General features: G+C 68.8%; 39 protein-coding genes and 1 pseudogene. 32 read left to right on the forward strand and 8 right to left on the reverse strand.

Annotated features, from left to right (window positions below; genetic code table 11):
• The 22 genes from D472_RS28480 to argH all read left to right on the forward strand — a co-directional run.
• On the forward strand, positions 1-455 hold a 455-nt coding region (locus D472_RS28480; RefSeq protein WP_017605992.1), incomplete at its 5' end, for a hypothetical protein.
• Positions 456-720: 265 nt separating this feature from the next.
• Complete coding sequence (gene alaS, locus D472_RS0118685) at positions 721-3,390, forward strand: alanine--tRNA ligase (RefSeq protein WP_017605993.1); 2,670 nt, start codon at positions 721-723, stop codon at positions 3,388-3,390.
• A gap of 501 nt (positions 3,391-3,891) precedes the next feature.
• Positions 3,892-4,395, forward strand: coding sequence for a Holliday junction resolvase RuvX (ruvX, locus tag D472_RS0118690; protein ID WP_026117850.1), 504 nt, complete (start codon positions 3,892-3,894; stop codon positions 4,393-4,395).
• On the forward strand, positions 4,379-6,652 hold the full coding sequence (gene mltG / locus D472_RS0118695; protein ID WP_017605995.1) for an endolytic transglycosylase MltG: 2,274 nt from the start codon (positions 4,379-4,381) through the stop codon (positions 6,650-6,652). The genes ruvX and mltG overlap by 17 nt, the downstream gene beginning before the upstream one ends.
• Positions 6,649-7,473, forward strand: a complete 825-nt coding sequence (locus D472_RS0118700) for a shikimate dehydrogenase (RefSeq protein ID WP_026117851.1) — start codon at positions 6,649-6,651, stop codon at positions 7,471-7,473. The genes mltG and D472_RS0118700 overlap by 4 nt, the downstream gene beginning before the upstream one ends.
• 411 nt (positions 7,474-7,884) lie before the next feature.
• The gene (gene infC / locus D472_RS0118705; RefSeq protein WP_338036523.1) at positions 7,885-8,451 is read left to right on the forward strand and encodes a translation initiation factor IF-3; all 567 of its coding nucleotides are present in this window, start codon (positions 7,885-7,887) and stop codon (positions 8,449-8,451) included.
• Between the two features lie 177 nt (positions 8,452-8,628).
• Entirely contained in the window at positions 8,629-8,823 is a 195-nt protein-coding gene (gene rpmI / locus D472_RS0118710; RefSeq protein ID WP_017605998.1) for a 50S ribosomal protein L35, read from the forward strand.
• A 168-nt stretch (positions 8,824-8,991) separates the two neighbouring features.
• A complete protein-coding gene (rplT, locus tag D472_RS0118720) occupies positions 8,992-9,363 on the forward strand; it encodes a 50S ribosomal protein L20 (protein ID WP_033304195.1) in 372 nt (123 codons plus the stop codon).
• Positions 9,364-9,389: 26 nt separating this feature from the next.
• A complete protein-coding gene (locus D472_RS0118725; protein ID WP_017606000.1) occupies positions 9,390-10,238 on the forward strand; it encodes a TrmH family RNA methyltransferase in 849 nt (282 codons plus the stop codon).
• Positions 10,239-10,758: 520 nt separating this feature from the next.
• Positions 10,759-11,895, forward strand: coding sequence for a PAS domain-containing sensor histidine kinase (locus D472_RS0118730; protein WP_026117852.1), 1,137 nt, complete (start codon positions 10,759-10,761; stop codon positions 11,893-11,895).
• A gap of 226 nt (positions 11,896-12,121) precedes the next feature.
• Entirely contained in the window at positions 12,122-13,240 is a 1,119-nt protein-coding gene (gene pheS / locus D472_RS0118735; RefSeq protein ID WP_017606002.1) for a phenylalanine--tRNA ligase subunit alpha, read from the forward strand.
• Positions 13,240-15,729 carry a phenylalanine--tRNA ligase subunit beta gene (gene pheT, locus D472_RS0118740; protein ID WP_017606003.1) on the forward strand — a complete coding sequence of 830 codons (2,490 nt, stop codon included), beginning with the start codon at positions 13,240-13,242 and terminating at the stop codon, positions 15,727-15,729. Before pheS ends, pheT begins: the two co-directional genes overlap by 1 nt.
• 487 nt (positions 15,730-16,216) lie before the next feature.
• The gene (locus D472_RS0118745) at positions 16,217-17,443 is read left to right on the forward strand and encodes an aminotransferase family protein (RefSeq protein WP_026117853.1); all 1,227 of its coding nucleotides are present in this window, start codon (positions 16,217-16,219) and stop codon (positions 17,441-17,443) included.
• Positions 17,444-17,668: 225 nt separating this feature from the next.
• On the forward strand, positions 17,669-18,160 hold the full coding sequence (locus tag D472_RS0118750) for a MarR family winged helix-turn-helix transcriptional regulator (RefSeq protein WP_017606005.1): 492 nt from the start codon (positions 17,669-17,671) through the stop codon (positions 18,158-18,160).
• Positions 18,161-18,320: 160 nt separating this feature from the next.
• Positions 18,321-19,778 (forward strand): NAD(P)/FAD-dependent oxidoreductase, encoded by a 1,458-nt coding sequence (locus D472_RS0118755; protein WP_051046029.1) that lies wholly within the window; start codon positions 18,321-18,323, stop codon positions 19,776-19,778.
• Positions 19,779-19,924: 146 nt separating this feature from the next.
• On the forward strand, positions 19,925-20,953 hold the full coding sequence (argC, locus tag D472_RS0118760; protein WP_017606007.1) for an N-acetyl-gamma-glutamyl-phosphate reductase: 1,029 nt from the start codon (positions 19,925-19,927) through the stop codon (positions 20,951-20,953).
• A gap of 16 nt (positions 20,954-20,969) precedes the next feature.
• Complete coding sequence (locus D472_RS0118765) at positions 20,970-21,752, forward strand: bifunctional ornithine acetyltransferase/N-acetylglutamate synthase (protein WP_017606008.1); 783 nt, start codon at positions 20,970-20,972, stop codon at positions 21,750-21,752.
• 32 nt (positions 21,753-21,784) lie between these two features.
• Positions 21,785-22,735, forward strand: coding sequence for an acetylglutamate kinase (gene argB, locus D472_RS0118770; protein WP_051046030.1), 951 nt, complete (start codon positions 21,785-21,787; stop codon positions 22,733-22,735).
• A gap of 38 nt (positions 22,736-22,773) precedes the next feature.
• Positions 22,774-23,940 carry an acetylornithine transaminase gene (locus D472_RS0118775; protein WP_394295631.1) on the forward strand — a complete coding sequence of 389 codons (1,167 nt, stop codon included), beginning with the start codon at positions 22,774-22,776 and terminating at the stop codon, positions 23,938-23,940.
• Positions 23,937-24,884, forward strand: coding sequence for an ornithine carbamoyltransferase (gene argF / locus D472_RS0118780; RefSeq protein ID WP_017606011.1), 948 nt, complete (start codon positions 23,937-23,939; stop codon positions 24,882-24,884). Before D472_RS0118775 ends, argF begins: the two co-directional genes overlap by 4 nt.
• A complete protein-coding gene (locus D472_RS0118785) occupies positions 24,881-25,414 on the forward strand; it encodes an arginine repressor (RefSeq protein ID WP_017606012.1) in 534 nt (177 codons plus the stop codon). The genes argF and D472_RS0118785 overlap by 4 nt, the downstream gene beginning before the upstream one ends.
• 50 nt (positions 25,415-25,464) lie before the next feature.
• On the forward strand, positions 25,465-26,883 hold the full coding sequence (gene argH / locus D472_RS0118790; RefSeq protein ID WP_017606013.1) for an argininosuccinate lyase: 1,419 nt from the start codon (positions 25,465-25,467) through the stop codon (positions 26,881-26,883).
• Between the two features lie 115 nt (positions 26,884-26,998).
• Here the strand turns inward: argH and D472_RS0118795 are convergent, their stop codons facing one another.
• The 5 genes from D472_RS0118795 to D472_RS0118815 all read right to left on the reverse strand — a co-directional run bounded on the left by D472_RS0118795 (position 26,999) and on the right by D472_RS0118815 (position 30,808).
• A complete protein-coding gene (locus D472_RS0118795; RefSeq protein WP_017606014.1) occupies positions 26,999-28,243 on the reverse strand; it encodes a Dyp-type peroxidase in 1,245 nt (414 codons plus the stop codon).
• Entirely contained in the window at positions 28,243-28,797 is a 555-nt protein-coding gene (locus D472_RS0118800; protein WP_017606015.1) for a copper chaperone PCu(A)C, read from the reverse strand. Before D472_RS0118800 ends, D472_RS0118795 begins: the two co-directional genes overlap by 1 nt.
• A complete protein-coding gene (locus D472_RS0118805; protein WP_017606016.1) occupies positions 28,794-29,414 on the reverse strand; it encodes a copper resistance CopC family protein in 621 nt (206 codons plus the stop codon). The genes D472_RS0118800 and D472_RS0118805 overlap by 4 nt, the downstream gene beginning before the upstream one ends.
• A 113-nt stretch (positions 29,415-29,527) precedes the next feature.
• Positions 29,528-30,085: an RNA polymerase sigma factor gene (locus D472_RS25940; protein WP_017606017.1), complete on the reverse strand. Its 558-nt coding sequence runs from the start codon at positions 30,083-30,085 to the stop codon at positions 29,528-29,530.
• 156 nt (positions 30,086-30,241) lie between these two features.
• Entirely contained in the window at positions 30,242-30,808 is a 567-nt protein-coding gene (locus tag D472_RS0118815) for a hypothetical protein (protein ID WP_017606018.1), read from the reverse strand.
• A 383-nt stretch (positions 30,809-31,191) separates the two neighbouring features.
• Here D472_RS0118815 and D472_RS0118820 point away from each other — a divergent pair, with 383 nt between their 5' ends.
• From D472_RS0118820 to D472_RS25945, 9 genes are all read left to right on the forward strand, one after another.
• Positions 31,192-33,783 carry a sensor histidine kinase gene (locus D472_RS0118820; protein WP_017606019.1) on the forward strand — a complete coding sequence of 864 codons (2,592 nt, stop codon included), beginning with the start codon at positions 31,192-31,194 and terminating at the stop codon, positions 33,781-33,783.
• A 1-nt stretch (position 33,784) separates the two neighbouring features.
• On the forward strand, positions 33,785-34,219 hold the full coding sequence (locus D472_RS0118825; protein WP_017606020.1) for a roadblock/LC7 domain-containing protein: 435 nt from the start codon (positions 33,785-33,787) through the stop codon (positions 34,217-34,219).
• Positions 34,216-34,716: a DUF742 domain-containing protein gene (locus D472_RS27745; protein WP_017606021.1), complete on the forward strand. Its 501-nt coding sequence runs from the start codon at positions 34,216-34,218 to the stop codon at positions 34,714-34,716. Before D472_RS0118825 ends, D472_RS27745 begins: the two co-directional genes overlap by 4 nt.
• Positions 34,697-35,299, forward strand: coding sequence for a GTP-binding protein (locus tag D472_RS0118835; RefSeq protein ID WP_017606022.1), 603 nt, complete (start codon positions 34,697-34,699; stop codon positions 35,297-35,299). Before D472_RS27745 ends, D472_RS0118835 begins: the two co-directional genes overlap by 20 nt.
• 148 nt (positions 35,300-35,447) lie before the next feature.
• Positions 35,448-36,365: a sirohydrochlorin chelatase gene (locus tag D472_RS0118840; RefSeq protein ID WP_017606023.1), complete on the forward strand. Its 918-nt coding sequence runs from the start codon at positions 35,448-35,450 to the stop codon at positions 36,363-36,365.
• 254 nt (positions 36,366-36,619) lie between these two features.
• The gene (locus D472_RS0118845) at positions 36,620-38,848 is read left to right on the forward strand and encodes a sensor histidine kinase (RefSeq protein ID WP_017606024.1); all 2,229 of its coding nucleotides are present in this window, start codon (positions 36,620-36,622) and stop codon (positions 38,846-38,848) included.
• Positions 38,838-39,350, forward strand: coding sequence for a DUF742 domain-containing protein (locus D472_RS27750; RefSeq protein ID WP_017606025.1), 513 nt, complete (start codon positions 38,838-38,840; stop codon positions 39,348-39,350). Before D472_RS0118845 ends, D472_RS27750 begins: the two co-directional genes overlap by 11 nt.
• A gap of 85 nt (positions 39,351-39,435) precedes the next feature.
• Entirely contained in the window at positions 39,436-40,656 is a 1,221-nt protein-coding gene (gene lhgO / locus D472_RS0118855; protein WP_017606026.1) for an L-2-hydroxyglutarate oxidase, read from the forward strand.
• A gap of 153 nt (positions 40,657-40,809) precedes the next feature.
• Positions 40,810-41,328, forward strand: coding sequence for a hypothetical protein (locus tag D472_RS25945; protein ID WP_017606027.1), 519 nt, complete (start codon positions 40,810-40,812; stop codon positions 41,326-41,328).
• Positions 41,329-41,439: 111 nt separating this feature from the next.
• Here the strand turns inward: D472_RS25945 and D472_RS26880 are convergent.
• The 3 genes and pseudogenes from D472_RS26880 to D472_RS0118875 all read right to left on the reverse strand — a co-directional run bounded on the left by D472_RS26880 (position 41,440) and on the right by D472_RS0118875 (position 43,739).
• Positions 41,440-42,181 (reverse strand): annotated as a pseudogene (locus tag D472_RS26880) (GmrSD restriction endonuclease domain-containing protein).
• 165 nt (positions 42,182-42,346) lie between these two features.
• Entirely contained in the window at positions 42,347-42,925 is a 579-nt protein-coding gene (locus D472_RS0118870; protein WP_017606028.1) for a TetR/AcrR family transcriptional regulator, read from the reverse strand.
• Positions 42,918-43,739, reverse strand: a complete 822-nt coding sequence (locus tag D472_RS0118875) for an alpha/beta fold hydrolase (RefSeq protein WP_017606029.1) — start codon at positions 43,737-43,739, stop codon at positions 42,918-42,920. Before D472_RS0118875 ends, D472_RS0118870 begins: the two co-directional genes overlap by 8 nt.
• Positions 43,740-43,973: 234 nt before the next feature.
• On the opposite strand from D472_RS0118875, the gene tyrS reads away from it, so the two are divergent.
• The gene (gene tyrS / locus D472_RS0118880) at positions 43,974-45,275 is read left to right on the forward strand and encodes a tyrosine--tRNA ligase (RefSeq protein WP_017606030.1); all 1,302 of its coding nucleotides are present in this window, start codon (positions 43,974-43,976) and stop codon (positions 45,273-45,275) included.
• Positions 45,276-45,644: the final 369 nt, after the last annotated feature.

The raw sequence follows: 45,644 nt of genomic DNA on the forward strand, positions 1-45,644 counted from the left end.
TGCCCGACAGCGTCGCCACCGTGCGTGTGCTGATGTTCGTCGCGGGTCTCATCGGTGTGCTGTTCGGTCTGCTCCAAGGGGCCGGCGCGTTGATGGCCTTCCACAGTGAGGAGATCGCCCGGGACCTCTTGGACGGCGCGTCGGGGCACCAGAGGAGTGTCGCCGAGCTGGTACGGGCCTTCGCTCCCGGGGGCGCGCTCTTCCTCGCCTACGGGGCTCTATCCCTTCTGTTCGCCTCTCGGATGCCGGACCGTGACGTCGCCACCCTGTACACCGTGCTGGGCTTCCAGACGTTGGCCGCTCTGGTCCTGCTCTTGGTCCTGGTCACCGGCGAGTTCGTCTCGGTCATCGCGCTGCTCTTCACGGTCGGCGTGATCGTTCTGATGCTCCTGCCCGCCACACGTGCCTACTACGGGAACGAGCCGACACCGCCCGAACCCCGAATGGATCACTGAGCCGACCTGGGAGCCGAACGGCACATCGGCCCGAAAGCTCCGTCGGCTCCGACTTCGGCGCGGCTCGCCGGCGATAGCCTGGGAAACGACAGGGCCGCCGTCCTCGCCTTCGAGGCGACCGGCTTCGGTGGCCATGACCGACCATGCGCGCACGTACCGGGATTCCCTCTACGATGGGCCCCTATCGACCATGCGTGACCACGGTCCCACCCAGGGACAACCCCGCCGCCTCGGCAGCGGCGGAGCCGAACACAGGAGGGCATCAATGGAGACGGCAGAGATCGCGCGCCGCTTCCTCGGTTTCTTCGAGAAGAACGGACACACCGTGGTGCCCTCGGCAAGCCTGATCGCCGAGGACCCCACTCTGCTGCTGGTACCGGCGGGCATGGTCCCTTTCAAGCCCTACTTCCTGGGTCAGCGTACGGCTCCGTGGGACACCGCGACCAGTGTCCAAAAGTGCATTCGCACCATCGACATCGAAGAGGTCGGCAAGACCCCTCGACACGCCACCTTCTTCCAGATGCTGGGCAACTTCTCCTTCGGCGACTACTTCAAGGAGAAGGCGATTCCGCTGGCGTGGGAACTGATCACCACCCCCGTCGACCAAGGCGGTTTCGGTATCGATCCGGACAAGCTCTGGGTCACCGTCTACCTCGACGATGACGAGGCCGCCCGGATCTGGCGCGATGAGGTGGGCGTGCGTCCCGAACGCATCCAGCGCATGGGCAAGGAGGAGAACTACTGGGACATGGGCGTACCCGGTCCCTGTGGTCCCTGCTCGGAGATCTTCTACGACCGCGGGCCCGAGTACGGGCTCGACGGTGGCCCCGAGGCGGACGAGAACCGCTACGTCGAGATCTGGAACCTCGTCTTCATGCAATACGAGCGGGGTGAGGGCAGTGGCAAGGAATACCCGATCCTCGGCGAGCTGCCCAAGAAGAACATCGACACCGGTATGGGCCTGGAACGTCTGGCCATGGTCCTTCAGGGCGTCGACAACATCTACGAGACCGACATCATGGGCCGGGTGCTCAGCCGCGCCGCCGAACTGACCGGTACCTCCTACGGGGCGGACGAGGACGACGACGTGATGCTCCGCGTGGTCGCCGACCACGTGCGCAGCGCCGTCATGCTCGTGGGGGACGGTGTCAAGCCCGGCAACGAGAAGGCCGGCTACGTCCTGCGTCGCATCCTGCGTCGCTCCATCCGCAACCTGCGCCTGCTCTCGGGCACCGACTCCTTCTTCCTGCACGAGCTGACCGCCGTCAGCATCGACGCCATGAAGGACATCTACCCCGAGTTGCTGGACAAGGCCGACGTCGTCCACAGCGTCATCGACACCGAGGAACGCAACTTCGCCGACACCCTGCGCGCGGGGACCGCCCTGTTCGGGCGCGCGGCCGAGCGCACCCGTGCCGAGGGCGGCACCGTCTTCTCCGGTGCGGACGCCTTCCAGCTCCACGACACCTACGGCTTCCCCATCGACCTCACCCTGGAGATGGCCGCCGAACAGGGCCTGAGCGTGGACGAGGGCGCCTTCCGCGAGCTCATGCAACGCCAGAAGGACACCGCCAAGGCCGACGCCAAGGCCAAGAAGCTCGGCAACGCCGACATCTCCGTGTACGGGCGCCTGCACGAGACGGCCGGCGACACCGATTTTCTCGGCTATACCGACTCCGACAGCGAGTCGCACGTGCGCGGCCTGGTCGTGGACGGAGTGGGCGTGCCCGCGGCCAAGGCGGGCGACAAGGTCGAGGTGGTCCTGGACCGTACCCCGTTCTACGCCGAGAGCGGTGGTCAGCTCGCCGACACCGGCACCTTGACCGTGGACGGGCGTGGTGTGGTGGACGTCGAGGACGTGCAAAAGCCCCTGCCCGGTCTGTTCGTGCACAGGGGGACCGTGCGCTCGGGTGAGGTCGTCCTGGACGACACCGTGCACGCGTCCATCGACACCGGCCGCAGGAGCGCCATCGAGCGTTCCCACTCGGCCACCCACCTCATCCACTCGGCATTGCGCAACGCGCTCGGCCCCACCGCGGGGCAGGCGGGTTCGGAGAACAGCCCTGGGCGGTTGCGGTTCGACTTCACCGCGGACAAGGCCCTGGGCGGTGACCGCTTGGCCGAGGTCGAGGAAGAGGTCAACACCGTCCTGGCCGGCGACATCGCGGTTCGGACCAAGGAACGGGACCTGGACGAAGCGCTGAAGATGGGCGCCCTGGCCATGTTCGGCGAGAAGTACGGTGACCGGGTCCGCGTCGTGGAGATGAGCGACTACTCGGTCGAGCTGTGCGGGGGGACCCACGTGGGCTCCACCGCCAGGCTGGGCATCGTCAAGTTGCTGGGAGAGTCCTCCATCGGTTCGGGCGTGCGACGTGTGGAGGCGGCCGTGGGCGTGGACGCCTTCAGGCGCCTGTCCAAGGAGTCGGCGTTGGTCGGTCAACTCTCCGAACAGCTCAAGACGCCGCGTGAGGAATTGCCCGAGCGGATCGACTCCATGGTCTCCCGGCTGCGGGTCGCGGAGAAGGAGATCGAGAGGCTGCGTGGGGCTCAGGTGCTCCAGGCCGCCGGTGAGATCGCCTCCGGTGCCCGCCGCCACGGTTCGGCGCTGGTCGTGGCCACCGCGGCACCCNCCGAGGGTGCGAGCGGCGACGACCTGCGCAAGCTGGTGCTGGACGTACGCGGACGCCTGGGTGAGGAGGAACCCGTGGTCGTCGCGATGACCGCCGTGCCCAAGGACCGCCCCGTCGTGGTGATCGCCACGAACAAGGCGGCGCAGAAGGCCGGTATCAAGGCGGGCGACCTGGTGGGTGTGGCGGCCCGAGCCCTCGGCGGCGGTGGCGGCGGCAAGCCGGACATCGCCCAGGGCGGCGGCAGTGACCCGAGCAAGGTCGGCGAAGCCCTGCGTGCCGTGGAGGCGCGCGTGGCCGGCGCCTGAGCCTTTGAGAACGCCCCGCACGGTTCTACTCGTGCGGGGCGTTCTTCCCCCGTCGGTCTCTTCGCCCTGCGCCCCGAGGGACTAACCACCTGCATCGTGACTCTCTGTGTTCATTCGGTTTCATTATCTTTTTCGGTTCGTCGCGGTGTCGAACCGGTCATCCTCGCCGCGTTCGCTTCGAGTCGGAGCCCAGGTGGCCTACACTCGGACGGTACGTGTTCGCTCTGGGCCCCGCCGCCACGAATCCGATACGAGGCCTCCCATCCGATCGGAGAACCCCGAACGGGCGGCCGTCCAAGCCGAGGTGCCAAGGCTGCACGTCGGCATCGAATCGGGCATACTGTGGCGCGCCGCAGCCGATTCCCATGGCTGCCTGCGCGGCTTTCCCGCGATTCCGCTGATGAACAGGACCACCGTGTTGAGGATTTCCCAACAGCGGTGCTGTGCCATCGACCGCACAGCCCCTTTGCGCGCCCGCCCCGCCCCCGGGGAGGCGTCCTCGTGAGACATGGGGTCCGTTTGGCCATCGACCCTGGCAACGCCCGGATCGGAGTCGCCGCGAGCGATCCGAGTGGAGTACTCGCCAGCCCGGTCGAAACGGTGCCGCGAGGCCGGGGCGACACCCAACGCATAGCCCTTCTCGTGGTGGAGAAGGAAGCCCGCGAGGTCATCGTGGGCTACCCCGCATCACTGTCCGGCAAGGAGGGGCCGGCCGCCCGGTCCTCCCGTGAGTTCGCGAACTCCTTGGCCCGGATCCTCGACCCCGTCCCCGTCAGGCTCGTGGACGAACGACTCACCACGGTGACCGCGCAGGGTCAACTGCTCTCCGGTGCCTCCTTCGGTAAGAAAGGGGCCAAGGGTGGTCGCGCCCGCCGCTCGGTCATCGACCAGGCGGCTGCCACCGTGCTCTTGCAGAGTGCCTTGGACCAGGAACGGTCGACAGGCCATCCCCCGGGCGAGATCGTCCGTGTCAGCCAGGGAGAATCCGATGACCGACAGGGATGACTACCCCGACAGTCCCTACCGTGGCCACCCTGACCGTCAGGGCGGCTACGACTACGACCCGTTGAGCGACCCCCTCCCCGCGCAACCTCCGTCGCGCGGCCGCAGGGCGCGACCCGAACCGGAACAGGGTCCTTGGAACGATCCGGTGGGGGCCGGTGATTTCCAACACGCCGGACCGCTCTCCGAACGACCTTCACCACCAGGGCGCCGTCGCAGGGCACAGCCCTTTGAGGACACGGCCGATGAACGGTCCGCGACGCCCCCGCGCCGATTCGGGGCCGCCGACGCCCTGCGTGGCAGCCGGGCCGCACGCAGCGGACGGACACGGCGTGAAGCGCCTCGGCCCGCACCCCAGGCCCCCGGAGAACACCAACGTTCCGGAGTCGACTCCACCCAGGCGGCACTCGACGCGCTGACCAACCTGGCCGGTGCCCCCACCGAGCCCGGCCGGGGGCGGGCGGAAACCGATCAGAGGGCGAGCGAACCGCCTCACACGGGTCGACGCGCACGTACCGACGACGGGCCCGAGGCCCGTTCGCCGTTCTGGGGTGACGAGGAGGAGGGGCCCACCCCCGCCTTCTTCGCCGATGAGCCCGATGACGAGCCCAAAGGCCGCCGTAGCCGCCGTCAACGGGCCAAGGAGGAACGTGGGCGTTCCCGGGAAACGGGCGCGTTCGAGGCCGTGTCGGAGGAACGATCCACCGAGCGTCGCGGTCGACGTCGCGCCCGTCGTGGCGCGCAGGAGGAGGACACCGACGCCGGTTCCTTCGCTTTCGAAGGGTCGGAGACCGGCGCCTTCGCCGAGCCCGAGCCGCGAGGCCGCCGTGGTGGCCGCCGTCGGCGTGGTGCCGGGGACGAGCCGGCTCCCGCGTCCGACCGGGCCCGGGAGGAGAACCAGGACAGTGCCGCCTTCCCCTCCGTGAGCGACCCCGGAGGAGAGGAGGAGGGCTCCTCGGACACCGGCGCCTTCCCCCTTCCTGGCGAGGAGGAGCCGGTCCGTGGTCGGCGTCGTGCCCGTCGCTCCCGCCGTTCCAAGCCCGAGCCCATCGAAGAAACGGTCGATGAGGAGCCGGAGGGGGACGAGTACGAAGAGGCCAGCCTGGAGGAGATCGCCGCCTCCTATGGCGATAGCCGTGCCAACCGCAAACGGCTCAAGGCGGCGAAGAAGGCCCGGGCCAAACGCGAGGAGGCCGCCAGGGGCGGCTCCCGGCGCCGTGGGAACAAGGGCCTCATGATCCTGCTCGCGCTGGTGCTGATGCTGGTGATCGCCGGCGGTGGCTTCGCGGTCATGCGCACCTACCTCTTCCCGTCCGACTTCGATGGAACGGGTTCGGGCGAGGTCATCGTGGTGATCGAGGAGGGGCAGAGCGGCACGGCCGTCGCCCAGACCCTGGTGGATCAGGGCGTGGTCGCCAGCACACGGTCCTTCACCAACGCGCTCGGGCGACAGGGCCAGAGCGTCGTGCCCGGTACCTACGCCTTGGCCGAAGGCATGAGCGGGGAGGCCGCCGTGGCGGCCCTGTCCGACCCGGCCAATCGGGTCGGTGGTCGGGTCACCATCCGTGAAGGGCTGCGCGGCGATCAGATCCTGGAGCAACTGGCGGAGAACACCGGCGTGTCCCTGGAGGAACTTCAGGAGGCCTACGCCATGACCGACGAACTCGGTCTGCCCGAGTACGCCACAGAGGGACCCGAAGGCTACCTGTTCCCGTCCACGTACCGGTTCGAGCCCGAGACCGAGGCCCTGTCGATGTTGCGCACGATGGTCACCCAGCACCGGCAGCTCACGGAGAGCATCGACCTGGAGGGACGGGCCGAGGCACTCGGTTACGACGCCAACGAGGTCATGGCGATCGCCTCCATCGTCCAGGCCGAGAGCGGGGGTGTCGACGACATGGCCAAGATCTCCCGGGTGGTCCACAACCGCTTGGAGATCGACATGCCGCTCCAGATGGACAGCACCTGCTTCTACGCCATCGGTGAGTACGGTATCGCGCTCAACAACGACCAGTTGGCCGCCTGCGAGGCCGATACCAGCGGGTTCGACACCTATCACCGGACCGGCCTGATCCCGGGCCCGTTCGTGGCGCCGGGGGAGGACGCCCTGGAGGCGGCCCTGGAACCGGAGGAGGGCGACTGGCTGTACTTCGTGGCCACCGACCCCGAGAACGGTGTCACCGAGTTCGCCGAGACCCACGAGGAGTTCGAGGTGCTCAAGGAGCGCTTCCAGGAGACCTGGGGCGGTGGCGGAAACTGACACGCGCCGCGGTCCTGGGCTCGCCGGTGGCCCACTCCCTCTCGCCCATCCTGCACTCGGCCGCCTACGCCGGGATGGGGTTGACCGACTGGTCCTATGGTCGTCACGAGTGCGACGAACAGGGGCTGGCGGGCTTCCTCGCCGGGCTCGATCCGGCCGAGTGGGCCGGGCTCTCCCTCACCATGCCGCTCAAGCGGGTGGCCATGGCCTCGGCCGCGTGGGTCAGTGACTTGTCGCTCGCCGTGGGCGGAGCCAACACCTTGGTGTGGAGGGAGTGGGGATGGGCGGCCCACAACACCGACGTGGAGGGCATCAGCACCGCGCTGATCGAGGCGGGGATCACCACCCCACGCGCCGCGGTCGTGCTGGGGGCGGGGGCCACCGCGGCCTCCGCCCTGGCGGCCCTGCGCGAACTGGGCCATGGGGGCCCGGTCACCGTGCTGGCCCGCGACACGACCCGGACCAGGGAGGTGGCCGCGGCCGCCGAACGCCTGGGCGTGGTGACGAGGGTGGCTCCTTTGGCGAAGGTGGAGGAGTACCTGGACACCGACCTGGTGGTCTCCACCCTGCCCTCCGGGGCCGCGGACGAGTACGTCGAAGCCTTGGCCCGGTCCAGGGCCGACCTGTTCGACGTGGTCTACGCGCCCTGGCCCACCAAGGCAGCCGAGGCCGTCGCCGCTCGAGGTGGACGTGTGGTGGGGGGCTTCCCCATGCTGTTGCACCAGGCCGTGGCCCAGGTCCGTCTGATGACGGGCATCGAGGAGGTCCCCGTGGCGGCCATGCGCGCCGCGGGTGAGGCCGAGTTGGCCCGACGCGCGTGATCCCATGGTCCTGTGGGGACCCGAGTGCTCACCACTACTGGTATATTCGGAGTATCGACTTGGTCCGGTGTGTCTCGACGCATCGGAACCGCAAGCGGAGATGATCCTCCCACCCACAGGGCCACGCTCATGTGGGTTCCGGTCACACGACAAGTCCGCCCTGCTCTCGTCTCGGGTATCGGTTTCCGGTGTCCCCGCGCGTACGGCGGTGGCTTCGTCGTGAACTTTCGGTCGGATCGCCCCGCTTGCACACGCTGGCGGGGTTTTTGCTTTGCACGGACCCCGGAGCGGGCGGGTGGCCTGAACAAGCGCGGGCGACCCGGTCGAACAGGCCGACCACCACACGGTGGACGGCCGGTCCCAGGTAATCCGAGAAAGCTAGGGAGGGGTCTCATCAGCGCCGAGCCCCGCATCAATGACCGTATCCGGGTGCCCGAGGTCCGACTCGTCGGACCCAACGGTGAGCAGGTCGGAATCGTCTCCGTGCAGGACGCCCTGCGTCTGGCCCAGGAGTCCGACCTCGACCTCGTCGAGGTCGCACCGACCGCGCGCCCGCCGGTCGCCAAGCTGATGGACTACGGCAAGTTCAAGTACGAGTCCGCGGTCAAGGCCCGTGAATCGCGCAAGAACCAGTCGAACACGATCATCAAGGAGATCAAGCTCCGCCCGAAGATCGATCCGCACGACTATGAGACCAAGAAGGGTCACGTCGTCCGGTTCCTCAAGAGCGGTGACAAGGTCAAGGTGACGATCATGTTCCGCGGTCGTGAGCAGTCCCGTCCCGAACTGGGACGTCGTCTGCTGGCGCGGCTGGCCGAGGACGTCCAGGACCTGGGCATGGTCGAGTCCCAGCCCAAGCAGGACGGCCGAAACATGGTCATGGTGATCGGCCCGCACAAGAAGCGGTCCGACCACAAGGCCGAGGCCCGCGCGGCGGCCGGGGACAAGGTCCGCCGCGAGCAAAGCGACCAGGCGTAGGGCGCCGGGGGAGTCTCCCACCGCCCGGCCGCCGCGAAGGCGGCGGGTGGTGGGGTGGGCTGCGCGCGAACGGCCCGAATGCACGGGAGTGCGACCCGAGACCCGCCTAGCGCGGAACAACCGCGTCATCCGTTTTCGGACGGGTGCCGCGCCGACCGAGTAGGAGACGACGGCGACATGCCGAAGAACAAGTCCCACAGTGGAGCCAAGGACCGCTTCAAGGTCACCGGTTCCGGCAAGATCATGCGCCGCCGTGCCAACAAGAACCACATCCTTGAGCACAAGACCTCCAAGCGCAAGCGCAAGCTGAGCAACGAGATCCAGCTCTCCCCGGCCGACACCAAGAGCATCAAGAAGCTCCTGGGCAAGTAGGACCGGAAACCTTCAGTCCTCCTCGGCAGTGCCCCTGCGTTCGACCCGGTCGGCGTGTGAAGGTGCTCGGAGGGCGACCACCCGAAGCGAACACGGACCGTCCGGGCCTGCCCTGGCCGGGCCGGTCGGCGCGCCGCGCGCGCCGGAAGAACCAATGAGGGAGTCACTGTGGCACGCGTGAAGCGGGCTCTCAACGCCAAGAAGAAGCGCAAGGTCGTTCTCGACCGGGCCAGTGGTTACCGCGGGCAGCGCTCGCGCCTGTACCGCAAGGCCAAGGAGCAGATGCTCCACTCGATGACCTACTCCTACCGGGACCGCAAGGACCGCAAGGGGCAGTTCCGTCGTCTGTGGATCCAGCGCATCAACGCCGCCTCCCGTGCGCACGGCCTGACCTACAACCGTCTCATCCAGGGTCTGAAGCTGGCCGAGATCGAGGTCGACCGTCGCATGTTGGCCGAGCTGGCCGTCAACGACGAGGCCGCCTTCGCCGTCTTGGTGGAGAAGGCCAAGCAGGCCCTGCCCACCTCGGCCGCGGCCTAGGACTCGGTAAGACAAGACGGGTAGCGATGGCGAGCCACGAGTTCACGAGTGTCCGATCACCCAGGATCAAGGGGGTTCGGCGGCTCGCCAAACGCACCTTCCGCCAGCGTGAGCGGCGCTTCCTCGCGGAGGGCCCTCAGGCTGTGCGGGAGGCTCTGGCCGCCGTCAACGGCGGCTCCGGGCGATCCCCCTATGGTGGGACCGCCCATGGCGTGGTCGATGTCTACGCCACGGCGGAAGCCATGCAACGCCACATCGACCTGATGGACGCCGCCCACACCGCGGGCGTGCCCACCCACCGGGTCAGCCTCGACGTGATGTCCGAACTCACGCAGACCATCACCCCTCAGGGGGTCATCGCGGTCTGCGAGTTCGTGGACGTCCCCCTGGACAGGGTCACCGACGTGCGGTTGGCCGTGGTCCTCTCCCATGTGCGCGATCCCGGTAACGCGGGGACGGTCCTGCGCACCGCCGACGCGGCCGGCGCCGACGCCGTCATCTTCACGGACGCCTCCGTGGACCCCTACAACGGCAAGTGCGTACGCGCCTCGGCCGGAAGCCTGTTCCACCTGCCCGTCGTGGTGGGGGTACCGGTGGCCCGGGTGATCGACTTCCTGCACGAGGGCGGGGCCAAGGTATGGGCGGCCGATGGCGGTGGAGACAGGGACCTGCACCAGGTAGCCGATAACGGCGATCTGAACGGCCCGGTGGGCTGGGTCTTCGGCAACGAGGCCTGGGGGTTGCCGGAGGAGACGGTCCGGCTCACCGACGGGGCGGTCAGCGTTCCTATCTACGGCGGGGCCGAAAGCCTGAATCTGGCCACGGCCGCCGCGGTGTGTCTGTACACCACCGCCAGACAGCAGCGACGCTCCTGAGCCGGGTCTCGAACAACCTTTGTCGCACTCTGGATGATCACTCTCGGTGTTCTTCCCCGCTGTCCGAGCCGGGCGTTTCCGGTGGGGTACGCACAGTCGGTAACGGGTCATGTGAACCTCCCAGAATGCACGTGCACCGGAGCCGAGTGTCGATAGGGTCGAACCGACACCACGGTGGTTCATGCGTATCCCGCGTGGGCGCCCACACCCGACCCGTGTCACGGATGATGGGGGCGCTCGTCCTGTCCATACGGCAGGCTTGGCCACACGGCGTGAGCGTGCGGACGTGACGGCGGTCGGTCGGAGCCTCCACCGCACGGGTACGGGTGGCGCCCCGGTGTCTGTACGCTCGGATTCCCACCGGGCTCGTGCCTCCACACGTGAGGCGTACCAGGTGGGAGTGCGGGGTAGACCTGCGGTGGTGTCCAAGGAGAGTCCCTGGGACGGGTACCACCGACCAGTGTTCCGCGGCCCTCGAAGGCTGGGTGCCGTGGACCTTCGGAGGGGAGCGGGGAGAGGCGTGGGTAGCGGCCGGCAGGTGGATCGACCGGCGGAGTACTCCGACGGTGCGACGGCGCACACGACGGACGAACCCGCACTGGCCGACCTCGACATCGCCTCGTCCGTGGGCGCGCCACTGCACGCCGACGACCTGCCCGACGGTGTCGTCGTCGCCGACGCTCGAGGCCACGTCGTCCTGTTCAACGCCCAGGCCGCTCGACTCGTCGGAGTTCCCGTCGCTTCCGCGCTCGGCCGCGACTACCGCACCGTCCTACCGCTGCGCGGGCTCGACGGCCACGACTGGTGGGAGGCCAGCGACCCCTACGGTGGCGACCCGGACCGCAACCGCCAGGTCGAACGCGTACTGTGCCTGCCGGACGAACGCGAACTCCTCGTCGCCGCCCGCTACGTTCGTGCCCGGCCAGGAGGAGCCCTGGTGCGCCTGGTCGTCACGCTCAGGGACACCTCCGCGCGCTCCGATCGCTCCAGAGCCGACCTGGTCTCCGAGGTCGCCCACGAACTGAGGTCCCCCCTCACCAGTGTGAAGGGTTTCACCTCCACCCTGCTCACCAAGTGGGAACGGCTCACCGACGAGCAGAAGTTGTTCATGCTGGAGACCGTCAACGCCGACGCCGATCGGGTCACCCGTCTCATCCACGACCTGTTGGACGTTTCTCGCATCGAGTCCGGTCGCCTGGAGGTGCGTCGGCAGGTGGTCGACCTGCCCGAGGTCGTCCGTAGGATGGTCGCCGGTCGGGTCGCCGCCGGTGAGACGGAGGAACGTTTCAGGGTCGAGACCCACGGAGAGCTTCCTCGGATGTGGATCGACCCCGACAAACTCGAACAGATCCTCGCAAACCTCGTGGAAAACGGGGTACGGCACGGCGCTGGTACTGTCAGTATCGTGATCGAGCCGTGTGAGGGAGGAGCAGCGGTGTCGGTGCGCGACGAAGGCCAGGGCATAGCGCCCGAGACCATTCCGCGCGTCTTCCGCCAGTTCTGGCGTAGCAAGCGCCGTGGCGGAACCGGCCTGGGGCTGTTCATCGTCAAGGGTCTCGTGGAGGCCCACGGCGGCACGATCACCGTCGGCCGCGCCCCAGGCGGTGGCGCCGAGTTCCGATTTACCATGCCCGCCGGGACGCCCGAGTTCGTCTGATCCTCAGACCCTTCGGCCCCGGTGGGCGTACGTGGTCGTGCCTCGTGTCCGGTCAGTGGAGCGCGTGGGCGACCCGTCAACCCTGGGATTGCTGTGAGACCTGGGCCGGCTTCGCATCCGGCTCGCGGTAACCCGTGCTTCTTCCTGTCGGCTTCGTCCGCCCCGAGCGGACCGTGACTGCCGCCCGTGCCGGTGTGAACCGGCGCGGCGACGGCGAGGCAACCACATGTCTGCACCGAACAATTCCTTCGACCCGGTCGAGGTGACCCCACTGCACCCCGACGAGGTCGCCCGCATGCGCGAGGAGGCGTTGGCCGCCATCGAGGCCGCCGCTGACCTCGCCGAACTCAAGGAGGTCCGGCTCGCCCACGCCTCGGACCGATCCCCGCTGGCCCTGGCCAACCGTGAGATCGGTGCCCTGCCCCCGGCGGCCAAGGCCGAGGCGGGAAAGCGCGTGGGCGGCGCCCGCCGTGACGTCGGCCAGGCCCTCAAGGCCCGCCAGGCCGTCCTGGAGGCCGAGCGCGACGAGCGTGTCCTCATCGAGGAGCGTGTCGACGTCACCCTCCCCTGGGACCGCGTGCCCCGCGGCGCCCGGCACCCCTTGACCACGACCGCCGAACGCATGGCCGACGTGTTCGTCGGTATGGGCTTCGAGATCGCCGAAGGGCCGGAGATCGAGGCCGAGTGGTTCAACTTCGACGCCCTCAACTTCCTACCGGACCACCCCGCCCGCACCATGCAGGACACCTTCTTCGTCGAGGGTCCTCAAGGTGGTGGGTCCGGCCTGGTGATGCGCACCCACACCTCCCCGGTCCAGGTGCGCTCCCTGCTCACCCGTGAACTCCCGGTGTACGTGGTCGCGCCCGGCAAGACCTTCCGCACCGACGAACTCGACGCCACCCACACGCCGGTCTTTCACCAGCTGGAGGGCCTGGTCGTGGACAAGGGCATCACGATGGCCCACCTGCGCGGCGCCATCGACACCTTCGTGGAGTCCTTCTTCGGTGAGGCCCTGCGGACCCGCTTCCGTGCCTCCTACTTCCCGTTCACCGAACCCTCCGCCGAGGTGGACATGGAGTGCTTCGTGTGCCACGGCGCCTCGGTGGGTGACCCGGAGACACCTTGCCGTACCTGCTCCAGCGAGGGCTGGATCGAGATCGGCGGTTGCGGCGTGGTCAACCCGCGCGTACTGACCGCCGCGGGTGTGGACCCCGAGGTCTACAGCGGGTGGGCCTTCGGCCTGGGAGTGGAACGGACACTGATGTTCGCGCACGGTGTGCGCGACATGCGCGACATGGTCGAGGGTGACGTGCGCTTCACCTCGGCGTTCGGGAGTGAGATCTGATGCGTGTACCCATGACCTGGCTGCGCGAGTACGTCGAGTTGCCCACCGACGTCACCGCCCGCGAGCTCGCCTCCCGGCTGACCCTGGCCGGCCTGGAGGTCGAGACCGTCGACGAACTCGGCGCCGACCTGACCGGACCCATCGTCTTCGGCCGTGTACTGCAGATCGAGGAACTCACCGGCTTCAAGAAGCCCATCCGCTTCTGCAAGGTCGACGTGGGGTCGGCCAACGGCAGCGGCGACCCGCAGGAGATCGTCTGCGGCGCCCGCAACTTCTCCGAGGGCGACCTGGTCGTCGTCTCCCTGCCCGGCGCCGAACTGCCCGGTGGTTTCAAGATCGGTGCTCGCAAGACCTACGGCAAGATGTCGGCCGGCATGATCTGCTCGGCCACCGAACTCGGCTTGTGGGAGGACCACAGCGGCATCGTCGTCCTGCCCGAGGGCTTCGGCGAGGTCGGCGCCGATGCCATCGAACCACTCGGTGCGCGCGAGGACGTCCTCGACATCGCCGTCACCCCGGATCGCGGCTACGCCCTGTCCATGCGCGGCGTGGCCCGCGACGTGGCCGCCCTGTACGGGGTGGACTTCCACGACCCGGCCGAGATCGCCGTGGCCCAGCCCACGGGTGAGGGGCACCCCGGCGCCATCGCGGACCCCGCTCTGGCCGACCGTCTCGTGCTGCGTGGCGCCACCGGCTTCGACCCGGAGGCGCCCACACCGTTGTGGATGAAGCGTCGTCTGCACCAGAGCGGGGTGCGTCCGGTCTCCCTGGCCGTCGACGTCACCAACTACGTGATGCTCGAACTGGGCCAGCCGCTGCACGCCTGGGACCGCGACCGGCTCACCGGGACCGTCACGGTGCGCGCCGCCGAGGCCGGCGAGAAACTGGAGACCCTGGACCACGTCCAGCGCTCGTTGGACGGCGACGACATCGTCATCGCCGACGAGAGCGGCGCCCAGGCCGTGGCCGGTGTGATGGGTGGTCTGGACACCGAGATCGGCCTGTCCTCCAGCAACGTGCTGGTGGAGGCCGCGCACTTCGATCCACGCCGCATCGCTCGGGCCTCGCGTCGCCATCAGCTCTCTTCGGAGGCCTCCCGCCGCTTCGAGCGGGGCATCGACTCCCGACTCCAACCGGCCGCGGCCACCCGTGCGGTGGAACTGCTCGCCGAACTGGGTGGAGCGAGCGTGGAGACTGCCTACACCCACGTTCACCACCCGGGCGAACCGACCACCATCACGGTGCGTACCGGCCACGCCGGCTCCGTCGCCGGTGTCGACTACCCCGAGGGCACCACCGAGAAGTGGCTGGGCGCCATCGGGTGCGTCTTCGAGGCCGACGGTGACGTGCTCACGGTGACCCCGCCCTCTTGGCGTCCGGACCTGACCGACCCCAACGACCTGGCCGAGGAGATCATCCGGTTCGAGGGGTACGAGAACATCCCCTCGATCGGTTTCAAGGGCTTCGGGCGTGGTCTGACCGCCGGCCAGCGTCTGCGCCGGGCCGTGGGTCGTACCCTGGCCGCGGTCGGCCACAACGAGGTGCTCAGTTACCCCTTCCTCGGCGAGCGCGACCTCGACGGACTCCAGTTGGAGGCGGACGATCCGCGCCGCGTGAGCATGCGCCTGGCCAACCCGCTCAACGACGAGGAACCGCTGCTGCGCACCACGCTGCTGCCGGGCCTGTTCAAGGCTTTGGCCCGCAACGTGGGTCGTGGCGTCACCGACGTCGACCTCTTCGAGATGGGACTGGTCTACCTGCCCAAGCCCGGGGCCTCGCGCGCCCCGCTGCCGCCGGTGGACCGGGCACCGAGCGTTGCGGAACTGGACCGGATCGAGGCCGCCCTGCCCGAGCAACCGCGCCGGGTCGGTGTCGTCATCGCCGGTGACGTCGAACGAGCCGGGTGGTGGGGGCAGGGGCGCGCGGCCACCTGGGCCGACGCCATCCAGGCCGCACGGGACGTGGCTCGCGTGGCCGGAGTGGAGCTGGAGGTCGAGGCGGACACCCGTGCCCCATGGCACCCGGGCCGTTGCGCCGCGCTGTACGTGCGCGGCGAGGGCGAGCGCGTGCTGGTCGGTCACGCCGGTGAGCTCCACCCGCGCACGGTCAAGGCCTTCTCGCTGCCCGAACGTACGGTCGCGATGGAGGTCGACCTGGACTTGATCGAGGGTGTCCGTACCAAGGTCACCGCTCCCGAGGTGTCCACCTACCCGGTGGCCACCCAGGACGTGGCCCTGGTGGTGGACGCCTCGGTCCCCGTCGCTCGGATCAGTGCCGCCTTGGCCGAGGGCGCGGGTGAACTCTTGGAGAGTGTGCGCCTGTTCGACGTCTACACCGGCGACCAGGTGGGGCAGGGACGCAAGTCCGTCGCCTTCGCACTGCGCTTTCGCGCCGCGGACCGGACGCTGACCGCGGAGGAGGCGGGCGCGGCGCGTGAGGCGGCCGTGGCCCTGGCCACCGAACGCACCGGAGCGGTCCTGCGCGGCTGAGGCGCGTAACACGCCGTTCACACGCGGGCGGGGCGGGTCCTTCCTCGAAAGGGGAGGGCCCGCCCCGCCGCTTTGTGCCAGGAAGAGGAGGCGGACCGCGTACGTGGGTTTTTCGAGCGGGCCGGTCGGGGAGTGTGAGGGGCGAAAGGGCCGCTCGGACAGGCCGGATCCCAAAAAAATTTCCGGTCCGTTCTTCCAGCGTAATAGGGGTTTTAGGGCGGCCTGCCAAGGGTAGCCGGAATGAAGTTCGTGTTTCGGGGCATGAACGTTCGTTTTGTCTCTTGCAGTGGGCCAGGTGGACGACTTAGCCTGCAAGCACCTGCCACAACCTGGGCGCCCGGGTAAAGGGGTCGGATCCGTTTTCTGCTGTGCGACTGCGCACATGTCACGGCTCGGAGGTCGCCATATGACCGAAATGGTTGTCTCGTCCGCGCTCACTCCAAAGGAGTACAGGGCGCCCAGCCGCCTCTGGCACACCTTTTGCGATATGAACTCGGTGGCCAAGGGCCCGGAGTTCGTGGTGACCCGCGCCGAGGGCGTGTGGTTGTGGGACCGTTCCGGTGACCGCTACCTCGATGGCACGGCCAGTCTCTGGTATTGCAACGTCGGTCACGGTCGCGCTGAGATCGCGGACGCGGTGCATCGACAGATGACGACCCTGGACGCCTACACCGTCTACGGGGACTTCGCCAACGAACCCGCCATCGAACTCAGCGAACGGCTCGCGGCACACGCCCCGGTCGAGGACCCCAGGGTCATTCTGACCTGTGGGGGCGGGGAATCGATCGACACCGCCGCCAAGCTGGCCCGAAGCTACTGGGCGGCCCTGGGGCGGCCCGAACGTCAGCACCTGATCAGCCGAACCGGTGGTTACCACGGCCTCAACGGTTTCGGCACCAGCATCATCGGGATGGACCGCTTCCGCAGCGGCCACGGCAGGCTCATCGAGGACACCTCGGTCATCGCGCACGACCAGGCGGCCGCATTGGAGGCGGAGATCCTGCGGGTGGGCGCGGACCGTGTGGCCGCCTTCTTCGCCGAGCCCGTCATCGGGGCCGGCGGGGTCTTCCTGCCACCGGAGGGTTACTTCACCGAGGTCGCACGGATCTGTCACAAGTACGGTGTGCTGTTCATCGTGGACAGCGTCATCTGCGGATTCGCGCGGATGGGGAACTGGTTCGGGATCGAGCGCTTCGGCGTGAGTCCGGACATGATCGTCTTCGCCAAGGGGGTCTCCAGCGGATACCTACCGCTGGGCGGTGTCGTGGTCAATGGTCGGGTGGCCGACCCGTTCTGGAACCAGGAGGGGAACCCGTTCCTGCACGGCACCACCTACGCGGGACACCCGTCCGCCTGTGCCGCGGCCCTGGCCAACCTGGACATCCTGGAGAGGGAGGACCTGTTCACGGTCTCTCGTGAGGTGGAAAGGCACCTGGACTCGGCCCTACAAGGACTGGCCGACCATCCTTTGGTCGCCGAGGTCCGCTCCGGGGTGGGCGTCATGGGCGCCGTGGAACTCACCGAGGAGGCGCTCACCGAACGGGGAATCACCACGGCCGAGGTCTTCGCCGAGGCCCGTACCCGCGGGGTCGTCCTTCGACCGGTGCCCAGGGCGCTGCTGGTCTCACCGCCCCTGGTGATCACCTGGGAGCAGATCGATCATCTGGTCTCCACACTCGCGGCGGCCCTGGACGCCGTGATGGCACGACACTGAACGAGCGCGAAGAAGTACGGAGGAGCCCGGGGCCGGTCGATCCGGCCCCGTTTCCTGGCTAAGCACCACTCGATGGTCGAAACCACCGACGCGCACCGGCTGACCGTTCATTTTTCGAGTAACCACTGTCGGATATTGATCCCATCGAGTAATGTTTACTTGGAAGATATTTCTTTGGGGTGAGATGTAGCTCGTTTCGCCCAGTGAGACGGCAGGGAACAGAACATGACGGCGCAACCGACCGATGCCACCGAGAGCGCGTGGTCTCAGGGCGACCTCAGCGACGACGACCTCATCACGGCCTGGGGCCTGGTCTCCGAGGCGATGCACTCCATCACCCCCAAGCTCCTGCGTGAGATCACTCCGGACGGCAAGGACATGGCCGGCCCTTGGCTGGAGGTCCTCATCCGGCTTCAGCGCACCCCGGACCACCAGCTCCCGATGAGCCGGCTGGCTCGTGAGGTCAGTCTCAGTACCGGTGGTTTCACCAAACTGGCCGACCGATTGGAGAAGGAGGGCTACCTGGAGCGGCACAACTGCTCCAGCGACCGCCGGGTCGTCTACGCCACCCTCACCCGGCGAGGACTGGAGTTCATCAACGCCGCCCGGGCCAAGCACGTCGAACGTCTGCGCGAACACGTGCTCACACCCCTGGGCGATGATGGGGTTCGACAGCTCGCCACCATCGCGCGTACCCTCCGTGACAGCGCTTGCTGAGAGGTCGGAACTCTCCGTAGTCGAATCCCCGGCCCAGGGTCAAGGGATCCTGACGAATGTGTAGAAATCATCCCATGGGTCGCCGTTCCCATGTAGGTTGGCGAGAGTTCGGGGGCCCGACGCGGAATGGGTCGGGAGCACAGAGGTTCCGGGGGAAAAGATGAGGCTGTTCACCACTGCTGCCCAGATGAGGACGATTCCCCGATCCGTGCGCTTCGCCAACGGTGGTATCTCCTACTGGTTCCGGGACGTGGGGGCGCCCGAGCGGCGACCGCCCCTGCCCGGTGACGCCGACTACGACGTCTGTGTGGTCGGAGCCGGTTACACGGGCCTGTGGACCGCCTACTACCTCAAGAAGGACCAGCCCGATCTGCGCGTCTGCGTCCTCGAACGTGAGTTCGCCGGGTTCGGTGCCTCGGGGCGTAACGGAGGGTGGCTGACGGCGGAGTTCGCCGGTGACCGGGATGAATACGCACGGTCACATGGCAAGTCGGCCATGGTCGCCCTGCAACGCGCCCTGATGACCACCGTGGACGAGGTGCTATCGGTCACCGAGGCCGAGGGGATCGACGCCGACCAGGTCAAAGGGGGCATGTACCTCGTCGCCGCCAACGAGGCGCAGAGCGAACGTCTTCGTGACCGTATCGAGTACCTCCAGGACTGGGGTTACTGGCCCGACGACCTGCACCTGGTCGACGTGACCGAGGCCCCCCGCATCACCGTGGACGACGCCGTGGCCGCGGGGTACTCGCCACACGCCGCCCGACTGCACCCCGGCAAACTGGTCATCGGGCTGACCCGGGTGGTCGAGGCCCTGGGCGTGGACGTCTTCGAGGACACCCCGGTCGAGGAGGTCCGCCCCAGGCAGGGGGCGGAGTCCCCTTCGGTGATCACCGCGCACGGCACCGTACGCGCCGAACACGTCGTCCGTGCCACGGAGGGCTTCACCTCCTCGCTGGGCGGTCGAGGTCGGCAGTGGCGCCCCATGCACGCCTCGATGATCATCACCGAGCCGATCCCCGCCGAACTGTGGGAGAGGATCGGCTGGGGAGGGAGGGGGNGCAGGGAGATCCTGGGGGACACCGCGCACTCCTGCGTCTACTCCCAGCGCACCGCCGACGACCGGATCGCCATCGGTGGCCGTGGCGCGCCCCAACGTCTGGGCGCGGCCCCGGCCCATGAGGGTGCCACCCAGCCGCACGCCATCGCCGAACTCTGGCGCGCCCTGACCCGCATGTTCCCCGACGTCGCCGACGTTCCGGTCGAACACGCCTGGGCGGGCGTACTGGGGGCGCCCAAGGGCGGCTCACCCACCGTTCACCTGGACGCCGAGAGCGGCCTGGCCTGGGCCGGCGGTTACGCGCACAGCGGCGTGTCCACCAGCAACCTGGCCGGCCGAACGCTGCGCGACCTGATCCTGGGCCGTAGCACCGACCTGACCCGATTGCCCTGGGTCGGCCACCAGGTGAGCGGCTGGGAGCCCGCGCCCCTACGCTGGGTCGGCACGCAGCTCGTGCGCGGCCTGTACCGCACGGCCGACCGTCGTGAGTCCCGTCCCAGCGGCAAGGGGCACACCTCACGCCTGGCCGACATCGCCACCCGGATGCCCGGCCACTGATCCGATCCGGGCACCACCCCTTCGGCGGTGGAGCCCTGAGTGCTGCGACCCTGCTCACGCTCGCCTCGGGACCCTCGAATCTGCTTGCATAAACTTACAGTCGGATGCATGATGGTTCAGTCCGACAGCGAAGAGGAGATCTCACCATGGGGTACACAGCGGCGATCGCCGGAGCCAGCGGCTACGCCGGAGGTGAGCTGCTGCGCCTGCTGCTGGCGCACCCCGAGATCGAAATCGGTGCCCTCACCGCGGGAGGCAACGCCGGCACCCCGCTCATCCAGCATCAGCCCCACCTGCTGCCCTTGGCCGACCGTGTCCTGGCCCCCACCACGGTGGAGGAACTGCGCGGCCACGACGTCGTCTACCTCGCCCTGCCCCACGGCCAGTCCGCCGACATCGCCCAGCGACTCGGCGACGACGTCCTGGTGGTCGACTGCGGGGCCGACTTCCGCCTCAACGACCCCGCCGCCTGGGAACGCTTCTACGGCACCCCCCACGCCGGAACCTGGCCCTACGGTCTGCCCGAACTCCCCGGCCAGCGTGAACGACTCACCGGTGCCCGTCGCGTCGCCGTCCCCGGCTGCCACGTCACCGTCGCCACCCTCGGTCTCCTTCCCGGTTTGGCCGAGCAGCTCGTCGAACCCGACCTGACCGTCGTCGCGGTCACCGGAACCTCCGGCGCCGGCAAGGCGCCCAAGCCCAACCTGGTCGGCAGCGAGGTCATGGGTGCCCTCAGCCCCTACGGCGTCGGGGGCACCCACCGGCACAACCCCGAGATCGTCCAGAACCTCACCGCCGTCACCGGCGAACCGGTCCGACTCTCCTTCACCCCGGTCCTGGCACCCCTGCCTCGCGGCATCCTGGCCACCTGCACCGCACCCCTCAAGCCCGGCGTCACCGCTGAGCGGGTCCGCGCCGCCTACGAGACCACCTACGCCGACGAACCCTTCGTCCACCTGCTCCCCGAGGGCACCTGGCCCAACACCGCCATGACCCTGGCCGCCAACACCACCCTCGTGCAGGTCACCGTGGACGCCGACGCCGGGCGCATGGTCGCCGTCGCCGCGTTGGACAACCTCACCAAGGGCACCGCCGGCGGGGCCGTCCAGAGCACCAACCTCGCCCTGGGGCTCGCCGAGGACACCGGCCTACCGCTCACCGCGGTCGCTCCCTGAGGGAAGGACACCGAACATGAGTGTCACCGCACCCCAGGGCTTTCGCGCAGCGGGTATCGCCGCCGGGGTCGGCTCCCAAGGCCGTCGTGACGTGGCCCTCGTGGTCAACGACGGCCCCTCCCGGGCCGCCGGCGCCATCTTCGGCGCCCACCCCGACCCGGCTCCGCCGTCGCTGTGGTCCAGACAGGTCGTCTCGGGCGGGCGCGTGCGAGCCGTCGTGCTCAACGCCGGCTGCGCCAACGCCGGCACCGGGCCGCTCGGTTTCCAGGACGCCCACGCTCAAGCCGAGCACGCCGCCGATCTGCTCGCCGACTCGGCCGCCGAGATCGTGTTGTGCGCGGCCGGCCCCATCGGAACCCGCCCGCCCCTGGACGCCCTCAAGGAGGGCATCACCCGGGCCGTGGCCGAGGCCGATCGTGGTGGCGCACTGCCCGCCGCGGACGCCATCCGCACCAACGACACCGTCGCCAAGATCGCCTTCCGGCGCGGTGGGGGGATCACGGTGGGCGGGATGGCCAAGGGGCCCGACGCCTCCCTGGGCTCGGTTCTGTGCGTGCTCACCACCGACGCGGACCTGGACCGGGAACAATGCCAGGGGATGGTCGAGGAGATCGCCGTCAAGGCCTTCTCGCCCCTGACCGGAACCAACGACACGGTGCTGCTCATGGCTAGCGGAGCCGTCCCCGGCCCACCCGAGGAGGAGACCGTCCGTGGGCTCTTGGAGCAGGTGTGCACCGAACTCGCCGCTCAGATCGAGGCCGATCCCCCCACAACCGAAGACAGGAAGGTCAGCGCTTGAACTCCCGCACCACCCAGGACCAGGCCCAGGCCATGGACAAGGCCGCCCACCTCATCGAGGCACTGCCCTGGCTCTCCCGCTTCCACGGCCGCACCGTCGTGGTCAAGTACGGCGGCAACGCCATGATCAGCGAGGAACTGCGGGTCCGCTTCGCCGAGTCCATCGTCTTCTTGCACTACGCCGGACTCCGCCCCGTCGTCGTTCACGGGGGCGGACCCCAGATCAGTGCCATGCTGGAACGTTCCGGGGTGGAGTCCACCTTCGCCGCGGGACTGCGGGTCACCACCGACGACGCCATGGACATCGTCCGCATGGTCCTGACCGGTCAGGTCAACCGCGAGATCGTCGGTCTGATCAACCAGCACGGACCCTTCGCCGTGGGGATGTCCGGTGAGGACGCCAACCTCCTGTACGCCCGGCGCAAGAGGGTCGAAATCGATGGTGAGAGCGTCGACATCGGCCGGGTCGGCGAGGTCAGCCAGGTCCACCCGGGCGCGGTCTCTGCGCTCCTGGCCGATGGCCGCATTCCCGTCGTCTCCAGCGTCGCCCGCGCCGACGACGGCGGCGTCTACAACATCAACGCCGACACCGCCGCCTCCGCACTCGCGGTCGCGCTCGGCGCGGGCAAACTCATCATGCTCACCGACGTCGAGGGCCTGTTCGCCGACTATCCGGCCAACACCGAGCTCATCAGCAGACTGAACGTGGACGAGTTGCAGGCACTGCTGCCCTCCCTGTCCTCGGGCATGCTGCCCAAGATGGAGGCGTGCCTACGGGCGGTCGAGGGCGGCGTCCCCCAGGCCCACATCATCGACGGCCGAGTCCCGCACTCCCTGCTCCTGGAGGTCTTCACCGACCGGGGCGTGGGCACGATGGTCGCCGACGAGGAGCTGGAGGCCGAACTGCTCAGCGGCAACGGACACCACCCGCGCCCCTGGCACCCCACCCACACCAACGGCACGAATTCGGGAGAGAGCAAGTGAGCAATAGTGATCTGAAGGAGCGCTTCGCGGCCTCGCTCATGCCCAACTATGGGATCCCCCCGATCGCCCTCACCGTCGGGAGCGGCTGCGAGGTCTACGACGCCGACGGTCGCCAATACCTCGACCTCATCGCGGGTATCGCCGTCTCCAGCCTGGGACACGGGCACCCCGCCCTGGTCAACGCGGTCGTTCGTCAGGCGACCACCCTGGCCCACACCAGCAACCTCTTCGTGCACGAACGCGAGATCCAGCTGGCCGAACGCCTCATCGGCCTCCTCGGCGGCGACGCCAAGGTCTTCTTCGCCAACTCCGGCACCGAGGCCAACGAGGCGGCCCTGAAACTGGTCAAGCGCGCGGCGAGCCCGGGCCGCCACTACTTCGTCGCCGCCGACAAGGGTTTCCACGGCCGTAGCCTCGGCGCCCTCGCCCTCACCGGCAAGGACGTCATCCGCGAACCCTTCGGCCCCTACGGCATGGACGTGCGCTTCGTCCCCCATGGCGACCTGGAAGCCCTCACCGAGGCCGTCGACGAACACTGCGTCGCCGTCTTCGTCGAACCGACCCAGGGCGAGGCCGGCGTCGTTCCCGCGCCCGAGGGCTACCTGGCCGGGGTCCGTGCCCTGTGCGACCGGACCGGTGCCGCCTTCGTCCTGGACGAGATCCAAAGCGGTATCGGCCGCACCGGTCACTGGTTCGCCCACCAGGCCGAGGAGGTCCGCCCGGACGTCCTGACCCTGGCCAAGGGCCTGGGTGGCGGCCTGCCGATCGGCGCCTGCGTCGGCTTCGGACGCTTCGCCGACGCCTTCGACAAGGGCGATCACGGCTCCACCTTCGGCGGTAACCCCGTGGCCTGCGCGGCGGCCCTCGCCGTCATCGACACCATCGAGGACCAGGACCTGCTGGAACACGTGCGGGCCATGGGCGGGGTGCTCGCCGAGCATCTCGAACGGATCGACCACCCCCTCCTGGCCGGTCAGCGCGGCAGTGGTCTGTGGCGCGCCCTGGAACTCACCGGTCCGCACGCCGCCCACGTCCAGGAACAGGCCGCGGTGCGCGGCTTCCTGGTCAACGCGGTGGCGCCCGACGCGGTCCGCATCGCCCCGCCCCTGGTCATCACACCCGAGGAACTCGCCGTGTTCATCGAGGCCCTGCCGACCATCCTGGACGCAGCCGAGGCCGCCGCGACGAAGGAGCCACAGCCATGACCCGCCACTTCCTGCGTGACGACGACCTCACGCCCCAGGAACAGACCCGCGTCCTGGACCTGGCCGAGGAGATGAAGCGTGATCGATTCGGGTTCCGTCCCCTGGCCGGGCCGCGCACCGTCGCCCTCCTCTTCGACAAGCCCTCCACCCGCACCCGCCTGTCCTTCTCGGTCGGCGTCGCCGATCTGGGCGGCAGCCCGCTCGTCCTGGACTCGGCGAGCACCCAGATGGGGCGGGGCGAACCCCTGGCGGACACCGCCCGTGTCCTGGAACGCCAGGTCGCCGCCGTGGTGTGGCGCACCTTCGCTCAGACCGACCTGGAGACCTTGGCCCGCCACATCTCCGTTCCGGTGGTCAACTCCCTCACCGACGAGTTCCACCCCTGCCAGATCCTCGCGGACCTCCAGACGATCCGGGAGCACAAAGGCACCCTGGCCGGCCTCACCCTGGCCTACCTGGGAGATGGGGCCAACAACATGGCGCACTCCTACCTGCTCGGCGGCGCCACCGCCGGTATGCACGTACGGATCGGTGCCCCCAAGGGTCACCAGCCCGACCCCGTCGTCCTGACCCGTGCCGAGGAGATCGCCGCCGACACCGATGGCTCGATCACCATCACCACCGATCCCCAAGAGGCCGCCGGCGGCGCCGACGTGGTCACCACCGACACCTGGGTCTCCATGGGCCAGGAAGGGGAGTCCGAGTCCCGTGAGGCCCCCTTCCGCCCCTACATCGTCGACGAGGCGCTCATGGAACTCGCCCATCCCGAGGCGATCGTCCTGCACTGCCTGCCCGCCTACCGGGGCAAGGAGATCAGCGCCGGCGTCATCGACGGGCCCCAGAGCGTGGTCTGGGACGAGGCGGAGAACCGTCGCCACGCCCAGAAGGCCCTGCTGGCCTTTCTTCTGGAGGAAAGCGACGCCGCGGCCGCCGAGGCGAGATGAGCAACGACCACGGTGCCACCACCCCCATGACCAAGGCGGCTCGGCACGCCCGCATCACGGACGTCCTCACCCGTGAGGACGTCCGTTCCCAGGGCGAGTTGGCCAAACGACTGGCCGAGGACGGGGTACAGGTCACCCAGGCCACCCTCTCCCGGGACCTGGACGAACTCGGCGCGGTCAAACTCCGCACCGCGGACGGCCACCTGGCCTACGTCCTGCCGGGGGAGGGGGGCGAACGCCTGCAACGTACCCGCCCCGACAGCCTCGACCTCGAACAGGTCTCCGGTGCCCGCTTGAATCGACTGGCCGAGGACCTGCTCGTCTCGGCCGAGGCCTCCGCCAACATGGTCATCGTGCGCACCCCTCCGGGCGCCGCGCAGTTCCTGGCCTCGGCCATCGACCACACCGACTTCCACGCCATCTTGGGCACCATCGCCGGTGACGACACCATCCTGGTGATCTCTCGCGACCCCCAGGGCGGAGAGGAATTGGCGGCGGCCCTGCTGAGCCTGGCCGACCGAAGGCCCTGACCACGTTCCGGCTTCCAGTACCACCCGAAACTTTCACCGAGGAGAACACCATGGCCGACCAGCCCGAGGCCCTGCGCCTGTGGGGCGGCCGCTTCGAAGGCGGACCGGACCAGGCCCTGGCCCGCCTGTCGCTGAGTACCCACTTCGACTGGCGTCTGGCTCGCCACGACATCGCGGGATCGCGCGCCCACGCCCGGGCCTTGCACCGAGCCGGCCTGCTCAGCGCCGACGAACTCGATCGGATGCTCGAAGGGCTGGACCGGCTGGAGGCCGACGTGGCCTCGGGGGAGTTCACCCCCGTGCTGGAGGACGAGGACGTGCACACCGCGCTGGAACGCGGCTTCCTGGAGCGGGTCGGTCCCGAACTCGGTGGGCGTCTGCGCGCCGGACGTTCCCGCAACGACCAGATCGCCACCCTGGTCCGGATGTACCTGCGTGAAGAGGCCCGCTCCATCGCCGACCAGTTGCTGGACCTGGTGCGCGCCTTGGCCGACCAGGCCGGTGCCCATCCCGAGGCGGCCATGCCCGGCCGGACCCACCTCCAGCACGCTCAGCCGGTCCTGCTGGGTCATCAGCTGATGGCGCACGCCTGGCCACTGATCCGCGACGTCGAACGGCTCCGCGACTGGGACCGCCGTGCCGCCGTGTCCGCCTACGGTTCCGGGGCCTTGGCCGGCTCTTCGCTGGGCCTGGACCCCGAGGAGGTCGCCGCCGAACTCGGGTTCCCGGCCTCGGCGGACAACTCCATCGACGGCACCGCCGCGCGTGACGTGGTCGCCGAGTTCGCCTTCGTCACGGCGATGATCGGCGTGGATCTGTCCCGCCTGTCCGAGGAGATCATCCTCTGGGCCACCAAGGAGTTCTCCTTCATCACCCTCGATGACGCCTTCTCCACCGGTTCCTCGATCATGCCGCAGAAGAAGAACCCCGACGTGGCCGAACTCGCTCGTGGCAAGGCGGGGCGTCTGGTCGGTGACCTGACGGGTCTGCTCACCACCTTGAAGGGTCTGCCGCTGGCCTACAACCGGGACCTCCAAGAGGACAAGGAGCCGGTCTTCGACGCCGTGGACAGCCTTCACCTGCTGCTGCCCGCCATGACCGGCATGGTCGCCACCTTGACCTTCCACACCGACCGGATGGCCGAACTCGCCCCGCAGGGCTTCTCCCTGGCCACCGACATCGCCGAGTGGTTGGTGCGTGAGCGGGTGCCCTTCCGAGAGGCCCACGAGATCGCCGGAACCTGCGTGCGGGTGTGCGAGGAGCGCGGCATCGACCTGCCCGACCTGAGCGACGCCGACTTCGCGAAGATCTCCGAGCACCTCACGCCGAAGGTCCGGGAGGTGCTGACCGTGGCCGGTTCCCTGGCCTCCAGGGTGGGCAAGGGAGGTACCGCTCCGGTGCGCGTCGCCGAGCAGTTGGAACGACTGCGCGCGGCCATCGCCGAGCACCGCGAGGGCTTCGTCGCCTGACCCTTCGGCCGAGCACGTGGGCCCCGGCCGGGTGGTCGTGAGTGATCGACCCCCGGCCGGGGCCGGTTCCGTTCAAGAGGGTGGTCGGATAGCCGATCGCCTACCCGATGCCCGCTCAGGACTCGAACAGGCCCTGTCCCACGAAGCCGCCCTCCTCGCAGCCCGGTGGGATGGCGAAGACGGCCGACCCGATGTGGGTGATCCATTCGTTGAGCAGGTCCAACTCGTCCAGGCGTCGCTGGATGGGGACGAACTGACGCTCCGGATCCCGCTGATAGCAGGCGAACAGTAGGCCGGCCCCTTCCGTCTCCGACTCGTAGTTGTAGGCCCGCCGGAAGATTCGTTCTTCGGAGTCTGGCGAACGGGCCCGGCGGATGTGCGCGTACTCGGCGATGACCGGAAAACCCAGTGGTGTCATCGCCTCCAGGTCGGGTTCGTCGTGCTCCTCGGTTCCGGTGAGGGGTGCGCCGTTGTCCAAACGGCGCCCGACCGAATCCTCCCGACCGGGCCGATCCAGCCGATCCCACCCTTCCAGATCCATCGCGATCCGGCGCAACACCATGGCCGTCCCCCCTTGAAGCCACTCCGGCGCGTCGTCACCGCACCACACGAGGGAATCGAACCCCTCCTCCTCCGGTGCGGGATTCACGGTGCCATCGACCTGCCCGAAGAGGTTGCGCATGGTCGTCCCCGAGGGCTCGGCCCCGTAGGAACGCCGAAAACCCTCCTGGGACCAGCGCACCGTTCCGAAGGCCCGCGTGTCCTTGCCGAGCATGCGGGCGGCGTGCGAAAGCGTCAACGGATCATCGCAGCAGACCTGGAGCAGGAGATCGCCGTGCGACCAGCGTTCCTCCAACCGGTCGGTCGTAAAGTCCGGCAACGGCTTCAGCCACGCCGGGATGGCGCCGGGATCGACCCGTTCGACCAACCCCGGGCCGAAACCGAAGGTGATGGTCAGCCCTGAGGGGGCCGCCGCGAGCTCGGGTTCGGTGTCGGCCAGCGCGGCCCTGCCCTGGGTCAACCTGGCGGCGTCATCGGAGAGCAGCGACAGCAAACGCCGCACCCCATCGGCGTCCACGTCCTTGTTCAAGTCGACGCCGATGAAGCGGGCGTGGGCCTGGGGCGGGGTCGCCACCCCGCTCTGGTGGGCACCGTGGAAGGGGTGGACGCGCTCACCGTGCGGCCGGGCGGCCCCCGCCGGGTCGTCCGCACCGGGGTTCTCCACGGGGAAGCGCAGCGAACGGAACACGGTGTCGGCTCCGGTGAGCGCCGCCGCCCCCGCACCGGCCGCGGCCGCCCCTCCCCAAAGGACCTTCCTGCGTGAGGGTCCCCCGGGGCCGTGTCCTGGAAGCCTCGTCATCAGTGATCCTCGTGGTAGTTCTCGTTGGCGCCCTCGAAGTCCTTGACCGGGGCGGTGAACTCCTGGGTGGAACCGTCCTCGAATTCGAGGGTGAGGGCCACCTCCGTACCCGGCTCCAGGTCCTCGGACAAGCCCATGATCATGATGTGGTCGGCCCCCGGTGCGAGCTCGTGCTCGCCTCCCGCCGCCACGGAGAAACCACCTTCCTTCTCCCGCATGACCATGTTGCCGTCGTCCCCTGAGGCGACCTCGTGGAGTTCGACCACGTCGGAGATCTCCTCGGCGTACGCGGCGACGATGTCGGCTTGGGCCTCACCCTCGTTGATCAGTACGCCGAAGGCGGCGGTCATGCCTTCGTCGGCCCCGGCCGCCTTGACCCAGGGATCGGTGACGGTGAGCAGTGCGGCCTGGGCCCCTTCGGCCAGGTCCGTGGACGTTTCGGCCTGGGCCGTGGTGTCCTCCTCCGCCGTTTCGGAGGAGGCGCAGGCACCGAGCAGCAGGGTGGCGCCCACGGTGACGGGGGCCAGGAGGTGACGTGCGGTGTCGATGATCATCGGGTTTCCTTCTCACTCGGATCGGTGGGGTTCACCGTTGGCGCCGCCGGAGCGCTCGCTCGTCGAAGACGCAGCACGATGACGTACAGCAGGACTCCGCCCAAGGCGCCGATCAGGGCCAGGGCGCTGGTGCGAAGAGGTACGAAGGGGGTGGAGGCGTTCGATGCGTCGGCGGTGCCCTGATCGGAGGCGGTCTCGGCGGCGGGGGATCGCGCCTCGGCGGGCGCCGCGTCCAAGGCCGGAGGGGGAGGACCACCCTCGCCCACCTGGAACGTGAACGTCCCGCTGATCGGATGTCCGTCGCTGGAGACCACTCGCCAGCGAACCGCGTATCCCCCCTCGGGCACCTCCTCCAGGGTTCGGACGCTCACCTGGTGTCCATCGACCTCGGGTGCGCTGGTGGAGACCGTTTCGGCCCGTGGGTCCAGAACCACCACGGCGGTGGACACGTCCATCACCTCGCCGCTGAAGGTCAGCACGACCTCTTCGGGAGCGGAGGAGAGCACCTGTGTGTCCTCGGGGACCGTGGAGAGGAGGACGTCGTGTGCGGACGCCGGCGCCGGCACCGCTACCAGGAGGGCGACGGTGAGGCACAGGGTACGGACGACTCCGCGCATGGATGCTCCTTGTGAGGCCTGATGGGACCACCGGCATGGGAAGGAGTCGTCGGCGGGGCTCGGATGGTTCCCGCGAGTTCCCACGGTTTTTCGAAGCCGGCCGGCGGGGACGCTCATCGCGCCGCCCGAAGCATCCGCGTCAGGTCTCGCCTGGCACGCCAGACACGGGACCGTACGGTGCCCAGGGGGACGTCGAGCAGGTCCGCGATCTCCGCGTAGGACAGGCCCTCGACCCGTGCGAGGACGAACGCGCGGCGACGTTCCTCGGGGAGCTGGTCCACAAGGGACCGCAGGGCCAGGAATTCGTCGAAACGGCCCGCTTCGGACAGGGAGTACATCTCCTCCACGGCGGGGGAGTACTCCGTCCTCGGGGTACGGGCATGGGACCTGTAGCGGTCGGCGACGGTGTGTCGCGCCACCGAGAACAACCAGGAACGGACCGAGGACCGCCCCGCGTACCGGGGCAGGCCCAGCAGGGCACGCGAGAAGGTCTCCTGGGTCAGGTCCTCCACCCATTCGGGGGTCACCCGACCGGAGATGAAACGGGAAACGTCGTCCCTGGTGAGGGCGAAGAGTGATTCCAGGGCTTGGCGGTGTCCGGACTTGGCCCGTGTCACCAGGTGGTCCAACGTTTCGGTCGAAGCGTTCTCACTGTCGGTGAGGCAAGGCATGTGGGTCGTCTTCCGTCGATGTGCGAAAGCACCCCTCGGCTCGGCGCCACGGTGGCGCCGAGCATGGGCGGGGGTGTGCGGCATGGATTCGAGAAGGCAGGGCCAAGGGGCCGTGACCTTTGAGGAACGCGGGGGCGGCCTGGACCGGGTGGGGTCTCAGGTGACGGAAGACGCGGGTGGGCCGCGCAGGACCTGTGCGTGTCGCAGCAACAGGAGCCGGGGTGCTATCCAGGGCCGGTAGAACCAGACCCGTGTGCGTTCCCCAGAGCCCGGTGCCGCCGGCACACCGGTGATGATCAGGAACGGCAGGATCACCAGGGCCATGAATTCCAAGAAGGCGAAGAACGCCCGCTCTCCGCGATGCAGCCACCAAGCGCTCACCAGAGCGGAGAGCGTGTGCATGGCGATCATGGTCCACGCCGGAGCCCCGGCCCCGGCGTCCAGGGCTTGACCATGCGCGGAATGCCCAGGGCCGCCGGTGATCGTCAAAGCCATGTGCAGCGCGAACTGTCCCCAGAGCATGTATCCGGCCAGCTGCGGGCGGCTCAGGCGACGTGCGGAAGCGGCCCACGCCATGGCGTAGACCACCGCCATGCCGAGGAGTAGGCCGGCAAGTGCGACGTCGTCTCCGCTGCTCAAGGCGTGACCGTGCGCTGACAGGCCGGCGCAGACCAGGGTGAACACGCCGGCCCGAAGCGGACGACCTGCCTGGCTCTCGGACATCGCCCCCATGGTCGCACCCCGGAACCGACCACCCCCGGCGGGGTCATGTGAGTGCTCGGTCGATCAGGGCGAGAAGGGGTCGAAAACGCGCCTGATCGTCGATCGACGCGGTCCGCTCACGCCCGTGCCGGCCCTCCGAGTTCGTCGCGGAACCGCCCACGGGCGTTCGTACGGCCCCCTTCGGCGATCGCATCACCCGGCCGAGAACGGATTTCACACCCAATGTGGAATTCCCCCCACGTGGCTCCGGGGAGTGCGATAGCGTCCTGATGCTGTGGGCACCACACGTGTTCCCCCATGTGCGCACCGTGATAGCCCGAGCGGGAATCGCCATGCCAACGCGTGCCGTCCGGTGCCCGCGATCGAAGCCGGGGAGGGCCACAGTGGGACAGTCGGGAGGCGCGGGGCGCGGGATCAGGACGCAGCTCAACCGGATCGTGCTGATCCCCAGCATCACCTTTCTCGTCCTGTTCGTCATGCTCAGCGCGGGTACCCTCGCCCAGGCGATCTCCCTGCGCTCCTCGGTCTCCGAGGGACGGGCCGGGGCGGAGGTCACCGCCGTGCTCAGCGCACTCCAGCAGGAGCGCCGCCTGAGCGCCGAGTACATCGCCGACCCCTCCGAGGATCTTCGGCGGGGGCTGGTCGAGGCGGTCGAGGAGACCGCGACCGCCCTCGATCGGATGCGTGAGGTGCGCCCCACCCTGGAGGGCGACACGGCCGACCCCGTTTCGCAGGTGACGTCCTTCCTGGAGGACGTCGCGGCCGTGGAGGAGGTGCGCGCCGCCAACCTCACCGACACCGGTGACCTTCGAACGACCCTGGACGTCTACACCGAGGCCACTCGGTCGGGGATACGTCTGTACGAGCACACGGTGCGCGGCCTGGACGACTCCTCCGCCGCGATCGAGGCCACCACCACCGGTGATCTGCTCTGGATCCACGAGGGCTTCGGTCACGCCGACGCCCTGGTCAGCGCCGTGACGGCCGCGGGCGAGATGGCTCGACGGGACCAGGTCCGGATCGAGGCCCTGCGCTCGGACACGGCCGGTCGTCTGGAGACACTGGCGGAGGGCACCGAGGGCGAGGGCGCCACCGCGGCCACGCGCGTCCTCGACTCGGCGCACTGGGCACGTGCCATGGAGGTCACCGACACCCTGGTTCGGCACGAGAGTCCGATCGAGACCGACCCGATCACCGGACAACGGCTCCCCGACCAATCGGTGCCCACCGAACTCGGCGACTGGCGCGAGGCCGCCGACGAGGTCGACACGATCCTGGCCACCGCCGTCGCCGAACGCTCCCTGGCCGTGGTCGAGACCGCCGAGGACGCCAGTTCCTGGATGTTCAGTCTGGCCGTGGGGGGCGGTATCACCTCGCTGTTCGCCGGCACCGTCGCCTACGGCTTCGCCGCTCGTTCGGCAGGACGCCTCACCCACCGGCTGGCCACCCTGCGCGCCCAGACCCTGTCCATCGCGCGTACCGACCTGCCCCGGATCGTGCGCAGGTTGGAGGCGGGGGAGAGCGTGGACCTGGACACCGAGATGAAACAGCTCGACCACGGCACCGACGAGGTCGGCCAGGTCGCCGACGCCTTCAACATCGCACAACGCACCGCCGTGGCGGCAGCCATCAAACAGTCGGACATCCGTTCCGGAGTCAATCGCGTCTTCCTGAGCATCGCCCACCGCAACCAATCCCTGGTCCAACGCCAACTCCAACTCCTGGACCGAGTGGAACGCGAGGAGGAGGACCCCGATCTGTTGGAGAGCCTCTTCCAGCTCGACCACCTGGCCACCCGAGGGCGCCGGCACGCGGAGAACCTCATCATCCTGGGCGGCTCCCAACCCGGACGACGCTGGCGCCACCCCGTCCCGCTCATGGACATCATGCGCGGCGCCATCTCCGAGACCGACGAGTACGCCCGGGTCGAACTCACCTCGGTACCGGACCTGTCCCTGGTGGGCGCCGTGGTCGCCGACGTCATCCACCTGCTCGCCGAACTGGTGGAGAACGCCACCGCCTACTCGCCGCCGCACACCGACGTCACCATCGGCACCGAGAACGTTCCCAAGGGCGTGGTGATCGAGATCGAGGACCGTGGCCTGGGGATGACCGAGGACGTCCTGAACTGGGCGAACCGGACCCTGGCCGACGCCCCCGAGTTCGACATGATGACCTCCGGCACCGATGGGCGCCTGGGGCTGTTCGTCGTCGCGCGCCTGGCCCAAAAACACGACATCGGGGTGCAGTTGCGGCACTCGCCGTACGGGGGGACCAGGGCCGTGGTCCTCATTCCCAGCGCATTGGTGGCCGCCGGACCCACCGGGGGCCACGCCCGGGTCGCCGCCCTGGCCGGGGTAGCGGCGTCGCCCGAGGGAAGCGGTGACTCCGACCTCCTCACGGGGCACGCGGGGACCAGGCCCGTGCGGCCGATGTTGCGTTCGATACCCGGACGACCCGAAGCCTTTGAGGACGAGGCCGCCACGGGCGAAGACGAACCCGCTTCCGCGCCGGTGCTGCGTCAGGTCCCCGACCCCGAACCCGCGAACGAGGGAAGGGAGGGTCGACCGGCGCCCCTGCCTCGACGCAACCCTGGCCGGACCACCGGGTCCGGGGGTGGAACGGGCTTGCTCGTCGACCGGGGCGATCCGGGTGGGGCCGGTGGTGACTCGGCGACGGACCCCGACCGTGTCGGTGCCGGACCCGGCCGGGCGGGTCTGCCCCGGCGTAGGAAACAGGCCAGCCTGGCCCCTCCGCTTCGGGACGGTGTTCCCACCGAACCATGGTTCGCCGCGCCGGCCACGACCGCCACGGTGACTCAGCGCAGTCCGGAACAGGCACGCCACGTGATGGCCGCCTTCAGCGCCGGGACCCGGCGCGGTCGAGCCGAGGAACCGGACGGCGATGGATTCGGCCACAACAGTGATGACCAAGTCGGTGCCGCAGCCGACGAGCACACGGGAGAGAGCGACTGAGATGGTGGGCAAAAGCAAGGCCGCTGAAAACCTGGACTGGCTCTTGGACGACCTGGTCGATCGCGTCGTCGGCGCCGGCCACGCGATCGTCCTTTCGGCGGACGGGTTGTTGCTGGGACGCTCGCGTGGACTGGGAGCCGAGGACGCCGAACACCTGTCGGCCCTGGCCTCGGCCTTCCAGAGCCTGGCCCGGGGGACCGGGCGACACTTCGGTGGTGGTGACGTACGCCAGACGGTGGTGGAGATGGAACGCTCCTACCTGTTCGTCACCGCGGCTGGGGAAGGGGCCTGCCTGGCGGTGCTGGCCGCCGAGGACGCCGACGTGGGCCTGGTCGCCTACGAGATGAACCTCAGGGTCAAGCGGGTCGGCCAGTTCCTGACCGCCGCGCCCCGTCAGCCGGACCACCTCACGCCCATGGGGGGTGCCGGTTCATGAGCGGTGTCGGCAAACGCCGTAGACCGAACCCCTCCGGTGCGGTCCACGCCCGGGTGGAGGTCGAGCCCTCCCTCGAACCGAACCGAACCTGGCATCGTGGCCGTGGCCACCCCACCTCCGAGGGCCCAGCCACGGGTGTCACCACGGGGGACGCGCCGGCGGGTCCGCTCGTACGTCCCTACACCATGACCAAGGGGCGTACCCGCCCCACCGAACAGGGTGGACGGCTGGACCTGATCACGATCGTGATGGCCTCGCCCGGCCATGGTCGATGTCCCCGTGATCCCGAGCGCCAGGCCATCCTCGACCTGTGCCATCGCCCCATCTCGGTCGCGGAGATCTCCGCGCGCCTGGACATCCCACTGACCGTGATCAGGGTGCTCCTGGGCGACCTGTTGGCCGAGGGCGACGTGCACACTCGGGCGGCCACGCCCATGACCAAGCTTCCCGAGAAGAAAGTACTTCAGGCGGTACTCGATGGCATCCGCAGACTCTGAGAACCCGCAGGACCCACAGACGGCGATTCCCCACGCCGTCAAGATCATCGTCGCCGGTGGATTCGGGGCGGGTAAGACCACCCTGGTCGGCGCGGTCAGTGAGATCACCCCGCTGAGCACCGAGGAGGTGATGACCGAGGCCGGCTATGGGATCGATGACCTGGCGGGGGTGGAGAACAAGACCACCACCACCGTCGCCCTCGACTTCGGGCGTATCACTATCAATCCGGACATCGTGCTCTATCTCTTCGGTGCGCCCGGACAGGACCGCTTCTGGTTCATGTGGGACGAACTCGCCGAAGGGGCCTTGGGGGCGGTCGTCCTCGCCGACACCCGCAGACTCGACACCTGTTTCCACGCGGTCGACTTCTTCGAGCGGCGCGGCGTCCCCTTCGTGGTGGCGGTCAACCGTTTCGAGGGGGCCACCGCTTATGAGATGGCGGAGGTTCGGGAAGCGCTCGACCTATCGGACGGAGTGCCCGTGCTGATGGTGGACGCGCGTGAACGTGAATCCGCCAAGGAGACCCTCGTCTGTCTGGTGACCCACGTCATCGAGAGCCGTAGGCCCGCGATGAGCGGTTGAACCGGTCCCCGCCGGTCGAGCAGATGACCGAACCGGTATACGTTCAGGACGAACACCCCCTGAATGTGGTGTTGAACGCTACAATGTCGCGGCAGCGACCACCACTTCGTTCTCGAACACCCATCCGCCCTCTCGTCTGAATCCTGGTATGCGAAACTCTGACCGACTTCCCCCACGGGAACTGCCCAAGCGCCGCTCCGGACGTCACCGCAACCCGTTGTCCTTCGACAACTGGTTCGGTACCCCCGCCCTGATCATGGCGGTGCCGGGCACGGCCGAACAGGCTCAGGGGGCCGACGGTGAGTCGATCGGCGCCCGGATGGCCGACCTCGTTCGGGCCTACCGTCCCGAAGTCACCATCCGCTACGGACACATCGAAGGCGACCGGCAGACCCTGGCCGAGGCCCTGACCGACCTCGACGACGGTGAGGACCGTCCACTCTCCGGAGTCGTCGTACCGTTGGTCACCGCCCCGCACCCGGCCACCAGCGCCGCGATCGACGACGCCATGGCCCAGACCGGTGCCGACGTCCGTGTCACCGAAGGACTCGGCCCGCATCCGATGCTCGCCGAGGTACTCCACCTGCGCCTGGCCGAGGCCGGGTTCGTGCGAGCCGACCGAATGCGTCTGATCAGCGTCACCGCCCGCAACACCACCATGGCCGACGGCGTCATCGTCGGCGCGGTCGGTGGAGAGGGCGCCGTGGGAGCCGCAGGGGTGACCGCGGTCCTGCTCGCGGCCCGCCTGGGGCTGACCGTGCTGCCCGCGGACCTGGAGGACGAGGCCTCGATGGAGCAGGTCGTTTCCCACCTGCGTCAGGGCGGTAGCGTGCGGCCCGTCATCGCGCCCAGCGCGCTGGGGCCGGAGTTCCCGGCCGACCGGCTCGCGGACCTGGCCGAGCGTTTCGGTGCCCGCCCGGGTGCGGCCTTGGGTGCCGACAGCCTCCTCGGCAAGATCGCCGCCCTGCGTTACGCCGAGGTGCTGAACTCCCTGGGAGTGGAGCAACCTCCGACCGCCGAGGAGCTGCCCGCGCCGGTGGGTTCCCGACACCGCCCAGAGTCCTGAGGGCGCGACACGCCCCGCCAGGACTTCGAACAGGACCGCTCCGTGTACAGGGCGGTCCTGTTCCGTTTCCACCCCACTGAGCTGGGCGTTCATCCACTTAGCATCTTTGGGGTGAGATTTTCTTGCCCACACTCATAACGCATTGTGATTATTAGACAACTAAGAGCAATGTTTTTCGGTAGCCTCTGCATGACCGAAAGCCGCCGTGGCATCGCCTCCCGCGATCCTCGGCACCCGCACGGGCTGGAGGGGCCATGCGAAAAACCCACGCGTCCACTCGGACGATCCGCGGACAAATCACCCGCATCGTGCTCATTCCGAGCTTGTGTTTCCTCGCGCTCTGGCTGATCGTCACGAGCATCGGGGCAGTCCAGAGTGCCCAACAGATGAGAGCCGTCGGGCAGACGCGCCAAGGCACCGAGGTCCTCTCGGCCGCCATGGCGGAGCTCCGCGCCGAACGTCGCCTGTCCATGGCGCACCTGGGCGCCCAGGACGGCGGGGAGACCTCGACGGTCCAAGAGGACCTGGACCGACAACGCACCCGGAGCGACGAGGCCGTCGAGAACGCGGCCGCCCTGGTCGCCGAACTCGACGGTGGAGACGACCAAGAACTCCGGCAAGGCGCCGAAGAGGTGCTCAAGGCCCCCGAGGAACTCACGAGGCTGCGAGGGGCGGTCGACGAGCACACGTTGGGCCGCGACGAGGTCCTGGTCGCCTACGGCGGCCTCATCGACTCACTCCAGACCACCTCCATCGCCCTGATCCACACCACCGACGGTGGGGAGAACCTCGCCGACGCCGTCCTGGCCCGTGAGCTGGTCAACGCGCGAGAGGACTACGCGACCGCCGACGCACTCCTGACCGGCGTCATCGCCGCCGGACGGATGACCTACGAGGAGACGGCGCACTTCACCTTCCTCACCGCCTCCTACCGCGCCACCCTGGACGGCGCGATCCACACGATGCCCTCCGCACTGCGAAGTGACTACGAGGCCATCACCCAGGAGGCCTCCTGGATGGAGGCCGAACGACTGGCTCGGCGCGTGGTCACCCGGCCACCGGTCGCCGAGGGGGTCGACGCGGCCGAGGGCGAACCACTGAGCGAATGGAACTCCACGGTGGAGGTGGAGGCCGACGAATGGGACGCCTCCTCCACCCCCTCCATCGAGGCCCTGGACACCCTGACCAAAGCCCAGACCGAACACACCGTCGACCTGGCCTGGAACGCCTCGCTCCTACGGATGTGGCTGTACGCGGCCGGGGCCGCACTCAGCCTGCTCGGTGGCGCGATCGCCATCGCCCTCGTGGGCCGCTCCTCCCGCCGCCTGAGCGGACGTCTTTCGGCACTGCGCGAACAGATCCTGGAACGAGACCTGGACCTGCCCGACATCATCGAACGGGCGCAACATGGCCACAAGGTCGACGTCGTCGACGAACTTCCGCCCTTGGACGAACAGGGTGACGACGAGATCGGCCAGGTCGCCGAAGCCTTCGACAGCGCCCAGATCACCGCGGTCGAGGCCGCCGTCCGCCAAGCGGAGATCCGTCGCGGCGCCAACCGCGCCTTCCTGGGCATCGCCTTTCGCAACCAGGCCCTGCTCCAACGCCAGCTACGTCTGCTCGACGAGATCGAGTACAACGAACAGGACCCCCAGGCCCTGCGCCGACTCTTTCGCCTGGACCACCTGGCGACCCGGGCCCGACGCTACGCGGACAACCTCATCATCCTCGGCGGTGGCCAGTCCGTCCGCCGCTGGCGCCAACCCCGGCCCCTGCTGGACGTGCTGCGCGCGGCCATCGCCGAGACCGAGGACTTCGAGCGGGTCCGACTCACCTCGGCGCCCCGCGTGCTCATACACGGCCAGGCGGTCGCCGACATCGTCCACCTGCTCGCCGAACTGGTCGAGAACGCCACCCAGTTCTCCCCGACCGGAACCCCGGTGGACGTCGGCTGCGCACCGACCGGTGGCGGGCTCTTGGTGGAGATCGAGGACCGGGGTCTGGGCATGTCCGAACAGGGCTACGCGGCCGCCGAACGCACCCTCACGCAGCCTCCGGAGTTCGACGTGATGGCGCTGCCAGACGAGCCACGCCTGGGCCTGTTCGTCGTGGCCCGTCTCGCCGAACGCCACGGAGTTCGGGTCTGGCTCCGTCCCTCGCCCTACGGGGGCACCCGAGCCATCGCCCTGATCCCCGACCGACTGCTCGAACCCGTGGACAACCCGCTCACGGTCTCCGGGGCCGCCGACATCGTCATCCCCGTCCCTCCGGGACACCCCACGGGGACGGGCCCGGTGCCGAACCAGCCCGTGCCCGACCACTTGGTACCGAGCCACCCGGTACCCGGTCACATCACCCCCCACCGGGCCGGTGCCTTCGGGGCACGTCATTCCTCCCAGCCCTCCGGCCCCAACGGTCACTCGGGTCCCGACGGAAGAACGCCCTTCCCGCCACAGACACCAGGAGGAAACCGTGAACGTTGAGGACCGTCAGGTCGAGGGCCGCCACGCCCACCGTTGGGGACACGGAACGCGTGGCGCCCACGGGGCACATGGCACGCATGGCGCACGCGGCACGCACAGGACACATGCGACCACCGGAACCGAGGACCACCACACCCATGAGGAGAGCGCGGAGAACGAACGCTTCCTGCGCCCCTACGCCATCGAGGCCGGCACCCTGGAACAGATCGCGCAGCCGGACATCCGGCCCACCGAGATCGAACTGCTCACCTTGGTCATGGCGGCCAGGAACCCGGGCGGACGGGAATGGCTCAGACCCGAACGCGAGGCCATCCTCAACCACGCCCTGAGCGCCCGAACGGTCGCCGAGCTCGCGGCGGAGGTAGCCCTGCCCGTGGGCCAGGTCAGGGTCATGGTCGCCGAGATGCTCTCCGAAGGGTCCCTTCAACGCTGCGGACCTTCACGAGACCTGGAGCGTCAGGACATCCTGCACGCCGTCCTGGTCGGCCTGCGCGCCCTCTGACCGCCGGGGTGGCCCCGACCCTCGGGTCCGGGGTGCCCGCACCCGCCGCCCGGTACTCGCTCCAGGCGTTGCTAGCGTGCAGCCCATGCGCAGCACCGAACACATCGGCATCATCGGGGCGGGGATCATCGGCCTGGCCCTGGCCCGTCACATCACCCTCCACCGTCCCGGCAGTAGGGTCACCGTCCTGGAGAAGGAGGACCGAGTCGCCGCGCACCAGACCGGCCACAACAGCGGGGTCGTCCACGCCGGTCTCTACTACCGACCCGGATCGCTCAAAGCCACCCTGTGCCGTCGCGGTGTGGCCCTGCTTCGTGAGTACTGCGCCGAGTTCGACCACCTGCCCTACCAAGAGGTGGGCAAGCTCCTCGTGGCCGTGGACGCCGAGGAGGAGGCCCGCCTCGACGACATCGCGCGTCGGGCCCAGGAGAACGGGGTCCCCGGCCTCACCCGGCTCGGTCAGGAGGGGATCCGCGAGATCGAACCCCACGCGGCCGGCCGGGCCGCACTGTACTCGCCCACCACCGCCATCACCGACTTCGTCGCGATCGCCGAGGAATTCGCCGACGACGTCCGCCGCCTCGGGGGCAGAGTCCTGCTCAACACACCCGTCGTGGACCTACGCCAGGACCACGACGGTGCCGAGGCCCTGGTCGTCGACCCCCACGGGGAACGCACGATCCACCGCTTCGACCGGCTGGTGCTCTGCGGTGGCCTGCACAGCGATGGGCTCGCCCGTATGGCCGGAGCCGCCGCCGATCCCCGGATCGTGCCCTTCCGAGGCCATTACCACGAGGTCGTCCCCCAGCGCCGGGACCTGGTCCGCGGTCTCCTCTATCCGGTACCCGACCCCCGGTACCCCTTCCTCGGCGTCCATCTGACCCGTCACGTCCATGGTGAGGTCATGGCCGGCCCCAACGCGATCCTCGCCACCGCGTTGGAAGGCTATCGAGCCCAAGACCTGCACCTTCGCGAACTCGCGCGGACCCTGGCCTGGCCGGGATTTTGGAATCTGGCCCGACGTCACTGGACGGTGGGCGTCCGAGAGACCATCGTCTCGGCCTCCCGAACGGTGTTCGCCGCCCAAGCCCGCCGGTTGTTGCCCGAGATCACCGCCGCGGACCTGCGCCCGGCCCCTGCCGGGGTGCGTGCTCAAGCGCTCGGCAGGGACGGCTCCCTGCTCGATGACTTTCGGGTGGACACACATGGCCGGGTGATCTGTGTGCGCAACGCCCCCTCGCCCGCGGCGACCTCCTCCCTGGCGATCGCCGAGTTCCTGTACGACTCCCACATCGCCGGATACTGAGCCCGCGCGGCGGGTACCGTCCTGAACCGGCGCGAGGTGTGTCGGACCGAAGTTATCCACAGGTTCGAGGACACCCTGGTACCGGGCCACCGCCCGACCGACCATGGAAACCGGTGGCCCGGGACGGTCCCATGGTCACCGTCGGAGGTGACCATGTCCCTGACCAGGTGGGCCACGGCGGCGTTGACCGCCGTACTCGTGCTCGTGCTCGCGCCCGTGCTCACAGCGGCGGCTCCGGCCGTCGGACCTCGAGGAGGACCCTTGGACGGATTCACGATCGCGCACCTGCCCGCCCAGGTCGGGGCGCGGACCGCGCCGGCGGACTTCACCTACGAATGGGAGGACGTGTCCTTCACCTCACGGGTCTGGGAACAGGCCAAGGAGGGAGGGGGCTTCCAGGTGGTGCTCCAGGTCCTGGTACTGCGCGGCGACAAGCTCACCGACCTGGCCACGGCCCGCGAGTTCCTCACCCGCTACCACGAACGTGACCCCTCCACCTGGGAGCTCGGTGAGTTCGACCAGGGCACCGTCTTGGGCCTGTACGGCCGAGCCGAGGCGTTCTGGACCCCGGAGCCCGGAGTCGTGGTCGAGGTCCGCGACGCCTCCGGGCTCCTGGGGGAGGAGGCGATGCTCGCCACCGCCCGAGGGATCGTCGAGGGTGCCCCCGCCTGAACGTCCAGGCCCGGGGAAGGAACCCCGGGCCGGGCGCCGTGGGCGATGGGACAAGGCGTGATTCCGCCGGGAGGGATCACGGTGGATCCACGACAGGGTCGCCAGGAGGCATCAACAGCCCTCCAACACCTCACGCAGGGCGGCTTCCTCGTCCGGATCCACGGTCAGGTCCCACACGTGTTTGACCTCGATCCACGAGACCACGTAGTCACAGTGCGCGGACTCCAACGGCGGCAGCCAGTCCGACGGGGCCGCGTCACCCTTGGAACGGGTGNGAGGCGCTCACCGCCCACAGCTGGGAAGAGTCCAGGTCGTTGGCGAATTCCCGGCGTTGCTCGGTCGACCATTCGTGGGCGCCCGAACGCCACCCCTCCTTCAGGGCCACCATGTGGTCGATGTCGATGTCCTGCGCCTCATCGAAGGTCTCCCCGTCAAAGGCGCTGTACCAGCTGCCGGACACCGGCTGACAATTGTCGTCGGTCTCCACGTTCTCGCCGTCGCGCAAGAGCACCACCTGCCGGACGCTGCAGTTGTCCTCGACGTTGTCGTCCCAGTGTGGGAAGAGGGCCCGGTCGTAACCGGGCGGGTCGTGCTCCTCCTCGATCCGCAGCTCCTCCAGGCGCTCTCGGGCCTGGTCGACGTCGGAGGAGGAGGCGCCATCGGGGGACCCCTGGGAATCAGAGGTGGTTCCGCCACCACCGAGGTCGAGGTCGAGGTCGATCACACCGAATTGTTGCAACGCCACGACGGCGATGACGATGACACCGACCACCGAGCCGGCGAGGGCCGTCAGTTTGGACTTGGGCTTGCCACCGCCTCGACCGGATCCGGGCCGGGAGGACTTCTTCGACATGTGGGGGCCTCCAACATCTGTGTTCAGGGGATGATCAGGAACATCAAGCTTGACGCATCCTCTGGAACGACTGAAACCCAGGTCGTCATCGCCACCGCGAAGTGTCCGGCCGGCTCGACTGCCTCCCCACGGCTGAAGCCAGGGGTCCGTGCCGCTGAGAACCGATCAGTCATCTCCCCGAGCGGGCCACTGCTGGAGTACGCGCACGAACCCCTCGACCAGCAGCGTGTAGCTCTCGTCGACGCTCTCCGGCATACCGAAACCGCCGTGGGTCTCCAGGTCGATGAATCCGTGCAGGGCACTGCGCAACGCCCTGATCGTGTGGACCATCCGCTCCTGGGGGATGTCGAAGCCACGCAGGACGGAGGCGATGACCTCGACCGGCCGGGCGAACTCGGCCTGGGCCTCGGGGTCGTTCAACCGAGGCGCCCGCTGGAGTGCCGTGTAACGTCCGGGATGCTCGTGCGCGTAACCACGGTAGGCCTCGAAGAGGGCGTGTACCGCTCTGCCTCGCGAACGGCCCACCGCAGCCGCGCTCAGCCGTTCGGTGAGGTCGTCCACGGCTGCCAGTGCCACCCTTCGGTGCAGCTCGTCCAACCCGGCGACGTGCTTGTACAGACTGGGTGTGGCCACCCCGAAGCGTTTGGCCACCGCGGCGAGCGAGAGCGCGTCGAACCCCTTCTCGTCGCACAATCGGGAGGCCTCGGCCACCACCAGTTCGGGGGTCAGCCCGGCCCTAGCCATCGACGACCACCCGCTCGATGAGGTCGAGCAGGACGGGAGCCACCACGTCGGGGCGCTGGGACTGTGGGTAGTGGCCGCAGTCAGGGACCATGACCAGACGGCCATCGACGACCGAGGCCACCCACCGGGCCTCGGCGTGAGGGTCCTTCCAGTCGGGGTCCAGCTCTCCCATGATCACGACGGCCTCGGCCGACATCCCCTCGGCCCGGTCCACGGTCTCGTTGGGCGCGTCGATGGTCTTGCGGATCGCCCGATAGCGGTCGATGGGGCGCAGCATCCGCAGGATTCTCTCCTTCTGTTCCCGGTGCCCCTCGGGCGTACGTCCGGAGTGCAGCCTGTCGTAGAAGAGGGTGAGCGCGCGGGGTGCCCAGGGGCGGGTCAGCAGGAGCTTCAGCATGAGGCGCTCGACCGGGTTCGGTGTGCCCGGACGCAGGAAGGGACCGAGCAGGGCGATCCCGGCCACCAGGTCGGGTCGGTCGATGGCGGCAATGGTCACGGCGGCGGCGCCCATCGAGTTGCCGACCATGACAGTCGGCCTTGCCTCTCCACCCGCGCCGAGTTCCTCGGCCAGAGCGATCGCGTCGCTCGAGGCGGCACGGCTGTCGTAGGAGTCGAAGGTGGTGTCGCTGTCCCCATGCCCGCGCAGGTCCATGACGGCGACCCGGTGACCGGTGGCGGCCAGGGCCCGGCCGAGGGAGTGGAAGGAGGCGCGGTGGTCGAACATGCCGGGGACACAGACCACGAGGAGGCCGGTGTCGTCGGGGCCGTAGAGGTCGTAGGAGATCCGGCCCTCGGGGCGTTGGAGGTGTCGCATGACGGTACTTCCCCACTTGAGGCTAATCTCTATAACTAAAAAGCTAACCCCATTAGCCAATGGGGTCAAGGAGTGGTGTCAAAGGACCGGGGCTGGGAGGGCGAGGGCGCGATGGCCGAGCCCGATAGCGTGGCGGTGACAGGGAGAACCGGGTGAGCCACCCGGTGGGCCGCCTAGACTGCTAGGCAGATCGGGCCGTGGGGCCCGCCTATCTATCCGACAGAGAGTTACACAGTGATCGACATCATCGACGAACTCCAGTGGCGCGACCTCATCGCGCAAACGACCGACCTTGACGCACTCCGCAAGGCGCTGGCCGATGGTCCGATCACCCTCTATTGCGGGTTCGACCCCACCGCGGGCAGCCTGCACGTCGGCCACCTCACCCAGGCGCTCACCCTGGCCCGGTTCCAGCAGGCGGGTCACCGGCCGATCGCTCTGGTCGGTGGAGGCACCGGTCTCATCGGTGACCCCAAGCCCAACGCCGAGCGGCAGATGAACTCGGTGGAGACGGTCCGCGGCTGGGTCGACAACCTCGCCGGCCAGCTATCGTCCTTCCTGCGTTTCACCCCCGAGGGGGAGGAGGCCGAGCCCACCGACGCCATCCTCGTCAACAACGGCGACTGGCTCGGGGAGATCAACGCGATCGAGCTGCTGCGCGATGTCGGCAAGCACTTCAGCATCAACCAGATGCTGGCCCGGGAGACCGTCAAGAGCCGACTCGACGGCGATGGCATGAGCTACACCGAGTTCAGCTACGTGTTGCTCCAGTCCTACGACTACGTGGAGCTGTACCGGCGCTATGGCTGCGTTCTGCAGACCGGGGGTTCCGACCAGTGGGGCAACATCACCGCGGGTCTGGACCTGGTCCGCCGCATGGAGGGCAACGAGCCGTACGGCCCGGCACACGCCCTGACCACGAACCTGCTCACCAAGGCCGATGGCACCAAGTTCGGCAAGACCGAGTCCGGCACCGTCTGGCTCGACCCCGAGCTCACCTCGCCGTACGCCTTCTACCAGTTCTGGTTCAACGCCGACGACCGTGACGTGATCCGCTACCTCAAGGTGTTCACCTTCCTGTCCCAGGAGGAGATCGCCGACCTGGAGCGTCAGACCCAGGAGCGCCCCCAGGCCCGGGCCGCCCAGCGCACCCTCGCCGAACAGCTCACCACGCTGGTCCATGGTGAGGAGGAGACCCGCAAGGTCAAGGACGCCAGCCTGGCGCTCTTCGGCCGAGCGAACCTGTCCGAGCTGGACGCGCGCACCCTGGAGTCCGCACTGGCCGAGGTGCCCAAGACCGAGGTGGCGGGCCCCGTCACGGAGTTGCTCGTTACCGACCTGTTCGCCCAGAGCGGGCTGACCCCGAGCAAGTCGGCGGCCCGCCGCGCCATCCAGGAGGGCGGGGCGTACGTGAACAACGTCAAGGTCACCGACATCGACGCCAAGCTGAGCGCCGACGACGTGCTCCAAGAGCGCTTCGTGGTTCTGCGCAAGGGCAAGCGCAACATCGGCGGTGCCGTTTTGCGGGGCGAGTGACCCAGGCGGTCCAGGGGTCGGCTTCCAACGGGAGGTCGGCCCCTTCGCGTGTGGGGACTGCCCAGGTGCGTCCGGCCTCCAGGCCGTTCCGGCGCGGCCCGTTTCAAGGAAAGGTTTTCCTTGGGCATGACGAGGGCAAGATGTACCATGGCTAGTGACAACCGACGTCACCACGCGGGCCCGACAGAGGGCTTCGCGCACGTCGGGGCCTTGAGAAACAGCCCGTAACAGGGGGCGACCGAGGCCCGGATCGCCGAAGCGGCAATCGGTCCGGGTCCTGACTTGACGTCTGCCCTCGGTGTCCCTACACTCGAAAGAGTCGCTGCGGGACGGTGAGCGGAACCCCTCGGGTTCGAGCTCGGCACCGGG

Source organism: Nocardiopsis alkaliphila YIM 80379 (assembly GCF_000341005.1).
Taxonomy (GTDB): domain Bacteria; phylum Actinomycetota; class Actinomycetes; order Streptosporangiales; family Streptosporangiaceae; genus Nocardiopsis; species Nocardiopsis alkaliphila.

Bases quoted from the DNA above. Each gene is read 5' to 3' on its own strand.
- D472_RS0118840 (WP_017606023.1), top strand. From the start codon at position 35,448: ATGCGAAACTCTGACCGACTTCCCCCACGGGAACTGCCCAAGCGCCGC.
- D472_RS0118805 (WP_017606016.1), bottom strand. From the start codon at position 29,414: ATGCGCGGAGTCGTCCGTACCCTGTGCCTCACCGTCGCCCTCCTGGTA.
- D472_RS0118800 (WP_017606015.1), bottom strand. From the start codon at position 28,797: ATGATCATCGACACCGCACGTCACCTCCTGGCCCCCGTCACCGTGGGC.
- rpmI (WP_017605998.1), top strand. From the start codon at position 8,629: ATGCCGAAGAACAAGTCCCACAGTGGAGCCAAGGACCGCTTCAAGGTC.
- D472_RS0118845 (WP_017606024.1), top strand. From the start codon at position 36,620: ATGCGAAAAACCCACGCGTCCACTCGGACGATCCGCGGACAAATCACC.
- lhgO (WP_017606026.1), top strand. From the start codon at position 39,436: ATGCGCAGCACCGAACACATCGGCATCATCGGGGCGGGGATCATCGGC.
- D472_RS0118875 (WP_017606029.1), bottom strand. From the start codon at position 43,739: ATGCGACACCTCCAACGCCCCGAGGGCCGGATCTCCTACGACCTCTAC.
- mltG (WP_017605995.1), top strand. From the start codon at position 4,379: ATGACCGACAGGGATGACTACCCCGACAGTCCCTACCGTGGCCACCCT.
- D472_RS27745 (WP_017606021.1), top strand. From the start codon at position 34,216: ATGAGCGGTGTCGGCAAACGCCGTAGACCGAACCCCTCCGGTGCGGTC.
- D472_RS0118750 (WP_017606005.1), top strand. From the start codon at position 17,669: ATGACGGCGCAACCGACCGATGCCACCGAGAGCGCGTGGTCTCAGGGC.
- pheS (WP_017606002.1), top strand. From the start codon at position 12,122: ATGTCTGCACCGAACAATTCCTTCGACCCGGTCGAGGTGACCCCACTG.
- D472_RS0118870 (WP_017606028.1), bottom strand. From the start codon at position 42,925: ATGGCTAGGGCCGGGCTGACCCCCGAACTGGTGGTGGCCGAGGCCTCC.
- D472_RS0118815 (WP_017606018.1), bottom strand. From the start codon at position 30,808: ATGTCCGAGAGCCAGGCAGGTCGTCCGCTTCGGGCCGGCGTGTTCACC.
- argF (WP_017606011.1), top strand. From the start codon at position 23,937: ATGACCCGCCACTTCCTGCGTGACGACGACCTCACGCCCCAGGAACAG.
- argH (WP_017606013.1), top strand. From the start codon at position 25,465: ATGGCCGACCAGCCCGAGGCCCTGCGCCTGTGGGGCGGCCGCTTCGAA.
- D472_RS0118765 (WP_017606008.1), top strand. From the start codon at position 20,970: ATGAGTGTCACCGCACCCCAGGGCTTTCGCGCAGCGGGTATCGCCGCC.
- D472_RS0118745 (WP_026117853.1), top strand. From the start codon at position 16,217: ATGAACTCGGTGGCCAAGGGCCCGGAGTTCGTGGTGACCCGCGCCGAG.
- D472_RS0118795 (WP_017606014.1), bottom strand. From the start codon at position 28,243: ATGACGAGGCTTCCAGGACACGGCCCCGGGGGACCCTCACGCAGGAAG.
- D472_RS0118775 (WP_394295631.1), top strand. From the start codon at position 22,774: ATGCCCAACTATGGGATCCCCCCGATCGCCCTCACCGTCGGGAGCGGC.
- D472_RS0118785 (WP_017606012.1), top strand. From the start codon at position 24,881: ATGAGCAACGACCACGGTGCCACCACCCCCATGACCAAGGCGGCTCGG.
- argC (WP_017606007.1), top strand. From the start codon at position 19,925: ATGGGGTACACAGCGGCGATCGCCGGAGCCAGCGGCTACGCCGGAGGT.
- argB (WP_051046030.1), top strand. From the start codon at position 21,785: ATGGACAAGGCCGCCCACCTCATCGAGGCACTGCCCTGGCTCTCCCGC.
- D472_RS25945 (WP_017606027.1), top strand. From the start codon at position 40,810: ATGTCCCTGACCAGGTGGGCCACGGCGGCGTTGACCGCCGTACTCGTG.
- pheT (WP_017606003.1), top strand. From the start codon at position 13,240: ATGCGTGTACCCATGACCTGGCTGCGCGAGTACGTCGAGTTGCCCACC.
- D472_RS0118825 (WP_017606020.1), top strand. From the start codon at position 33,785: ATGGTGGGCAAAAGCAAGGCCGCTGAAAACCTGGACTGGCTCTTGGAC.
- D472_RS25940 (WP_017606017.1), bottom strand. From the start codon at position 30,085: ATGCCTTGCCTCACCGACAGTGAGAACGCTTCGACCGAAACGTTGGAC.
- D472_RS0118835 (WP_017606022.1), top strand. From the start codon at position 34,697: ATGGCATCCGCAGACTCTGAGAACCCGCAGGACCCACAGACGGCGATT.
- D472_RS0118725 (WP_017606000.1), top strand. From the start codon at position 9,390: ATGGCGAGCCACGAGTTCACGAGTGTCCGATCACCCAGGATCAAGGGG.